This is a genomic window from Streptomyces sp. NPDC001220 (genome assembly GCF_053597895.1).
In genome coordinates this window covers 1-57,671 of sequence record NZ_JBSFJE010000018.1, presented here as the reverse complement: position 1 = coordinate 57,671, position 57,671 = coordinate 1, and the positions used below count along the sequence as shown (strand labels likewise).

Genomic DNA, 57,671 nt, shown 5'->3' with positions numbered 1-57,671 from the left:
GTTGCGCGTGGACAGCGTGCGGGCGGCCGCCGCGGCCGAGTCCGGGCATCCGACCTCGTCGATGTCCGCCGCCGACCTGATGGCCGTCCTGCTCGCCCGGCATCTGCGCTACGACTTCGACCGGCCCGCCCACCCCGGAAACGACCGCCTCATCCTCTCCAAGGGCCACGCCTCGCCCCTGCTGTACGCCGCCTACAAGGCGGTCGGTGCCATCGACGACGCCGAACTGCTCACCTTCCGCAAGCTCGGCTCCCATCTGGAGGGGCACCCCACCCCGCGCCGGCTGCCCTGGGTCGAGACCGCCACCGGCTCGCTGGGCCAGGGACTGCCGGTCGGCGTCGGCATCGCGCTGTCCGGGAAGCGGCTGGAGCACGGCCCCTACCGGGTCTGGGTGCTGTGCGGGGACAGCGAGCTGGCCGAGGGCTCCGTGTGGGAGGCCGCCGAGCACGCCGGGTACGAGCATCTCGACAACCTCATAGCGATCGTCGACGTCAACCGGCTCGGCCAGCGCGGACCCACCCGGCACGGCCACGACCTGGACGCCTACGCCCGCCGCTTCCAGGCCTTCGGCTGGCACACCGTGCAGATCGACGGCCATGACGTGGACGCCGTCGACCGCGCCTGCGCCGAGGCCACGGCCACCGCGGGCCAGCCCACCGTGATCCTCGCCCGTACCCGCAAGGGCCGGGGCGTCGCCGCCGTCGAGGACCGCGAGGGCATGCACGGCAAGCCGCTGCCCGACGCCGAGGAGGCCATCGCCGAACTGGGCGGAATGCGGGACGTCCGCGTTCATGTGCAGGAACCTCCGGCGGCCCGGGCCCTGCACTCCGTACCCACCGGCGCGCTCGAACTCCCGCGCTACGACAAGGGGGACGAGATCCCCACCCGCGATGCCTTCGGCAAGGCGCTGGCCGCGCTCGGCACCGCCCGCGCCGACATCGTCGCCCTGGACGGCGAGGTCGGCGACTCCACCCGTACCGAGCTCTTCGCCAAGGAACACCCCGACCGCTACTTCGAGTTCTACATCGCGGAACAGCAACTCGTCGCGGGCGCCGTCGGGATGGCCACCCGAGGCTGGGTGCCGTACGCGGCGACCTTCGCCGCCTTCCTCACCCGGGCCCACGACTTCGTCCGCATGGCCGCGATCAGCGGCAGCGGGATCAACCTGGTCGGCTCGCACGCGGGCGTCGCGATCGGCCAGGACGGGCCCTCCCAGATGGGCCTGGAGGACCTGGCGATGTTCCGCTCGGTGTACGGCTCGACCGTGCTGTACCCCTGTGACGCCAACCAGACCGCCAAGCTCGTCGCGACCATGGCCGGGCTCGAGGGCATCCGCTATCTGCGCACCTCGCGCGGTGCGGCCCCGGTGATCTACGGACCGGACGAGGAGTTCCCGGTGGGCGGCAGCAAGGTGCTGCGCTCCTCCGACGCGGACCGGCTGACCGTGGTCGCCGCCGGGGTGACCCTGCACGAGGCGCTGAAGGCCGCCGACGCGCTCGCCGAGGACGGCATCCGGATCCGGGTCGTCGACCTGTACTCCGTCAAGCCCGTCGACCGGCAGACCCTGCGCCTGGCCGCCGAGGAGACCGGCTGTCTGCTCACCGTCGAGGACCACCACGAGGAGGGCGGGCTCGGCGACGCGGTCGCCGAGGCCTTCGCGGACGGCCGGCCGGTACCGCGCCTGGTACGGCTCGCCGTGCGGACCATGCCGGGCTCGGCCGCGCCCGACCAGCAGCTGCACGCGGCGGGCATCGACGCCGAGGCGATCGCGGCGGCCGGCCGGCTGCTGGTCGAGGAGGCGATCGTGCGATGACCGGCGACGACATGGTCGTGGCGCCGGCGGCCGCCCGGCGCGGACCTCGACGAGAGGAGGGGCCATGACCGGACAGGCCGGACTCCGGTACGTGTACGCCGTCTGCCGTCCCTTCGAGGCGGCCCTGCAGTCCCAGCTCACCGGCGTGGCCGGGGCGCCCCCCGGGCTGCTCAGGCACCACGGTCTGGTCGCCGTCGTCAGTACGGTCCCGGAGGGTGACTTCGCCGAGGCGCCCCTGCGGGACCATCTGGCGGACCGGGACTGGCTGGCCGCGACCGTCCGCGCCCATCAGGGCGTGGTCGACGCGCTCACCACGGTCACCACCCCGTTGCCGCTGCGGCCTGGCACGGTCTTCCGGGACGACAGCGGCGTACGGACCATGATGGAGGCCTGCGAGGCCGACTTCCGGTACGCCCTCGACCGGCTCGACGGCAGGGTCGAGTGGGGCGTCACGCTCTACGCCGGCCCCGACTGGCCCGAGACGGATCCGGCATCCGCCGGGAAATTCGCCCGCGCCCTGCACGAGCGGCTTTCCCGGCACGCCGAGGATTTCCGGCTGCACCCTCCGCAGAGCGCGGCGCCGGCCGGAGTCCCGGAGCGGAGTCTGCTCGACGCCGCCTATCTGGTGGCGCGAGTGAATTGCGAGGAATTCGTGGAACTGGTGGACCGTACGAAGGGCGAGGTGTCGGGAATACGCGTGGAACTCAGCGGACCCTGGGCGGCCTATTCGTTCTACTCGTTCACCGGAGACCTCGCCCTGCACGAGCGGGCCGGCTCCGGGACGGCGACGGGCAGCGGCCCGAGGTCCTGAATCCGGACCCCGGGCCACTGCCACCGCTGTTGCCGCGCGAGTGAAAAGGCCACCGGCGGTGGCCTCACCACCTGTACCAGCGACCCCTGCCGCCGGTGGCGTTCGTCCCTCGGACCAGGAATCCGAGAAGCCACAGAACCAGCACGACGAGCGCGATCCACCAGAGCAGTTTCACCGCGAATCCGGCACCGAAAAGTATCAGCACCAGAAGCAGTACCAACAGAATGGGAACCATAGTCTGACCTCCTGGCGATCCGTGTTTCCCGAATTCCGCGGATCAGGCTCACTTACGGCAGAGAATTTCTCCGTGCAGAACGGCGAACCAGCCGTCGTCCTGTGCCGCCCACTCCCGCCAGGCCGCCGCGACGGCCTGCAGTTCCCCGGTGGTCGCGTGGCCGCCCTCCGTGGCCCGCTCGGCATAGGACGAGGCGACCGTACGGTCCGCCCACAGTCCGCCCCACCAGGCCCGCTCCTCGGCCGTGCTGTAGGTCCAGGTGCCGGAGGTGGCGGTGATGTCGGTCAGTCCCGCGGCCAGCGCCCAGGACTTCAGCCGCCGCCCGGCGTCCGGTTCGCCCCCGTTGGCGCGGGCCACCCGCCGGTACAGCTCCAGCCAGTCGTCCAGGCCCGGCACCGCCGGGTACCAGGTCATCGCCGCGTAGTCCGAGTCCCGTACGGCGATGAAGCCGCCGGGCTTGGTCACCCGGCGCATCTCGCGCAGCGCCCGCACCGGATCGCCCACATGCTGGAGCACCTGGTGGGCGTGGACCACGCAGAAGGTGTCGTCCGGGAAGTCCAGCGCGTGCACGTCCGCGACCGTGAAGTCCACGTTCGTCAGCCCGCGCCCGGCGGCGGTCTGCCGGGCCTGATCCAGGATGCCCGGCGCCTGGTCGGCGCCGGTGACCCGGCCGTCGGGGACCAGTTCCGCCAGGTCGGCGGTGATGGTGCCGGGACCGCAGCCGATGTCCAGGATCCTCATGTGGGGCTTGAGCGAACCGAGCAGATAGGCCGCGGAGTTGGCGGCGGTGCGCCAGGTGTGGGAACGCAGCACCGACTCGTGGTGCCCGTGCGTGTAGACGGCGGTCTCCTGTGGTTCCGGCATGGCTCAGCCCCTTCGCTTCACACCAGGCGGACGGGGCCGGACGGCCCCGTCCCGCGGTATCGGCAACGCTACGCCCGCATGCCGAATAATGAGATCCGCGTTTTACGATGTGGACTGACGCTCTGTCAGTGAGAGCGGTACACGGTCAGCGCCTCCGGCAGCTTGTCCACCGTCACCTCGCCCTTCACGTCGGTGACTTCACCGTCGTAGGCGAGCGGGGTGCCGGTCTTGAGGCCGGTGAGACGCAGTCGGCTCACCCGCACCTCCGCGTGTGCGGGGGAACGGGAGAGCGGGCCCGCGACGGCGGCGGAGAGCAGGCGCAGCGCCGGATGCCGGCCGCCGTGCACCACGCGTACGTCCAGCTGGCCGTCCGCCAGGTCGGTACGGCGGCCCGGTGTCAGGCCCATCCGGTGGTAGACGCAGTTGCCGACGAACAGCAGCCACAACGGGTGCGCCGAGCCGCCGAGTTCGACCTCCAGCGGATGCTGGTCCGTGCGCAGCACACGCAGCGCCGCCAGCACCTCGGCGGGCCGGCCGCCGATGCGGTGCGCCCAGCGCTCCCGTTCGCGCACCAGCTCCGGATACACCCCGAGGCTCAGCGTGTTGAGGAAGATGCCCTCCTGGCCGTCGCAGGCGAAGCGGCCGACGTCCACCCGGACCGCCTCGCCGTCGCGCACCGCACGGCCCAGGCCGCGGCCGTCCTCCACGCTCAGGTCGTAGGCGAAGTGGTTGAGGGTGCCGCCGGGCAGCACCGCCAGCGGCAGGCCGTGCCGCAGCGCGACCTGGGCGGCCGCGTTCACGGTGCCGTCGCCACCGCACACCCCGAGCGCCTGCGCCCGCAGTGCCGCCTTCTCCAACTCGGCCCGCACCTGGTCGGGTTCGCACTCCACCAGTTCGGCCTTCGGCAACTCGTCGCGCAGCGCCCGGACCCGGTCGGAGCTGCCCGAGGCCTGGTTGGCCACCACCACCAGGCCCTCCCCGTCGGGCAGCGCCGGGGCCTGCGCGCGCGGCCGGGGCGGCGGCCCGATCTGGCCCCGGGTCGGCACCAGCCGGCGGACCACGAACGCGGCGCCCACGCCCAGGGCCGCACCCGCGAGCACATCGCTCGGGAAGTGCACGCCCGTGTAGACGCGGGACATCGCGACGGAGAACGCCACCGGCGCCACCACCGCGCCCCACCCCGGGGACTCCAGGGCGACCCCGGCCGCGAACGCCGCCGCCGACGCGGCGTGACCGGAGGGGAACGAGGTGGTGATCGGCTGCCGCTTCAGATGCCGTACCGCCGGCACCGGGTCCAGCACCGGCCGGGGCCGGCGCACCGAGCGCTTGCCGAGGGTGTTGATGGTCAGGGAGGCAAGGCTGAGCGAGGCCAGGCCGCGGACGGCCGCGCGGCGGGCCCTGGGGGTGCGGGACGCGGCCACCGCTGCCGCCGCCGCGAACCACAGCACGCCGTGGTTGGCACTGCGGCTCAGCCGGGGCAGCACCGGGGCGGCGAACGGCCAGTTCCGCTCGGCGGCCACCTCGAACACCCTCAGGTCGAGAGCGAGCAGTCGGTCGCGCAGCGCGTGGCGGCCGGGCTTCAGGACGGTCAGGTCAACATCTGGGCTCATGCGGGTCCGGTTACCCTGAAGTGGCTGTTTCGTGCCGGTAGCCGGTGCGGTCGAGTGAGAGGACCCTCTGGATGCGCCTGCTCCTCATACGTCATGGGCAGACTCCGACCAACGTCGACTTCCTGCTCGACACCGGCGTACCGGGCCCCGGTCTGACCGCGCTCGGCGAGCAGCAGGCGGCGGCCCTGCCCGAGGCCCTCGCCGGCGAGGACATCGAGGTGCTCTACGTCTCCACGCTGACCCGCACCCAGCTCACCGCCGCGCCGCTGGCCGCCGCCCGCGGCCTGGTCCCGGTCGTCCGGGACGGCATCCGCGAGGTCTCCGCCGGCGACCTGGAGCTGCTGCCCGGCCACTCCGAGCGCGGCCAGGAGTACATGCGGACCGTGTTCGCCTGGGCGGCCGGGGACACCGCGCTGCGCATGCCCGGCGGGGAGAGTGGGGACGAGACGCTGGCCCGCTACGACGCGGTGATCGCCGAGGCCGCGGCGAGCGGCGCCGGGACGGTCGCCGTGATCAGCCATGGTGCCGCGATCCGCCTGTGGACGGCGGCCCGCGCCGACAACGTCGACGTCCCCTTCGCCGCCGCCCGCCCCCTCGGCAACACCGGCGTGGTCATCCTGGAGGGCTCCCCGGCCGACGGCTGGAAGGCGGTGTCCTGGGAGGGCGCGGTGGTGGAGCCGGCGGGGGAGAGCGGGCCGGCGGGGGAACCGCTGGAGTCCGCCGCGGAGTGACTGCGTCACGGGGCCGCCGACGTGTTCGGGTGCGGGCCGGTGGGGGCTGGTCGCGCAGTTCCCCGCGCCCCTTTCAGGGAGTTCCACTTGGCGCCCCTGCAGGGGCGTGGGGAACTGCGCGAGCAAACCACGACGCGCCCGCGGCCGAAGGTGCCGGGCCGATAACGGTTTGCCCTATCTCGGCCGCGCCACGCAGAATCGCTGACCATGGGACACCTGGAAGCCGCGCACCTCGAGTACTACCTCCCCGACGGGAGGGCCCTGCTCGGCGATGTGTCGTTCCGGGTCGGTGAGGGGGCCGCCGTCGCGCTGGTCGGCCCCAACGGCGCCGGCAAGACCACCCTGCTGCGGCTGATCTCCGGCGAGCTGAAGCCGCACGCCGGCACCGTGACCGTGAGCGGCGGCCTCGGCGTGATGCGCCAGTTCGTGGGCTCCGTGCGGGACGAGACCACGGTGCGTGATCTGCTGGTGTCCGTGGCGCCGCCCGGGATCCGGGAGGCCGCGCAGGCCGTGGACCGGGCCGAGCACGGCATCATGACCGTCGACGACGAAGCCGCCCAGCTCCGCTACGCGCAGGCCCTGGCCGACTGGGCCGAGGTGCGCGGCTACGAACACGAGACGCTCTGGGACATGTGCACGACGGCCGCGCTCGGCGTGCCGTACGACAAGGCCCAGTGGCGGCAGGTGCGCACCCTCTCCGGCGGTGAGCAGAAGCGGCTGGTGCTGGAGGCGCTGTTCCGCGGCACCGACGAGGTGCTGCTGCTCGACGAGCCGGACAACTACCTCGACGTCCCCGGCAAGCGCTGGCTGGAGGCGCAGCTGGGGGAGACCCGCAAGACGGTCCTGTTCGTCTCCCACGACCGGGAACTCCTCGCCCGCGCCGCCGAGAAGATCGTCTCCGTGGAGCCCTCGCCCACCGGCGCCGACGCCTGGGTGCACGGCGGCGGCTTCGCCACCTACCACGACGCCCGCCGCGAACGCTTCGCCCGCTTCGAGGAACTGCGCCGCCGCTGGGACGAGAAGCACGCCCAGCTGAAGAAGCTGGTGCTGAACCTCCGCCAGGCCGCCGCCGTCTCCCACGAGATGGCGTCCCGCTACGCGGCCGCGCAGACCCGGCTGCGCAAGTTCGAGGAGGCCGGCCCGCCCCCGGAGCCGCCGCGCGACCAGGACATCAGGATGCGGCTGCGCGGCGGCCGTACCGGCGTGCGGGCGGTCACCTGCGCGGGACTCGAACTCACCGGCCTGATGAAACCCTTCGACCTGGAGGTCTTCTACGGCGAACGGGTCGCCGTCCTCGGCTCCAACGGCTCCGGCAAGTCACACTTCCTGCGGCTGCTGGCCGGCGAGGAGGTGGCGCACACGGGGCAGTGGAAGCTGGGCGCGCGGGTGGTACCCGGGCACTTCGCCCAGACCCACGCCCACCCCGAGCTGCAGGGCCGTACCCTCCTCGACATCCTGTGGACGGAACACTCCCAGGACCGTGGCGCCGCCATGTCCCGGCTGCGCCGCTACGAGCTGACCAACCAGGCCGAGCAGACCTTCGAGCGGCTCTCCGGCGGGCAGCAGGCCCGGTTCCAGATCCTCCTGCTGGAGCTACAGGGGGTGACGGCACTGCTGCTCGACGAGCCGACCGACAACCTCGACCTGGAGTCCGCGGAAGCACTCCAGGAGGGTCTGGAGGCCTTCGACGGCACGGTGCTCGCCGTCACCCACGACCGCTGGTTCGCCCGCTCCTTCGACCGTTACCTGGTCTTCGGCACCGACGGCCGGGTCCGCGAGACCCCGGAGCCGGTGTGGGACGAGCGCCGGGTGGAGCGCGCCCGCTAGACAGGCCCGGCGGCCCGGACCTTCGTACAGTGGATGCAGGGATCCGGACCGCCGGGACGGACACGACGAGCGGGGTACCACCATGACCGGAGTCGACCCCAGCCGGCTGGACGACCAGCAGCTCATGAAGGAGCTGGAGACCATCCACCGGACGCGCCACGACACCCTGCTGTACGGCTCCAACGACGCGCTGCGCGCCCACAACGAGCGCATGGCCCAGCTGGAGGGCGAGTACCTGCGCCGCAACCCGCGCCGCATCGTCGCCGCCGGCCGCACCCGCGAGGGAGCCCGGGAGCGCAGCTGCGCGGAGACGGCGACACCGCGCGCCTCCGCGAGCTGAGACCGGCCCCCTGGTCTGGCTCAGCCCTGGCCGAGCGCGTCGAGGAAGGCCTCGCAGAAGGCCTTGAGGTCGTCCGGCTTACGGCTGGTGACCAGCGTGTTGGGACCGGCCCCGCAGACCTGGACCTGCTCGTCGACCCAGGTACCACCGGCGTTGCGGATGTCGGTCCGCAGGCTCGGCCAGGACGTCAGGGTCCGGCCGCGCACGACATCGGCCTCGACCAGCGTCCAGGGCGCGTGACAGATCGCGGCCACCGGCCGGCCCGCCTCGAAGAAGCCCTTGACGAACGCCACCGCCTGCTCGTCCGTCCGCAGGATGTCCGGGTTGGCGACCCCGCCGGGCAGTACCAGCGCACCGAACGAGTCCGCCGAGGCGTCGCCGACCACCTCGTCCACGGCGAACGTGTCCGCCTTGTCGAGATGGTCGAAGCCCTGGACCCGCCCCGGCTCCGTCGACACCAGCACCGGCTCGTGCCCGGCGTCGGAGACCGCCTTCCACGGCTCGGTCAGCTCCACCTGCTCGACGCCCTCGGGCGCGGTCAGAAACGCGATACGCATGACGTTCACTCCTTGCTCTGTCGGCTTCGCGGCTGCATCGTCGGCGCGCCGGTTCACTCCCCGCCGGCCACGGCCTCGGCCAGTGCCAGCAGGTTGCGGTAGCGCGTCGAACGCGGCAACCGGGACACCCGGCGGACGAGGTCGTCGGAGGCGTGGCCACGACGCAGCACCCGTACCAGTTCACTCGGCTGGGCCGGGAAGTCGTGCCGGGTCAGGGACCGGGCCAGTTCCAGCCGGAAAGTCGCCAGTGACGGCCGTTCACTGGTCCACGGCTGCATCGGGGCGCGGTACACCTCCGGGTCGTCCTCGGCGGGCGGCTCGGGGTCGTTCCAGTCCTCGGTGCGGGTCGGATGCCCGGACCTGAGCAGGTCCCGCAGTTCGTGCTTCATCTCCTCGTCCCGGTGAACACTCAACCGGTCGCTGCCTCGCTGCATATCTCCCTCCAGGTACTTCAGGGGTGCCGGACGCGTACCCGATGCCTTGGGGCCGACACGCCGGAATCCGGGCCCGTGCCGTCACCCGAAAGGACCGGCGTGTCCCGCGAATGGGGGTCGGTCGCGCGCGGCACGGCGTGGGGCGGGCTGTGATGGCTGCGGGGGCACCGACCGCGTGTCCCCGGAGTCGTACGTTCCGAGGAGCCACCCCATGCGCCGTACCGCTCGCACCCTGTCCGTCGCCGTCCTGGCGGGTGCCGCGTTCGGCGTCGCCGGTCCGGCCGCCGCGGCCGGCCCCGCCGCCGGGGCGAACCCCGGCGGCGGGCGGCCCGGGACCACCGTCTCCGTGACCTGCGGGACGACCGACGCGAACTGTCCGGTGGTGAGTGGGGCGCAGGGCCGGCTCCGGAACGCAGACGCCCCGGTCGCCGGGGGGGAAGGGGGCACCGTTCCCCCGGCCGGCGGCGGGGCGGTCCGGGGCGAGAACACCGGGGTGCCGCATGGGAACGGGGGCGCGGTACCCGGCGGGGACAGCGGGGTGCCGCACGGGAACGGGGGCGCGGTACCCGGCGGGGACAGCGGGGTGCCGCACGGGAACGGGGGCGCGGTACCCGGCGGGGACAGCGGGGTCTCTCTCGGGGATGACGGCACGGTCCCTCGGGGGGATGACGGCACGGTCCCGCAAGACGACGACGCCACTGCCCCTTGGGGCGGCAGCGGCACGGGTGTGCGGGGTGACGACAGTGGTACGGGTGGCCGGGGTGACGACAGTGGTACGGGTGGCCGGGGTGACGACAGTGGTACGGGTGGCCGGGGCGGCGACGGCGGCACTGCTGCTGGGGACGCGGGCACCGCTGGGCGGGGGGATGCGGGCACTGCTGGTCGGGGGGACGCGGGCACGGGTGGGCGGGGGGACGACGCGACGGGTTCCCGGGGGGACGCCGGGGGCGGCACGGCGACCGGCGGCAGTGGCGAGCGGCCCTGCTCGGCGGGGCAGAAATCGTGCGGCGAGGGGGGACACGAGTGCGCCTCCTCCGGCGCCTCCCGTCCCTTCGGTCCCTCCGGCGGATCCGCCGGATCAGGCTTCTCCGGCTCGTCCGGCTCGTCCGGCTCGTCCGGCTCGTCCGGCTCGTCCGGCTCGTCCGGTTCCTGCGACGGCGAGCACGCGTGCGACGAGCCGCGCGGCGGGGACACGTCCTGTGCTCCGCCGACCGTGGAGCACGGGGTGGCGGCCGGGGAAGGCGGCGCGTTCACGGACTCCGTTCCCGCGCTGGTCGCGGGCGGCCTGCTGATCGCGGCCGCGTGCGGCGGTGCGGTGTACCGCCTGGCCGGCGGGAGGTCACGCGCGCACGGATGAGACGGCCGCCACCGGGTACCCCGGGGGCGACCACTCCGGCACCGTACGCACCACCCGGCGAACAGCACGGCCCGGAACCGGACGGCACACGGCACCACGGACTGCGCGGAGGCGGACATGCGGCGGACGGACCCCGAGGGGCAGGGCCCGGTCCGGGACACGCCCGCGCGGGGTCACGGACCCGTCCGGTACGGGCCGCCGCTGCCCGACGACGGACTGCCCGTCCTGCCGGCCCTCGCCACCGCGCTGGCCGCCGCCGCGAGCCGGGGCGGGGAGGAGCCGGTCGGCGGCGGTCCGGCGCTGCTCGACGCGGCCCGCGGCTACTGGGAACGCCGTGGGTTGCCCGCCCCGCCCGGCCGGGTGACCGCCGGCCCCGGCGCCCCCGCCCTCCTGCTGGCGCTCACCGCCGCGCTCGGCGGCGACGTCCTGGTGCCGCGCCCCTGCGCCGCCTGGTGGGCGCCGTACGCCCGGCTCCTCGGCCGGCCCGCCTTCCACGTGGCCACCCCGGCCGAGTCCGGGGGTGTGCCCGACCCCTACGCGCTCCTGGAGACCGTGCGCCGGGTCCGGGACGAGGGCGGTGACCCCCGGCTCCTGGTGCTCTCCGTCGCCGACGACCCGACCGCCACCGTCGCCCCGCCCGAACTGCTGCACGCGACCGTCGAGGCGGCCACCGGTGAGGGACTCCACCTGGTCAGCGACGAGACCTGGCGCGACACCCTGCACGCCCCGCACGCCACCGTGCTGCTCAGCCCCGCCGAGATGCTCCCGGACCGGGTGACCGTCGTCACCGACCTGGCCGGCGCCCTGCTGCCGGCCGGCTGGCCCGCCGCCGTCGCCCGGTTCCCCGAGGGCGACACCGGTACGTCCCTGCACGCGCGCGTGCTCGATGTCCTCACCGCGCTCGGCGCCCGCCTCGCCGGACCGGTCGCGGTCGCGGCCGCCCACGCGCTCGACGAGCCCGAACCCGTCACCACCCGCCGGGAGGCCGCCGTCCGCCTGCACGCGCGCGTGGCCGCCGCCCTGTACGCCGCGGTGGTCGACAGCGGCGGCATGGCCCGGCCCCCACAGGCCGGCCGTCACCTGTACGCCGACCTGGAGCCCCTGCGCGCCGCGCTCGGCGGCCAGGGGGTCGGCGACGCACAGGAGTTGGAGGACTTCCTCACCACCCGGCTCGGCATGCCCGTACCCGGCGGCCATCGCTTCGGCGACGACCTCCAGGCACTGCGCGTCCGGCTCGCCACCGGGCCGCTGCTGGGCGGCACCGACGCGGAACGCCTGGAATGCCTCACGTCACCCACACCGTTGGAACTGCCACACGTGCAACGCGCGTTGATGTCCGTGAGGTCGGTACTCGACGATCTCCGCGACGACGCTCAGCGATGGGAGCCTCCTCGATGACGCAGCAGACGCATGAGTCAGGGTCCGCCACGACGACCGCCCCCACGACGACCGCCCCCACGACGACCGCCCCCACGACGACCGCCGATCCGGCGACCGCCCCCATGACGACGGCCGATCCGGCAACTGCTCCCACGCCGACGGCCGACCCGGCTGCCACGACGACCCGGGACGCCGTTTCCACCACTCCTGCCGCCCCCGTGGCCCCGACTCCCTACGCGCCGCCCTTCCCGCCGCTCGCCGAACCCCGTCCGCTGGGCGAACTCCGGTTCTGGCCGCGGACCTTCCACGACCGCCTGACGGCGCCCCTGCCCGGCCTCAAGGCCATGGCCCGATTCGCCCGCGAGGGCTCCGTCCGCCCCGGGCGGGAGGGCCTCGCCGACATCCCCCGGCTGCCGTACAAGCCGGGCCCGCTGCCCCGCGTCGACACCGACACGGTCGCCGTCACCTGGGCGGGACACGCCAGTTGGGTCGTCCGGATCGGCGGCCTGACCGTCCTCACCGACCCCGTCTGGTCCCGCCGCATCATCGGCACCCCGGCCCGGGTCACGCCGGTCGGCGTCGACTGGGAGACCCTGCCGCGCGTCGACGCGGTCGTCATCAGCCACAACCACTACGACCACCTCGACGCCCCCACCCTGCGCCGTCTCCCGCGCGACACCCCGGTGTTCGTACCGGCCGGCCTGGGCCGCTGGTTCCGGCGGCGCCGCTTCACGACCGTCACCGAGCTGGACTGGTGGGAGGCGGCCGAACTCTCCGGTGTCCGTTTCGACTTCGTCCCCGCCCACCACTGGTCCAAGCGCACCCTCACCGACACCTGTCACAGCCTCTGGGGCGGCTGGGTCCTCACCGCCGCCGACGGGCAGCGCCTCTACTTCGCCGGCGACACGGGTTACGGCCACTGGTTCTCCCGCATCGGCGGCCGCTACCCCGGAATCGACCTCGCCCTGATGCCCATCGGCGCCTACGACCCCCGCTGGTGGCTCAGCGACGTCCACCTCGACCCGGAGGAGGCGGTCCGGGCGACGGAGGACCTGGGGGCGCGGCGGATGGCCCCCATGCACTGGGGCACCTTCATCCTCTCGGCAGAACCGGTCCTGGAGCCGTTGCGGCGGGTACGGGCGGCCTGGGAGAAGGCGGGGCTGGACCGGGAGAACCTGTGGGATCTGCCGGTGGGGGGTTCAAGGGCGCTGGAGCCGAGCGCCCCATGAGGGCGCGGCGCTGTGACATTCTGCGGCTCCGCCGCGTGGGCGCGCTCAGCCCCCACGCACCCGCAGTCAGCCGCGCACCGCACCACCCCGAACTCGCCGCACCACACCCGGCATCGCGCTGATCACCACGGTCAGCGCGACCGCCAGGACAACCCCCTCCCACGGCTCCGGAAACAACGACCCGCCCAGGATCCCGATCAACTGATAGGTCGCGGCCCAGGCCACGCAGGCCGGCGCGTTCCCCCGGGCGAACCGGCGCAACGGCCACTTGGCCAGCAGACAGGCCAGCATCACCGGTATCCGCCCCGCCGGCACCAGGCGCGACAGCACCAGCACCAGCACCCCGTGCTCGGCCAGCTTCTCCTGCGCCTGCTCCAGCCGGTCCTCCGGCGCCCGCGCGCGGATCGCCGCCAGCCACCGCGACCCGTTCTTCGACCCCATCCCGCGCCGCCCCAGCCAGTACAGCGCCGCGTCCCCCAGGAAGGCGGCCAGCGACGCCGTCACCAGCACCAGCCCCAACGCGAACGGCGCCGTCTGGTGGAAGGCCACCACCGCCGCCGAACTCACCAGTGCCCCCGTCGGCACCACCGGCACCAACGCCCCGACCAGCACCAGCAGAAACAGCGTCGGATAGCCGATCGCCTGCTGCGTGGACTCGGTCGACGAGGTCGACGAGGTGGCCGCCGTCGCGCCGGCGGCCGCCATCACCAGCAGCACTCTCACCGCGCGACCTCCAGCCGCACGCTCTCCCCGTGACCGAGCTTGTGCACGGCGACCTGCGGCGCGTACTCCGCGGCGAGGCGCACGAACTCGTCGCCGGGCGCGTGGAACTCGTGCGGCCGCACCCCGTCCATACCGATCGGCCAGTACGTCCCGTAGTGCACCGGCACCGCGCTGCGCGGTGCCAGCTCGGCCAGCGCCCGTGCCGCCCGCCCGGCGTCGAGATGCCCTTCCCCGAGGTGGGGCCCCCAGCCGCCGACCGGCAGCAGGGCCACGTCCACCGGCCCGACCGCCTCGGCCATCTCGTCGAACAGCCCGGTGTCCCCGGCGAAGTACGTGCGGGCCGCGCCCTCGACGACATATCCGAGAGCGGGGGAGCGGTGCGGGCCGACCGGCAGCCGGCGCCCGTCGTGGCGTGCGGGCACGACGCGGACGACCAGCGGGCCGACGGGTATCTCGTCGCCGACGCCGACCTCGGTGATCGGCAGCTGCCGGAGCCGGCGGAGCGCGGGTACCGCGCGTGGTGCGCCCCGGGGCACAAGCAGGCGCGTGCCCGGGGTGAGCCCGGCCAGCGAGGGGACGTGCAGATGGTCGGCGTGCAGGTGGGAGACGAGCGCGAGGTCCGCACGACGGGCCTCGGGCGGCGGCGGGGCACCCCGCCGGCGGCGCAGGTGCGCGAGCCGGCGCGCGAACAGAGTATCGGTGAGCAGTCGTACGCCCGAATCCTCGATCGTGCAGGTGGCGTGACCCCACCAGGTGATCTCCACCGGCACCTCTTTGCCTCCTTCGTGCGACTCCCCGAAGCCTACGTGCAGGAGTAGGGTCGGCGGCGAAACCCGGAGGTGAGGGGGGACGCCATGGGACAGGTACGGGGTGCCTACGGCGGGCTCGCGCCGGTGCGGGTGACCGCCATCGCGAGTCTGACGCCCCTGGAGGAACTGGAGATCGACCCCTTCCTGGTCGACTCCCGCAGCCAGCACGCGATGTGCGCGCGCTGGGCCGTGGAGCACGGATACGTCATCGCCCGGGAACTCCTGGTCCGCGGGCTGCGTCACGACCACAGCGCCCTGTGGGCGGGTGTCCGACCCGGCCTCGACGTCTTCGTCGCGCCGAGCAGACGGGTACTGGAGAGCGCGCTGTCGTCGGTCGAGGACTTCACGGCGGAGTGCGCGAGACGCGGGGTGCGGGTGGAGACGGTGGGGCGGGCCGAGCCCTGCTACGACGCCCAGATGAAGGCACGGGTCCACCGGAGGCTGTCGATGCCGACGGCGGGGTACGACGGGAGGTGAGCCCGCTCGCGTCCACGGCCGTGTGACAGTGTTGGCGGCAGCAGACCCGCGGCGGACGCGGGTCGCGGACGTGAGGTCGGTGGGGCGTGCGGTGGCGGCGGTTCGTCGGTCAGATCGGGCGGAGCGTCGTGGTGTGGGCGGTGTCCACCGCGACCATGCTGGTCCTCGCCGGGATCCTGCCCGACTTCCAGCTCCAGTCCGCCGACGGTGACAGCGCCACCCGTATCGCGGTGACCGCGGCCCTCGGCGCCGGTGCCTTCGGTGTGCTGTCGGCCGTCGTGTGGCCCCTCCTGGTACGACTGCTGCTGCTGGTGCCCGCCCTCGTCCTCGGCCTGCTGGTCTTCTTCCTCAACGGCTCCCTCCTCCTCGTCGCCCTGCGCATCAACCCCTCGGGACAGAGCGAGGCCGCCCCGGAGACCGCCGTGATCGTCGCCGCCGTGATGTCCGCCGTCGCCTCCGCCACCGGCGGTGCCCTCGCCGTCCGTGACGACGACGCCTACCGGAGCCGGCTCTCCCGCCTCGCCACCCGCCGCCGCGGTTCCCGGCCGCCCTGCCCGGCCACCCCCGGCACCGTCTTCCTCCAACTCGACGGCGTCGGCCACGACGTCCTGACCGCCGCCGTCGCCAAGGGGCTGATGCCGACGGTCGCGGCCTGGCTGGACGACACCCACCGGCTCACCCCCTGGCGCACCGACTGGTCCAGCCAGACCGGCGCCAGTCAGCTCGGCATCCTGCACGGCTCCGCCTTCGACGTCCCGGCCTTCCGCTGGTACGAGAAGGACAGCCGGGAGGTGATGGTCTGCAACCGGCCGACCAGCGCCGCCGAACTCCAGCGCCGGGCCGTCGAGCGCACCGCCGACGGGGGACTGCTGACCCTGGACGGCGCCAGCCGCGGCAACCTCTTCAGCGGCGGCGCCGACGAACAGGCCCTCGTGCTGTCCATAGCCACCCGGCGCCGAGGCCGGGAGAACCGTTCCCGCGCCGGTTACTTCGCCTACTTCTCCGACCCGGCCAACGCCGTCCGCACCGCGCTCTCCTTCTTCGCCGAGGTCGGCCGCGAGATCGGCCAGTCGACGGCGGCCCGGATGCGCAGGCAGCGGCCCCGCGTGGGGCGCGGCGGCCTCTATCCCTTCGTGCGCGCCTTCGCCACCGTCGTCGAACGGGACGTCGTCGTGGCCGCCGTCATGGGCGACCTGCTCGCCGGCCGCACCGCCGTCTACGCCGACCTCGTCGCCTACGACGAGGTCGCCCACCACTCGGGACCGCACAGCCGCGACGCCGAGAAGGTGCTGCAACGCCTGGACCGGGCCCTGGCGCTGATCGGGAAGGTCGCCGAGCACGCTCCACGGGAGTACCGGATCGTGGTCCTCTCCGACCACGGGCAGAGCCCCGGCGAGACCTTCCGCTCCCGGTACGGCCTCACCCTCGGCGACCTGGTCCGGGCCGGCTGCGGGCTGCACGTGCCGCGCCGGGCCGAGCGCACGCACAGCGGCACCGAGGCCCGGGCCGCCGTCCGCGCGGCCCTGCGCAGGCCGGTCGAGGAGGGCGGCGAGAAGCACCGGCCCACCCGGCACTCGGAACCGGTCGTGCTCGCCTCCGGCAACCTCGGCCTGGTCTCCTTCCCGGACGTGCCGCACCGCATGACCAAGGAGGAGATCGACGCCCGGTACCCGGCGCTGCTCACCACCCTCGCCAACCACCCCGGCATCGGGTTCCTGCTGGTGCGCAGCGAGGAGCACGGCGGGGTGCTGCTCGGGGCGTACGGGGCGGAGATACCGCTGGACCGGCTCGACGGGCAGCCGGGACCGCTGGCCGCTTTCGGGGCGGGCGCGGCGGACGCCGTCCGGCGCACGCACTCGTTTCCGCACACCGCCGACATCATGGTGAACTCGTCGTACGACCCGGAGGGCGGCGACGTCCTGGCGTTCGAGGAGCAGATCGGGTCGCACGGGGGGCTGGGGGGCGCGCAGGGCAGGCCGTTCCTGTTGTCGCCGGTCTGCGTCTCGGCGCCGGTGGCGGAGGGGGAGACGCTGGTGGGGGCCGAGGCGGTGCACGGGGTGCTGCGGCGGTGGCTTCGGGAGGCGGACGGGCCGCAGGTGCCGGTGCCTGCCGGCGAGGAGACGGCCGCGTAGGGGGTGGGCCGAGGAGGGGGGCGGCTGCGGGGCGGTGGGGGCTGGTCGCGCCCGCGCGGCGGAGCCGCAAATTGACACAGCCCCGCGCCCCTTGAAGGGCGCCTCAAGTCGTCCGGCGGAAAATCGGCTGCGTTCCTTTCGGCCCCGGCTCACACTGTTCGAGTCGCAAAACCTCTCGAGCATCCCCCAAGGAGCCGCTTCTTGCAGGCTGCCGTTGCCGTTACCCCCTCCCGTCTCCCCGAGCTTCTGCTCGGCCTCGCCACCGTGCGGCCCGTGTTCATCTGGGGGGCGCCCGGGATCGGGAAGTCCTCGCTGGTGCGGGCGTTCGCCGAGTCGCTGGGGCTGGAGTGTGTGAGTCTGCTCGGTACGCAGCTCGCGCCCGAGGACCTGATCGGCGTCCCGCAGATCCGTGACGGACGGTCGGTGTTCTGCCCGCCCGAGGTGATCGCCCGGGACGAGCCGTACTGTCTCTTCCTCGACGAGCTGAACGCGGCCACCCCGGATGTGCAGAAGGCGTTCTACTCGCTGATCCTCGACCGCCGGATCGGCAGCTACGAACTGCCCAAGGGGTCGATCGTCATCGGTGCCGGCAACCGGGCCACCGACAACGCCCTCGCCCGGCCCATCGCCTCCGCGCTCGTCAACCGGCTGGCCCACGTCCACCTGGAGGCCTCGGCCCACGACTGGCTCGCCTGGGCCGCGGGCAACGGCATCCACCCGTGGATCCTGGACCACCTCACCGACCGGCCCGACCACCTGTGGTCCAAGCCGCCGAAGACCGAGGAGCCGTTCTCCACCCCGCGCTCCTGGCACATGCTCTCCGACGCCCTGCACTCCTTCGGGCGCGACCTCGACGAGGAGACCCTGAAGGTCCTCGCCCACGGCACGCTCACCCCGGCCCACGCCACCGCCTTCAGCGGATACGTCAAGATCGTGCGCAGCCGCTTCGGGATCGAGGCGATCCTCAGGGGCGACGCCGGCTGGCCGCACCGGATCGAGGACCGCGACCTGCTGTACTACCTCGCCGAGTCGTTCCGGGGGCGGCTGGTCAAGGAGCTGCCCGCCGCCAAGGAGCACATGTCGGCGAACGGCCGGCAGACCGCGTACCGCGCCAAGTCGCTGCTCGTGCAGCTCGCCGAGATCTCCGTCGAGGTCGCCCAGACCGTCATCGCGTCCGACGCCGACGGGAACCCCGTGCTGCCCTCCTGGTTCCTGATCGAGGCCGCCCGGGACATGCCCCGGCTGGTGGAGGCCCGACGATGAGCCCCAGCGGCCGTAAGGACCAGAAGAAGGCGGAGAAGAAGGACCCGGCCGCGGAGAACTTCGCGGCCGGGGTCGAGCTGCTGCGCGCCAACCCGGCTTTGCGGGCGGTCGAGTTCACCCTCTGCCGTCACGAGAAGTGCGAACTGGCGCCCCACGAGGGGCTGGTACGGGCCGACTCCGACGGAGTCCTGCACGCCCACGCCACCCGGCGCGCCGAACCTGCCGAGTGGGCCTGGGCGTTGGCCCACTGCACGATCCATCTCGGCTTCGGCCACCTGCCGGCCGCCAGCGGGCAGCGCACCCAGCCCGACCGCTACGACCTCGCCGCCCGCTGTACCGTCGTCAACCGTTTCCTGGCGACCTTCCCGGTCGGCGAGGCACCGGACCACCTGCCCGCGTCCTATCCGGAGGGCGACGAGGACCGGCTCGCCGCCGGCTGGCGCCGTGTCGGCAGCGTCCCGGCCGCCTACGAGCGCGGCGGCACCAGCGGCGGCGAACCCGACCAGCTGCTCCTCTCCTGGGACCGGTGGGCCGGCCAAGTCCCCGACTGGCAGGTCGCGTTCGCGCACGCGCTGACCCGGACCATGTCCCGGGCGATGGACCTGGCCGGCGGCCGCCGCACCTCCATGACCGGGCCGCCGACCCCGCTGCGCCCCTGGGAACAGGCGCTGAGCTGGTTCGTCTCCTCCTATCCGCTGCTCGGCGGGATCGCGGCCGGCATCAAGCTGGTCGCCGACGCCGAGCTGGCCCGCGCCCACGACATCGCGATCGCCGCCGTCAACCCCGAGGCCGGCGAGATCTACGTGAACCCACTGCGCACCCTGGACGGGGAGGAGTGGCGGTTCGTCCTCGCCCACGAGATGCTGCACGCCGCGCTGCGCCACGGCGACCGTCTCGGCGGCCGCGACCCCTACCTCTTCAACGTCGCCTGCGACTACGTCATCAACGGCTGGCTGGTCGAGATGCGTGTCGGCACCATGCCCGAAGGGCTGCTGCACGACCCGGAGTTGAAGGATCTGTCGGCGGAGGAGGTGTACGACCGGATCGCCGTCGACCTGCGCCGGATGCGGCGTCTGGCCACCCTGCGCGGCAAGGGGCGCGGCGATGTGCTCGGCGCGCCGCTCGGGCCGCCCGGCGCCTGTGTCGACCTCGACGAGTTCTACCGCCGGGGCCTCGGCCAGGGACTCGATCTGCACCATACGCAGGACCGCGGGTTCCTGCCCGGCGGCCTGGTCGAGGAGATCCGCGCCCTCAGCCATCCGCCGCTGCCCTGGGACGCTCAACTGGCCCGGTGGTTCGACGAGTTCGTGCCCCGGCCGGAAGCCGTACGGTCGTACGCCCGGCCCTCCCGCCGGCAGTCGTCCACCCCGGACATCCCGCGCGCCGGCCGGTACTTCCCGCCCGAGGAGGTGGCCCGCTGCACCTTCGGCGTGGTCCTGGACACCTCCGGCTCCATGGACCGCACCCTGCTCGGCAAGGCCCTCGGCGCGATCGCCTCCTACGCCGAGGCCCGGGACGTACCGGCGGCCCGTGTGGTGTTCTGCGACGCCGCCCCGCACGACGCCGGGTACCTTCCGACGACCGAGATCGCCGGGCGGGTCCGGGTGCACGGCCGCGGCGGTACCGTCCTCCAGCCCGGGATCGACCTGTTGCAGCGCGCGGACGACTTCCCGCCGACCGCACCGGTCCTGGTGATCACCGACGGCTGGTGCGACGTGCTGCGGGTGCGGCGCGAGCACGCCTACCTCGTCCCTGACGGCCGTCGCCTGCCGTTCACTCCCCGTGGGCCGGTCTTCCGCGTGCGGTGAGCCCGGATGTGATCGGATGGGGGCAGCGAAACCGGTTCATTCGCCTTCGTAGCCGAAAGGAACAACCGTGGCCACCACGCGCACCGCACACACCGTTTGGGAAGGCAACCTCCTCGAGGGCAACGGTGTCATCACCTTCGACTCCTCCGGTATCGGCCAGCAGCCGGTCACGTGGGCCTCGCGCTCCCAGGAGGCGAACGGCAAGACCAGCCCGGAGGAGCTGATCGCCGGCGCCCACTCCAGCTGCTTCTCCATGGCCCTCTCGCACGCCCTGGCCGGGGCCGGTACCCCGCCCACCAGGCTGGTGACCACCGCCGACGTCAAGTTCCAGCCGGGTGAGGGCATCACCGGGATCCACCTGACCGTCGAGGGCACGGTGCCCGGCCTGGACGAGGCCGGCTTCGCCGCCGCCGCCGAGGACGCCAAGAAGAACTGCCCGGTCAGCCAGGCCCTGGCCGGCACCACCATCACCCTGGACGCGAAGCTCGCCTGACCGTCGTACCCCTTCGGATGCCGCGCCCCCGTCACGGGGCGCGGCATCGTCGTTCACGGGGTCCCCGGCATTGACAACGGACCGCTCAAGTTTTGTGCTGGAGTCGGGGACGCGGCCGGGCGGAAGGGGACGGACATGGCACGCGCGGTAGGGATCGACCTCGGTACGACGAACTCGGTGGTGGCCGTCCTGGAGGGCGGTGAGCCCACCGTCGTCGCCAACGCCGAGGGGGCGCGCACCACCCCGTCGGTGGTGGCCTTCGCGAAGAACGGGGACGTGCTGGTCGGCGAGGTCGCCAAGCGGCAGGCGGTGACCAACGTGGACCGCACCGCGCGCTCGGTGAAGCGGCACATGGGCGACGGCGCCTGGCGGTTCCCGGAGAGCGGCAACGTGGACGGCACGCGGTACCGGGCCCAGGAGCTGTCGGCGCGGGTGCTGCAGAAGCTCAAGCGGGACACCGAGGCCTACCTCGGCGAGGACGTCACCGACGCGGTGATCACCGTACCCGCGTACTTCGACGACTCGCAGCGGCAGGCCACCAAGGAGGCCGGGGAGATCGCCGGCCTGAAGGTGCTGCGGATCATCAACGAGCCGACCGCCGCAGCCCTCGCCTACGGCCTCGACCGGGGCGAGGAGCAGACGGTCCTCGTCTTCGACCTCGGGGGCGGAACTTTCGACGTCTCCCTCCTTGAGATCGGCGACGGCGTGATCGAGGTCAAGGCCACCAACGGCGACACCCGCCTCGGCGGCGACGACTGGGACCAGCGGGTCGTCGAGCACCTGGTCACACGCTTCAAGGGGCAGTACGGCATCGATCTCGGCAACGACAAGATGGCGCTGCAACGGCTGCGCGAGGGCGCCGAGAAGGCGAAGATCGAGCTTTCCTCGTCCACGGAGACCTCGGTCAACCTGCCGTACATCACGGCCTCCGCCGAGGGCCCGCTGCATCTGGAGGAGAAGCTGACGCGGGCCCAGTTCCAGGAGCTGACCGCGGACCTGCTGGACCGCTGCAAGAAGCCGTTCCACCAGGCCGTCAAGGACGCGGGCGTGGAGCTGTCCGCTATCGACCACGTGATCCTGGTCGGCGGCTCGACCCGGATGCCCGCCGTCACCGACCTGGTCAAGGAACTCACCGGCAAGGACCCGCACAAGGGCGTCAACCCGGACGAGGTGGTGGCGGTCGGCGCCGCCCTCCAGGCGGGCGTCATCCGCGGCGACGTCAAGGACGTCCTGCTGCTGGACGTCACCCCGCTGTCCCTGGGCATCGAGACCAAGGGCGGCATCATGACGAAGCTGATCGAGCGCAACACCACGATCCCGACCCGGCGTTCGGAGATCTTCACGACCGCCGCCGACAACCAGCCCTCGGTGGGCATCCAGGTCTACCAGGGCGAACGGGAGATCGCGGCCTACAACAAGAAGCTCGGCGTCTTCGACCTCACCGGGCTGCCGCCGGCACCGCGTGGCGTCCCGCAGATCGAGGTCGCCTTCGACATCGACGCGAACGGGATCATGCACGTCTCGGCGAAGGACCTGGCGACCGGCCGCGAGCAGAAGATGACCGTGACCGGCGGCTCCGCCCTCCCCAAGGACGACATCGACCGCATGATGCGGGAGGCCGAGCAGTACGCCGAGGAGGACCGCAGACGCCGCGAGGCCGCCGAGACCCGCAACCAGGCCGAGCAGCTCGTCTACCAGACCGAGAAGTTCATACGCGAGAACGAGGACCGCGTGCCGCCCGACACGAAGACCGAGGTGGAGTCGGCGATCACCGAACTCAGGACCCTGCTGGACCGTGAGGCCGACACCACGGAGCTGCGCCAGGGCGTCGAGAACCTGGCGACCGTCAGCCAGCGCATGGGGCAGGCCATGTACGCGGGTGCCTCCGACGGTTCGGCCGAACAGCAGAGGGCGCCGGAAGCCGACGAAGAGGGTGTGGTGGACGCGGAGATCGTGGACGACGAGAGGGGTTCGGCTGGGTGAGGCACCGCCGTACTCCGCCGTCGTGGCTGATCGCCGCCGCGGCGGAGAGAGAGGTGGAAGGGGCTGGGGGTCAGCGGCGGGTGGTCTCCCGGCCTCGGCGGTCCGGGCGGGGGCCCAGCGCGACGAGCAGCGCGCACGCGACGTAGGGCAAAGCGCCCCACAGGAGGACGCTCACGGGCGCGCCCCGGTGCGTGCGGTCGGCAGGGCCGCACAGACCGCGTCCAGCACGCACGCGTACGGCGTGCCGAAGTCGGTGAGTCTGCGCCGGAGTTGCTCCAGACAGTCACGGTGTTCGGTGAGCAGGTCGGTGTTGCCGGTGCGCGCCGTGAACTCCAGGACGGCGGGCAGGAAGTCCGGCAGCTCCTCGCCGGTGAACTCCATGCCGTACGCCTGGTAGACCTCCTTGAAGCGGACCAGGGACATGCCCCGGCGGCGGGTGTCGCCGTCGTGCCACCAACTGAGATAGAGGCTGTGCCGGTTCTTGAAGTCGAAGACCTGCACATAGTGCGCGGCCAGTTCCTGCGGCGGGGTCACCGCGGCGTGGTCGGTGAACTCCCGCAGTTGCGGGGCTGCTTCGCGCAGCAGCGGCAGCCGGGCGACGAAGTCGTCGTCCGGGTAGGTGAGGCAGAGCGCCGCCGCCTGGTAGAACACCGCGTCCGTGGACATCAGGTCTCCTTCGCCTCGTCCGGGGTGTCGGCGGTCTGCCGTCTGCGCAGCAGGTGGAAGTTCTCCACCGACACCAGGGGGAGCAGTTTCCGGCCCGAGTCCTGGCCGAGGGGCCCGTCGCCGCCCATGCCGGGGCCGCCGTCGTAGTCGAGGCTGCACCCTTCAGGGAGCGCGGACTCCTCCAGCCGGCGGGCGTCGCCGACCGCCGCGGTCGGGATCACATACCGGTCCTCGTACTTGGCGATCGCCAGCAGCCGGTACATCGTCTCGATCTCCGCCGCGGTCATCCCCACCGCGGTGGCGATTGCCGCGTCCGGCTCCTCGCCGAGGTTGAGCGCCCGCATGTGGGAGCGCATGGCGGCCAGCTTCTCCAGGGACGCCCGTACCGGTGCGGTGTCGCCCGCCGCGAACAGCTCGGCCAGGTAGGCGAGGGGGATGCGCAGGGTGTCGATGGCGGCGAAGAGGTTCCGGGCGTCCTCGCCGTCGTGGCCCGTCTCGGACAGCGCGTCCACGACGGGGGACAGGGGCGGGATGTACCAGACCATCGGCATGGTGCGGTACTCCGGATGCAGGGGCAGCGCCACCCGGTAGGTGTGGATCAGCCGGTACACGGGGGAGCGGCGGGCCGCCTCCAGCCAGTCGTACGGGATGCCCGCCTCCTCGCAGGCCCGCCGCACCGCCGGATCCTCCGGATCGAGGAAGACGCCCAGCTGGGCCTCGTACAAGGCCTTCTCGTCCTTGGTCTCGGCCGCCGCGGTCACCCGGTCGGCGTCGTAGAGGATCAACCCGAGATAGCGCAGCCGGCCCACGCAGGTCTCCGAGCAGACCGTGGGCTGCCCCGCCTCCAGGCGCGGACGGCACAGGGTGCACTTCTCGGCCTTGCCGGTGGCGTGGTTGAAGTAGACCTTCTTGTACGGGCATCCGGTCACGCACGTCCGCCAGCCCCGGCACCGGTCCTGGTCGACGAGCACGATGCCGTCCTCGACCCGCTTGTACATCGCGCCGGACGGGCAGGAGGCCACGCAGGACGGGTTGAGGCAGTGCTCGCAGATGCGCGGCAGGTAGAACATGAACGCCTGCTCGAACTCGAACCTGACCTTGTCGGAGGCCTGTCGGCGGATGCGCTCGACCATCGGGTCCAGGTCGCCGTGGGCGGGGGCGCCGGCCAGGTCGTCGTCCCGGTCCGACGACCACTCGATCTTCATCGGCTTGCCGTCGAGCTGGGAGACCGGACGGGCGACCGGGTAGTCGTCACCGAGCGGGGCGTCGGTGAGGTTCTGGTAGTCGTACGTCCAGGGCTCGTAGTAGTCCTTGATCTCCGGGAGCCTGGGGTTGGCGAAGATCCCGGCGAGCTTGTGCAGCCGGCCGCCCGCCTTGAGCTTCAGCGCGCCCCGCCGGTTCAGCTCCCAGCCGCCGCGCCAGGTCTCCTGGTCCTCGTAACGGCGTGGATAGCCCTGGCCGGGCCGGGTCTCGACGTTGTTGAACCAGACGTACTCCATGCCCCGCCGGTTGGTCCACGCCTGCTTGCAGGTGACCGAACAGGTGTGGCAGCCGATGCACTTGTCGAGGTTCATGACCATCGCGATCTGGGCCATGGGACGCATCAGTATTCGACCTCCTGGCCGCGGCGCCGGATCACCGTCACCTCGTCGCGCTGGTTGCCCGTCGGGCCCAGGTAGTTGAAGGCCCACGAGAGCTGCGCGTAACCGCCGATCAGATGGGACGGCTTGAGGATCAGCCGGGTGAGCGAGTTGTGGGTGCCACCGCGCCTGCCGGTGGTCTCCGCCCTCGGGACGGCCACCGTGCGCTCCTGCACGTGGTGTGTGTAGACCCTGCCGGGCGGCATCCGCTGCGAGACCAGCGCACGGGCCGCGACCACGCCGTCGCGGTCGACCGCCTCGATCCACTCGTTGTCCTGCACCCCGATCGCCTCCGCGTCCTGCGGGGACATCCAGATGTTCTCGCCGCCCCGGGAGAGCGCGAGCATGAACAGGTTGTCCTGGTACTCGGAGTTGATCGACCACATGTCGTGCGGCGTGAGGTGACGGACCGTCACCTCACGCCGCCCGTCCGGGCCGAGGCGCGGCTCGCCGAAGAGCCGGTTCATGTCCAGCGGCGGCCGGTAGACCGGGAGCGCCTCGCCCAGTTCGTGGATCCAGTCGTGGTCGAGGAAGAAGTGCTGGCGGCCGGTGAGCGTGTGCCACGGCTTGAGATGCTCGGTGTTGAGGGTGAACGCGGTGTAGCGGCGGCCGCCGGACTCGCTGCCCGACCACTCCGGAGAGGTGATCACCGGGACCGGCGCCGCCTGGGTGTCGGCGTAGGTGACCCGCCTGCCCTCGTGCTCGGCGGCCAGGTGGGCCATCTCCTGCCCGGTGCGCTGCTCCAGGGTGCGGAAACCCTGGGTGGCGAGACGGCCGTTGGTGGTGCCGGACAGTGCCAGTATGGTGTTCGCCGCCTTGACCGCGGTGTCGAGGGAGGGGCGGCCCTGGTAGCCGGTGCCGTTCGACCTCCGCAGCTGTTCCACCTCCTGGTCCGGCCTGAGGGCGATGCCCTTGGCGGGCAGGCCCAGTTGCTCCACCAGGGGGCCGAGTGCCGCGAATTTTCCGCCGATCGCCGTGTAGTCCCGTTCGACCACGACCAGGTTCGGCATGGTCTGCCCGGGCACCGGCTCGCACTCCCCGCGCTTCCAGTCCCGCACCACCCCGCCCGGCTGGGCAGTCTCGCCCGGGGTGTCGTGCTGGAGCGGCGCGGCCACCAGGTCCCTGCGTACCCCGAGACGGCCCACGGCCAGCTCGCTCAGCCGCTCCGCCAGTGCCTTGAAGGTGTCGAAGTCGGTGCGCGCCTGACAGGGCGGGTTCACGGCCGGGGTGAACGAGTGCACGTAGGGGTGCATGTCGGTGGACGACAGGTCGTGCTTCTCGTACCAGGTGGCGGCCGGCAGCACGACGTCCGACAGCAGGGTGGAGGCGGTGTGCCGGAAGTCCAGCGAGAGCAGCAGGTCCAGCTTGCCCTCGGGGGCCTCCGCCCGCCAGGTCACGTCACGGGGCCGCTCGCCCGGGGCCGCCTCCTCGGCGCGCAGCGAGGAGTGCGTGCCCAGCAGGTGCTTGGTGAAGTACTCGGCGCCCTTCGCCGACGAGCCCAGCAGGTTCGCCCGCCAAAGGGTGAGAACCCGCGGCCAGTTCTCCGGCGCGTCCGGGTTCTCGCAGGCGAACTTCAGGGTGCCCGCGCGGAGTTCCGCCACCGCCTTGGCCACCGGGTCGCCGAACACACCGCCCAGTTCGAGGGGGTTGCGGTCGAAGGTCGGGTACGACGGCATCCAGCCGGCGCGGGCCGACAGCGCCAGGCAGTCCGCGCCGGTCATCCCGGCGAACCTGCCCTCGCCGAGGGGCGAGGCCAGCACGTCGGCGCCGAAACGGTCGTAGCGCCACTGGTCGGTGTTGAGGAACCAGTAGGCCGTGCCGATCATCTGGCGCGGCGGCCGGGACCAGTCGCCGGCGGAGGCCAGCGTGGCCCAGCCGGTGACCGGGCGGCACTTCCCCTGGCCGACGTAGTGCGCCCAGCCGCCGCCGTTGCGGCCCTGGCAGCCGGTGAGCTGGAGCAGGGCCAGGAAGGTGCGGTAGATGGTCTCGGAGTGGAACCAGTGGTTGGTGCCCGCGCCCATCAGGATCATGCAGCGGCCCTTGGAGCGCTCCGCGGTCCGCGCGAACTCCCGGGCGATCCTGATGCACTTGGCGGCCGGGACCGAGGTGTGCCGCTCCTGCCAGGCGGGGGTGCCCGGGGTACCCGCGTCCTCGTAGCTCGCGGGCCACGCGCCCGGCAGGCCGTGCCGCCACACGCCGTACTGCGCCACCAGCAGGTCGAACACCGTTGTCACGAGCGGGCCGTCCGCGCCGCCCAGGCGGGTCGCCGGGACCCCTCGCCGCAGCACCTCCCCGCGGCCCTGCCCGTGCTCGCCGCCGTCCGTGTCGAAGCGCGGGAGCAGCACCTCGACCGGGCTCGCGACCTCAGTGCCGTACAGGCTCAACCGCGGTTCGATGTCACCGAGTTCGAGGTTCCAGCGACCCTTGCCGGTGTCGGTCCAGCGAAAGCCCAGGGAGCCGTTCGGGACGACCGCGCGGCCGGACGCCGCGTCCAGGACGACCGTCTTCCACTCGGCGCCCTCGCCCCGCTGCCCGAGGTCGGTGGCGCGCAGGAACTTGCCGGGCACGTACGCGCCGTCCCGTTCGGTGAGCGTGACCAGGAAGGGCAGGTCGGTGAACTTCCGTACGTAGTCGGTGAAGAACGGGGTCTCCCGGTCGACGAAGAACTCCTTCAGGACGACATGGCCCATCGCGAGGGCCAGAGCGCCGTCCGTACCCGGGTGCGGGTGCAGCCACTCGTCGGCGAACTTGGCGTTGTCCGCGTGGTCCGGGGCGACCACCACCACCTTCTGGCCCCGGTACCGGGCCTCCGCCATCCGGTGGGCGTCCGGGGTGCGGGTCACCGGGACGTTCGAGCCCCACATCATCAGATAGGCCGCGTCCCACCAGTCGCCCGACTCCGGCACGTCCGTCTGGTCGCCGAAGACCTGCGGCGAGGCCACCGGGAGGTCGGCGTACCAGTCGTAGAAGGACAGCATCGGGGCGCCGATGAGGGAGTGGTAGCGGGCGCCGGCCGCATGGGACACCATCGACATCGCCGGGACCGGGGAGAAGCCGGCGATCCGGTCCGGGCCGTAGGCCGCGATGGTGTGCACCTGGGCGGCGGCGACGATCTCCACCGCCTCGTCCCAAGTGGCCCGCACCAGACCGCCCTTGCCGCGCGCACGCTGATAACGGCGGCGCCGCTCCGGGTCGTTCTGGATGTCCGCCCAGGCGGCCACCGGGTCCCGCAGCCGGCTCTTCGCCTCCCGGTACATCTCCAGCAGCACGCCCCGGACGTACGGATACCGCACCCGGGTCGGCGAGTAGGTGTACCAGGAGAACGCGGCGCCGTGCGGGCAGCCGCGGGGCTCGTACTCGGGGCGGTCGGGGCCGACCGACGGGTAGTCCGTCTCCTGGGTCTCCCAGGTGATGATCCCGTCCTTGACGTACACCTTCCAGCGGCAGGAGCCGGTGCGGTTCCCGCCGTGCGTGGAGCGCACCACCTTGTCGTGGCTCCAGCGGTCCCGGTAGAAGGCGTCCGCCTCGCGGCCGCCGGTCAGGGCCACGCTGCGCAGATCGGGCGCGGGCGTGCCGGGGCGGAAGAACCGGGCGGCACCGAGCAGCGCCGCACCGGGCTCCCTGGGAGGTGTCTGCGTGTCGGTCACCTGCGCTCCCTTGCTCACCCTTCGCTTCGACGCTAGGGGCGGGCAGGGGAACGCACCTGTCCAGACGATCCGAACGGGTCACCCGGCCGAGCCGTACGGGGTCACCTGTCCAGGACATCCGGACGTGTCGCCGGCCGGGACACCCGAACGGCTCAGGCCTTGCGGGCGACGGCTCCGTACACCGGCACGATGCCCTCCTGCTGGAGGGCCACGTCCTCCGGGTCCGGGCGCCAGCCGGAGACCGGGATCACTCCGGGACCGAGCAGTTCCAGGCCGTCGAAGAAGCGGTGGAAGCCGGCCAGCGGACGCGGATGGAACGGTGTCCCGCTGCGCCGGAAGTGGTCGGCCGCCCGCTCGACGGCCTCGGGGCTGAGATCCGGGGTGACCTGGGACAGGATCAGATGGCTGCCCGGGGCGAGTGCGTCGACGTACGTCTTCAGCAGGCCGTGGACGTCGTCGCCGTCCGGGTCGTCGTCGAGGTAGTGGGTGAGGGCCACCAGCGACAGGGCGACCGGCTCCGCGAAGTCCAGGGTCTCGGCGGCGTGGGCCAGCAGGCCGCCGGGGTCGCGGACGTCGGCGTGGACGTACGCGGTGCTGCCCTCGGGCGTGCCGCGCAGCAGGGCCTCAGCGTGCCGCAGCACGATCGGGTCGTTGTCCGCGTACACCACCCTCGACTCCGGTGCGACGCCCTGGGCCACCTGGTGCAGATTCGGCTCCGTGGGGATGCCGGTGCCGATGTCCAGGAACTGGCGGGTCCCGGACTCGGCGACGGCGCGCACGGCCCGCTGCATGAACCGGCGGTTGGCACGCGCCCCGCGCAGCACCGTGCCGTCCACGGCGAGGATCCGCCGGGCGAGCTCCTCGTCCACCGGGTAGTTGTCCTTGCCGCCCAGCCACCAGTCGTACACCCGGGCCGGATGCGGCCGGCTGGTGTCGACGGCGGTGGGTGCGGGCTCGGATGCGGTCACAGTCCCTGCTCCTCAGAGGTTGTCACGGTACTCCCGCAGCAGTTCCTTGGTCCGCTGCGCCGAGGCGGCCCGGGCCGTCATGTGGTCCAGCACCTCCAGATGGGCGCCGACCTCGTCCCGGGAGTCCAGGTACAGGGCGCCGGTCAGGTACTCGGTGAAGACCATGTCGGGCAGTTCGGGCTCGGCGAACCGGAACAGCGTGAACGGCGCGTACGTCCCCGGGTGCGGGCCGCTCGCGAACTCGGCGATCTGGAGCGTGATCCGGTCCCGTTCGACGAAGGCGAGAAGCTTGTCGACCTGCTCGCGCATCACCGCGCAGTCGGTGCTGACCGGGCGCCGCAGCACCGTCTCGTCCATGATCACCCACAGGTGGGGCGGATCGTCCTGCTCCAGCAGCCGCTGCCGGGTCAGGCGCAGCGACACATGCCGTTCCACGGCCGCGGGGTCGCTGTGGCCTATCGTCCCGGCCTCCAGCACGGCCCGCGCATAGGCCTCGGTCTGCAACAGGCCGGGCAGGAAGTGCGGTTCGTAGGAGCGGACGACCCGGGCCGCGCCCTCCAGGCTCACGTACAGGCTGAACCAGTCCGGCAGTACGTCGTGGAACCGCTGCCACCAGCCCGGCTGGTTGGCCTCCTCGGCCAGCCGCACGAACGCGGCGTGCTCCCCCTCGGGCACCCCGTACGTCTCCAGCAGCACCTGGACGTACGGGATCTTCAGCGCGACCTCGGCCATCTCCATCCGCCGCACGGTCGCCTGCGCCACCCGCAACACCCGCGCCGCCTCGTCCCGGCCGAGGCCCGAGGCCTCCCGCAGTTCCTGCAACCGCTTGCCGAGCACGACCTGACCTACGGTGGGCGCAGCACGCCGCTCACTCACGCCACGCCTCCCCTACGCGCACAAGTACGGGGAGCAGTGTGTCACGCGATGCCGCCTCGCACACCTGGTCGAGGCAACCTCTTACGTCAACTTGTTAGCGAGTGCAGGTACTTGGCCGTCGCCGGATCCGCCGGCAGGAACGTCTCGATGGCCAGTTCGGCGACCGTCACGTCCATCGGTGTGTTGAACGTCGAGATCGACGACACGAACGACAGCACCCGCCCCTGGTGCTCGATCCGCATCGGCAGCGCGAACCAGGCGACGGGTTCGGCGGGTTGGCAGTCGTCCACGCCCGCCGGGGCCGGATATCCGGCGACCTCCTCGTACAACTCCCGCAGCGCGTCCGAGCGGCGCAGCGCGATCTGCCGCTCCATCTGCTCCAGCAGATGCCCGCGCCACTCGCGCAGATTGCGGATGCGCGGTGCCAGTCCCTCCGGGTGCAGGGTCAGCCGCATCGCGTTCGGCGCGGGCGCGAGCAGCGACTCCGGCACGCCCTCCAGCAGCATCGCGATGCCCCGGTTGGCGGCGACCACCGTGTACGTGGCGTCCACCACCAGCGCCGGGTACGGCTCGTAGCCCAGGATCAGCCGCTCCATGCCGTCGCGCAGCGCGTCCAGGGCCGGGTCGTCCAGCGGGGTCTCCGGGTAGTGCGGGGCGTAACCGGCCGCCAGCAGCAGCGCGTTGCGCTCCCGGACCGGCACGTCCAGGTGCTCGGCCAGCCGCAGCACCATCTCCTCGCTGGGCCGCGACCGGCCGGTCTCGACGAAGCTGATGTGCCGTGCGCTCGATTCGGCACGCAGTGCCAGTTCCAGCTGGCTGACCCGCCGCCGCTCCCGCCAGGCACGCAGCAGCGGGCCGACGCCCTTCCCGTCGGGGGCGGGCGGGGAGGCGGCGGGGCCGGGCGCGACGGTGGTCATACGGACGACGGTAGTCGAGGACGGCCCTGGCGACCGTGGCCGTGGCGCGCTCGCGGCCGTTGTGGGCTCGGGCACTGGGCCGAGTCGGCGGTGCGTGGGGCACTGGGCCGAGTCGGCGGTGTGTGGGTCATCGGGCCGAGTCGGCGGCCCGCGTCGAGGGGGCGGACGCCCGGGCCGGCCGCCAGGCGACGCGCACCGCCGTGCGTACGCGCCCGGAAGGCCCGATCGTGGCAGGCTGAACCCACTTACGCCTCCGGGCATCTCAGGGAAGGAAGCCGCACCATGGCCGTCGAACCGCTGGCGCAGCAGGAGATCGAGGACCGGCTGGCCGAGCTGCCGGGCTGGTCGCTGGACGGTGACCGGCTCGCCCGCGTCTACCGTCTCGACTCGCACTTCGCCGCCGCCGCACTGGTCGTGCACATCGCCCGGATCCAGGACGAGCTCGACCACCACTCCGACCTGACTCTCGGCTATCACACGGTCACCCTCACCGTGAACACCCACAGCGTGGGCGGTGCCGTCACCGGCCTGGACTTCGAACTCGCCCGCAGAGTGGAGGACATCGCCCCGGGCCACGGCGCGCACTGAGTCATGTCGGTGGGCCACGCACTGCCGAATTCCCGCGCCCCGGCGCGGACATCGGGGTCCTGGGCCCGCCCGAGCTGCGTGGACGCATCGCCCGTAGGGTCGCCGAACTGACCGAAAGACACGGCAACTCCGGGACGGACGGCGCCGACTGACGGAGGACCCCGTCCGTGTCCCGGAAGGCACGTCCCGTGCGGCACCCGCATCGCAGACACGGCTCAGCCGTCCTGGCAGCGCTCACCACCACGGCCGCCCTGGTCGGCGCCGGCCTGACCGCCCTCTCCGCAGGACCGGCCGAGGCGGCCACGGCCCGGCAGGTCGAGGCCCTCGACCTGGGTGTGGTCAGCGTCCACACCGACGCCGGCAACCTGGTCGGCTGGCGCTGGCCGGGCACCGACCCCGACAACGGCCACCACGCCGATACGAAGGTCAACTCCACCCCCGTCACCGGCTCCACGAACCACCTCCACGCCGGCGCCGTCCAGGTCACCGACGGAGGCGTCGGTCGCCTCGTAGGTGTAGGACACCCCGTCGGGGGTGGTGCCGCCCGTGGGCGGGCGGTGGCACGCGCCCGTGCTCGGCGGCGTGCGTGTCGTCGCATCGCGCCGGTTTCCGGTCGGTCACTCGGCGCGCGCTCCGTCGCGTGCACCGGACGGAATGCTTGACTGGCCCGAGGAATTGGACATTTAGTAACCACTCCACATCAAGGTGCGAAATCGTGCAGACGATCATGACCGAATCCCCGAACCTCCGATCCGACGCGTTCGACGCGTTGATCCGCGACCTCGTCGGACCGCTCGCCGACGAGGTGGACCGGACCGGCCGCTTCCCGCGGGAGGGGATCCGGGAGCTGGGCGAGGCCGGGCTGCTGGGGCTGCTCAGCGCGCGGGAGCACGGTGGAGCGGGCGCGGACCTGCGTGCGGCCGCCCAGGTGATCGAACGGCTCGCGGGTGCGTGCGGGTCGACGGCCATGGTGCTGCTCATGCACTACTCGGCCGTCACCGTCCTCGACCGGCACGCCCCCGAGGACGTCCGGCGCGAGATCGCCGCCGGCCGCCATCTGACCACCCTCGCGTTCTCCGAGCGCGGCTCCCGCAGCCACTTCTGGGCCCCGGTGAGCACCGCCGAGCCCCAGGGCGCCGACGCGGTGCGCCTGGACGCGCAGAAGTCCTGGGTCACCTCGGCCGGCGAGGCCGACAGCTACGTCTGGTCCAGCAGGCCGCTGCGGGCGGACGGTCCGATGTCCCTGTGGCTGGTGCCCGCAGGCAGCGCCGGACTCGAAGTACACGGCGACTACGACGGGTTCGGCCTGCGCGGCAACGCGTCCAGCCCCGTGTCGGCGAAGGCCGTCGCCGTGCCCCGGTCCGCGCTGCTGGCCGCCGACGGGGAGGGGCTGAGCACCGCTCTCGAAGTGGTGCTGCCGTGCTTCCTCGTGCTGAGCGCGGCCTTCTCGCTCGGCGTGACCGAAGCGCTGCTCGGCCTCACCGCCGCGCACCTTCGCAACACCCGCCTGGCGCACCTGGACCAGACGCTGGCCCAGCAGCCGATGACCCGCAACCAGTTCGCGGGGCTGCGTCTGCGCGCCGACGCGCTGCGCGCGCTGCTGGAGGAGACGCTCACCGCCACGGAGACCGGACGACCCGAGGCGACGCTGCGGGTCCTGCAGATCAAGGCCCTCGCCGCGGAGACCGCCGCCGAGGTGGCGGACGGCGCGATGCGCCTGTGCGGCGGCGCCGCCTTCCGGCGTGAGACGGGCGTGGAGCGACGGTTCCGGGACGCCCTCGCGGCCCGTGTGATGGCACCCACCACCGAGGCGCTGCACGACTTCTGTGGCCGCGTGGAACTGGGCCTGCCGCTCTTCGAGGAGGCCTGATGCGGGAGCTGGTCCTCGGCGCCGTCGCCTACGATCCGAAGGTCGTGACCATCTGGTCCGGCTTCCGGTCCTGGCTCCTCGCGCAGGGGCTGCCCTTCGACTTCGTGCTCTACGCCCACTACGAGCGGCAGGCACAGGACCTGGTCGACGGGCGGATCGACGCGGCCTGGCACTCGCCGCTGGCCTGGCTGCGCACCCGCCGGCTGGCCGCCGCGGCGGGCACGGAGGTGACGCCGCTCGTGATGCGGGACACCGACCGCGACCTGACCTCCGTGGTGGTGGTGAGGACGGACGGCGAGATCCGCTCGACGGCCGATCTGAAAGGCCGGACGGTCGCCGTCGGCGCGGTCGACTCGCCCCAGTCGACCCTGATCCCCCTGCACCACCTGGCCGATCTCGGCCTGGTCGCGGGCACCGACTTCGAGGTACGCCGCCATGACACCGGGGTGGGCCTGCACGGCGACCACATCGGCGGCGAACGGGACGCGGCCCGCGCACTGGTGGCGGGGGAGGCGGACGCCGCCTGCATGATCGACGCCAGCCATCTGCTGTTCGGGCAGGAGGGCACCCTGCCGCCCGGCGGTACCCGGCTGCTGTCGCGCACCGAGCCCTACGACCACTGCGTACTGGCTGCCGGACCGTCCCTGGACAAGGAGCGCGGCGACCGGTTCTCGGCGCTGCTGCTCTCCATGGCGTACAGCGATCCCGAGGTTCGCCGACTCCTGGACCTGGAAGGGCTCACCCGGTGGCTGCCCGGCCGGGAGACCGGCTTCGGCCAGTTGACCGCGGCCGTCGACGCCACCGGCTTCTACGACGCGCACGGCCGGATCACCGCTGTCGGCTACCGGCCGTGACAGTCTCCGGCGCGGTCTCGGCCGACCTCGGCCCGCTTGGCTTCGAGCAGGGCGCGCGGCTGCTGCTGAGCCGCGCCCTGCGGCAGGCGCCGCCCGGAACACGGGTCGACGTGCTCGGGACGGACCCGGCGCTCCTGCCGCATCTGGCCGTCTGGTGCCGCCATGAGGGACACGAGCTGGAGGCAGCGGACCGGCAGGAAGCACCGGTGGTCGCGCGGGTGCGGGCGGGGCCCGTCGCGGGCGCCCGCCTGCACGGGGCGGAACGCGCAGGTGGCGTGTCCGCCGGGGGGATCGCGGACCGGGCGCCCCTGCACTGGGGCCTGGCCGCGCGCGGAGCGCTGGTGGAGGCGGGCGGCCCGGACGTGCCCTTCGCCGTCGTCGACAGGGACGTCGCGTGGACCGATCTCGCACCCCGTCTGTACCGGCAGGCGGTCACCTCGCAGTGGGACCCCTACCGCGCGGTGGAGTGGGACGAGGGCTTCACCCTGCCCGACGAGATCGAGACCGCCGTCGTCCAGGTGATGACCTACCTGGTGGAGAACGAGCAGGCCGCCCTGGTGGTGCCGGGACGACTGCTGGTCCAGGTCCATCCGCACTTCCGTGAGGTGCTCCAGCTGCTCGCGGTACAGGCGGCCGACGAGGCCAGGCACGTGGAGGTCTTCACCCGGCGGGCGCTGTTGCGCGGCGGCGAGATGGGCACCTCCTCGGTGGGCGGCCGGGCGTCCCTGCTGACCGAACCGGACTTCTCCATCGCGTCCTTCCTGCTGTCCGTGCTCGGGGAGGGCAGCTTCCTCAACCTCCTGTCCTTCCTGGAGCGGCACGCCCCGGACCCGGTCACCCGCCGCATCAGCCGTCTGGTCAGCCAGGACGAGGCCCGGCACGTGGCGTTCGGGGTCGGGCATCTGGAACACCGGGCCACGGTCGACCCGCTGCTGCACGGCCGGCTCCGTGCCGCGGTGGAGCGGCGGCACGACGCCCTGACCGGCACCGCGGGACTCAACGAGGACGTCTTCGACTCCCTCGTGCTGCTCGCCGCGGGCTCCTGGGCGCCGCGGGACATCGCCCGCGGCTGGCAGGCGGTGCAGCGACTGCGGAAGGAGATGGACGAAGGACGCCGACACCGTCTGGCCCGCCTGGGGTTCCCCGACGACGAGGCGGCGGCCCTGTCCGCACTGCACACCCGCAACTTCATGTGACACCCACAGGCGTCACAGCCGTAGCCGAGTCACAGTCGCACCCGCACCCGCACCCGCACCCAGAACCCGGCTCCCTGAACCCGGCTCCGTGAACCCGGCTCCGTCCGCGAACGAACGAATGCGCACGGAACATGACGTACATGCCGGAGCCCCCGGGCCAGGAGGACGCTCCGATCCACCTGGACCACAACGCCACCACCCCCGTCGACCCCGGGGTGGTGAAGGCGATGCTGCCCTTCCTGGCCGCCGGCTTCGGCAACCCGTCCAGCGCACACGCCTACGCGCGGGCGCCGCGCACCGCGCCGGCCCGGGCCCGACGGCAGATCGCCGCGCTCGTCGGAGCCGAGCCGCGGGAGATCGTGCTCACCGTCGCCGGTACTGCGCGCGATGGGCCTGGACGACACCCGGGCGCTGGCCGCCGTACGGCTGTCGCCGGGCCGCTGGACGACACCTGCGGACGTGGACCGGGCGGCCGGGATGCTGGCCGACGCCGTACGCTCGCTCGCCGCCGCGGGCCCGGTCGGGTCCCGGCCCGCGGCGCCCTGAACTTGCCGCGGCCCGCCCCCCGGGTAGCGTGGAGACGAGGTCGGGGGCCCTGACGCGAAGGAGCGGGCGGATGGGCGTGAAGCGGTGGGCGGACCTGTGGCCGGTGTACCGGCAGATCACCGGAGCCGACCGGCTGGGCCGGGGCAGGGCGGTCCAGTCGAAGCGGTCCAGGACCCTCACACCCCACACCGAGGACGCCGACCGGGTCGTGCACTCGGTGTGCCCCTTCTGCGCCGTCGGCTGCGCCCAGAACGTCTACGTCCGGGACGAGCAGGTCACCCAGATCGAGGGCAACCCGGACAGCCCGGTCTCCCGCGGCCGCCTGTGCCCCAAGGGCTCCTCCAGCAAGCAGCTGGTCACCGGACCGCAGCGCGAGGACAAGGTGCGCTACCGGGCCCCGTACGCCACCGAGTGGCAGGACCTGGACCTGGAGACGGCCCTCGACATGGTGGCCGACCGGGTCCTGGACGCCCGCCGCCGGGGCTGGCAGGACACCGACGAGCACGGCAACCCACTGCGCCGCACCATGGGCTTCGCCAGCCTGGGCGGCGCGGCGCTGGACAACGAGGAGAACTACCTCATCAAGAAGCTGTTCACCGCCCTGGGCGCCCTGCAGATCGAGAACCAGGCGCGCATTTGACACTCCGCCACGGTTCCCGGTCTGGGAACCTCGCTCGGCCGTGGCGGTGCCACGGACACCCCGGAGAGCCTGACGGACGCCGACTGCGTCATCATCATGGGCTCCAACATGGCCGAGGCCCATCCGGTCGCCTTCCAGTGGGTCGTCGAGGCCAAGAAGCTCGGTGCCCGGGTGGTCCACATCGACCCCCGGTTCACCCGCACCAGCGCGCACGCCGACCAGCACGTGCGGATCAGGGTGGGCAGTGACATCGCCTTCCTCGGCGGTGTCGTCAACCACATCCTCTCCAACGACCTGCACTTCGAGGAGTACGTACGGGCCTACACCAACGCCACGTTCCTGGTCAGCGAGGACTTCGAGGACACCGAGGACCTGGACGGCCTGTTCAGCGGCTACAACCCGGAGACCGGCAAGTACGACAGCACCAGCTGGGCGTACGAGTGCGTCGGCGGCGTGGGCGACGGCAGGCAGGGCAGCACCCTCATCTCCGCCACCCCCGCGCAGTCGGCCGGCGGTCACGAGGACCTGCCCGGCACCGCCGGCCGGATCGCGACGGACCCCACGATGCGGCACCCGCGCTGCGTGCTCCAGATCCTCAAGCGGCACTTCTCCCGGTACACCCCGGAGATGGTGGAGCGGGTCTGCGGCATCACCCGGCGGCAGTTCCTCGACGTGTGCCGTGCCTGGACCGAGAACTCCGGCCGGGAACGGACCACCTCACTCGTCTACAGCGTGGGCTGGACACAGCACTCCGTCGGCGCCCAGTACATCCGGGCCGGCGCCATCGTCCAGCTGCTCCTGGGCAACATGGGGCGGCCCGGCGGGAGCATCCTGGCGCTGCGCGGCCACGCCAGCATCCAGGGCTCCACGGACATCCCGACCCTGTACAACCTGCTGCCCGGCTACCTGCCGATGCCCAACGTCACCCACACCAGCCTGACCAGGTTCGTGGACGACGTACGCCATGTGATGCGCAAGGGGTACTTCGCGAACGCCAGGACGTACATGGTCTCCCTGCTGAAGGAGTACTGGGGAGACGCGGCCACCCCGGAGAACGACTTCCGCTACGACTGGCTGCCACGGATCAACGGCGACCACGGCACCTACCGCACCGCGATGGACATGATCGCCGGCACGGTGTACGGCTTCTTCCTGGTCGGGCAGAACCCGGCGGTGGGGTCGGCCCACGGACGGCTCCAGCGGCTCGGCATCGCCAACCTGGAGTGGCTGGTCGTCCGCGACCTCGCGATGATCGAGAGCGCGACGGTCTGGAAGGACGCCCCCGAGATCGAGACCGGCGAGATCTCCACCGAGGCCTGCAAGACCGAGGTGTTCTTCTTCCCCGCCGCCTCGCACGTCGAGAAGTGCGGCACGTTCACCCAGACCCAGCGCATGATCCAGTGGCGCGACCAGGCGCTCGAACCGATCGGCGACCGCCGCTCCGACCTGTGGTTCTTCTACCACCTCGGGCGGATCGTCCGGGAGAAGCTGGCGGGGTCGCAGGACGAACGCGACCGGCCGGTCCTCGATCTGGCCTGGGACTACGCGCTGGAGCACGGGGACGAACCGTCCGCCGAGGACGTCCTGCGCCACATCAACGGCATCGACCTCACCACCGGACGCACCGTCAACTCCTACGAGGAGCTCAAGGACGACGGGACCACCGCTTGCGGCTGCTGGATCTACAGCGGCGTCTTCGCGAACGAGACGAACCAGGCCCGGCGCCGCAACTCGCGGTTCGAGCACCCGATCACGGACAACCAGTGGGGCTTCGTGTGGCCGCTCAACCGCAGGGTCCTCTACAACCGGGCGTCCGCCGACCCCGACGGCCGGCCGTGGAGCGCGCGCAAGGCTCTCGTCTGGTGGGACGGGGACCGCGGTGAGTGGACCGGTCACGACATCCCCGACTTCCAGCGGCACAAGCCGCCGCACCACCAGCCGCCGCCGGAGGCGACCGGTACGGAAGCGCTGGCCGGGGACGACGCGTTCATCATGATGGGAGACGGGAAGGCGGCGCTGTTCGCACCGACCGGCCTGGTCGACGGACCGCTGCCCACCCACTACGAACCCGAAGAGTCCCCGGTGCGCAACGCGCTCTACACACAGCAGTCCAACCCGACCCGGCTGACCTACTCGCGCACCGACAACCCGTACAACCCCTCGCCTCCCGAGCCCCACACCGAGGTGTTCCCGTACGTGTTCACCGCCTCCCGGTACACCGAGCACCACACGGCGGGCGCGATGAGCCGCCAGCTCCCCTACCTCTCGGAGCTCCAGCCCGGACTGACGGTGGAGGTGTCCCCGGAACTCGCCGCCGAGCGCGGGCTGCACCACATGGGCTGGGCGCACGTGATCACCAGCCGGACCGCGGTGGAGGCCAAGGTGGTCGTCACCGACCGGCTGGCCCCGCTGCGGCTCGACGGCCACACGGTCCACCAGATCTGGATGCCGTACCACTGGGGCAGCCGCGGCATCACGACCGGTGACGTCGTCAACGACCTGATCGGCGTGGTGGCCGACGCCAACGTGCTGATCCAGGAGAGCAAGGTGCTCACCTGCGACATCCGGCCCGGGCGGCGTCCGCGCGGCCCCGCACTCCTCGCGTACGTCGAGGACTACCGGCGCCGCGCGGGAATCACCACGAGGACCGGCACCAGCGAGGTGACGGCCCACGGCCACCGGACGGACGGGCGTCCTGACGACGGCCGCCCGGCCACCACTGAAGGGCCGGAGGAAACCTGATGAGCGAGCACGAGAACAGCTTCTTCGGCCCGCTGGCGGACCCGGCCGGGGACGCCGGTCACCCCGAGGACCACCCGCCCCGGGTCGGTTTCTTCACCGACACCTCCGTCTGCATCGGCTGCAAGGCCTGCGAGGTGGCCTGCAAGGAGTGGAACGGCGTCCCGGCGGACGGCTTCGACCTGCTGGGCATGTCCTACGACAACACCGGCTCGCTCGGCGCGAGCACCTGGCGGCACGTCGCCTTCATCGAGCAGGACCTGCGGCTCGGCGACCAGGACTCCGGTCTGGTCGGCCTGCCCACCGGGCCGTCCGGGACGGAGACCACCCGCGAGGTGGTCGCGGAGGCGTTGCACGACGCGGGCCACCGGGCCGGCGCCGAACTCGGCACGCAACCGGTCGACCTGGGCTTCCCCAGCTTCGACCTGCCCGGCGCCGGGAGCGGCGCGGAGACCCGCACGGACTTCCGCTGGCTGATGTCGTCGGACGTGTGCAAGCACTGCACCCATGCCGCATGCCTGGACGTCTGCCCCACGGGGGCGCTCTTCCGCACCGAGTTCGGCACCGTCGTCGTCCAGCCCGACATCTGCAACGGCTGCGGCTACTGCGTCTCCGCCTGTCCCTACGGCGTCATCGACCGCCGCCCCGACGACGGCCGGGCCTGGAAGTGCACCATGTGCTACGACCGGCTCAAGGGCGGTCTGGAACCGGCCTGCGCCAAGGCCTGCCCGACCGACTCCATCCAGTTCGGCGTGCTCGACGAACTGCGCGAGCGCGCCGACGCCCGTCTGGAACAGCTCCACGAGGCAGGCGTGCCCGAGGCCCGGCTGTACGGCCGCGACCCCGACGACGGGGTCGGCGGCGACGGCGCGTTCTTCCTGCTCCTCGACGAGCCGGAGGTCTACGGGCTGCCACCGGACCCGGTCGTCACCACCCGCGACCTGGGATCCATGTGGAAGCACGCGGCAGTCGCGGCCGGGATGATGGTGGCCGCGTCCGCCGCGGTGTTCGTCAGGGGAGGCCGCCGATGACCGGACACGGCGGGGGCGGGAAGCACCGCAGGGGCGGCGGTGGCGAGGAATCGATGGTCCCGCGCGCGGAATTCCGGTCCTACTACGGACGCCCGGTGCTGAAGCCGCCGGTCTGGGAGTGGAAGGTCCCCGCCTACCTCCTCACCGGCGGACTCTCGGCGGGCGCCGCCCTGCTGGCCGTCGGCGCCGACCTGACCGGGCGGCCCGAGATGCGCAGGTCCTGCCGCGTCGGCAGCTTCGGGGCACTGCTCGCCAGCAGCTACCTCCTCATCGGCGACCTCGGCCGGCCGCTGCGCTTCCACCACATGACGCGGGTGGCGAAGCCGAGTTCACCGATGTCGGTGGGCACCTGGATCCTGATGTCCTACGGCCCCGGCTGCTCGCTGGCCGGCATCGCCGAACTCGTGCCGAAGGCCTGGCTGGACCGGGCCGGGCTCACCACCGCCGTGAAGTGGGCGGCCCGGCTCGGCGGCGTCTCCGCGGCCGCGTTCGCGCCCGCGCTGGCCTCGTACACGGCCGTTCTGCTCTCCCAGACGGCGGTGCCCGCCTGGCACGAGGCCCACCGGGAGCTGCCGTTCGTCTTCACGGGGTCCGCCGCGGCGAGCGGCGCCGGTCTGGCGATGATCTGCGCCCCGCCCGCGGAGGCGGGCCCGGCCCGCCGGCTGGCCCTCCTCGGGGCCGCGATCGAGATCGTGGCGGCCCACCTCATCGACCGCAGGCCGCAGTTCGAGACCTCGGCGTTCACCCACGGCGCCGCCCACCGGATGCGCAGGGCGTCGGAGTACCTGACCATCGGCGGGGCGTGCAGCGCGCTGACCTTCGCCCGGCGCAGCCGGGTCGCCGCCGCGCTCGGCGGCCTCGCGCTTCTGGCGGGCAGCGGGCTCCAGCGGTTCGGGACCTTCGAGGCGGGCGTGGCGTCCACGAAGGACCCGGCGTACGTGGTGAAGCCGCAGCGCGAACGCCTCGACGCCCGGCGCGAGGCCGACGGCGGTACGTGACCTCGGCACGGTTCACACCCGGCGTCAGGGTTCGCACGGTGCGGCGCGGGCTCCCGGAGCGGCCTTCGGCCTAGCCTGGCCGGGTTGCCGTCGGCAGGGCCGGAGCGGAGGTGCACGAGATGGCGCGCGAGCACGCCGGCGCGGCGGACGCCGGCCCGCCCGTCGACAGGCGGCGGCTGCCGCGCACCGACGTGCTGCTGGCCGATCCCCGGCTGACCGCGGCGGCGCGGCGGCTCGGACGGGAGCTGGTCAAGGACGTGGTCGCGGGCGTGCAGTCCCGGGCGCGGGCGGGTGAGGTACCCCTCGACGAGATCGCCGACCGTGCCGTGGCCGCCCTCCCCGCCACCGCCTGCGCCCTGCGCCCGGTCGTCAACGCCACCGGCGTACTGCTCCACACCAACCTGGGCCGGGCCGCCCTCTCGCCGGCCGCCCGGGACGCCGTGCTGGCCGCGTCCGGCACCACGGACGTCGAACTCGACCTCGTCACCGGGAGCCGGTCCCGGCGGGGGCGAGCCGCGCTCGACGCCCTGCTGCGCGCCGTGCCGGCCGCCGAGGCCGCCCATGTGGTCAACAACGGCGCGGCGGCGCTCGTCCTGGCCGCGACCGCGCTCGCCCAGGGACGGGAGATCGTCGTCAGCCGGGGCGAGATGGTGGAGATCGGGGACGGCTTCCGCCTGCCCGACCTGCTGGTCTCCACCGGCGCCCGGCTGCGCGAGGTCGGCACCACCAACCGCACCACACCCGCCGACTACGCCGCGGCGGTGGGCCCGGACACCGGTTTCGTCCTGAAGGTCCACCCCTCCAACTTCCGCGTCACCGGCTTCACCCGGGAGGCGTCCGTGGCCGAACTGGCCCCGCTGGGGGTCCCCGTGGTGGCCGACATCGGCTCGGGCCTGCTCACCCCGGAGCCCGCACTGCCCGGGGAGCCCGACGCGACGACCTGGCTGCGGGCCGGGGCGTCCCTGGTCACCGCCAGCGGCGACAAGCTGCTCGGCGGACCGCAGTGCGGGCTGGTGCTGGGCGACGCGGAACTGGTACGGCGGCTGGCCCGGCATCCGCTGGCCCGTGCCCTGCGCGTGGACAAGCTGACCCTGGCCGCCCTGGAGGCGACCGTGCGCGGCCCCGTCCCGCCGACCGTCACCGCGTTGCGCGCCGACCCGGTACGGCTGCGCGAACGCGCCCGGGACCTCGCCGCGGGCCTGCGCGCGGACGGGTTCGACAGCCGTGCCGTCGTCACCGAGGCGGTGGTCGGCGGCGGCGGCGCGCCGGGCGTGACGCTGCCGAGCGCCGCCGTTTCCCTGCCCGCCGCCTACGCGGCCCCGCTGCGCGCGACCGACCCCGCCGTCATGGCCCGCGTCGAGGACGGCCGCTGCCTGCTGGACCTGCGGGCCCTGCCGCCGGAGGCCGACGCGCTCCTGGCGCGGGCGGTGCGCCTGGCCGAGGTCCCGCCCGGGGTGGCCGGGCCGGGAACAGGGAGCTGACCCGTGCACGTCGTCGCCACCGCGGGACACGTCGACCACGGCAAGTCCGCGCTGCTGCGCGCCCTGACGGGCATGGAGCCCGACCGCTGGGCGGAGGAACGGCGCCGGGGCATGACACTGGACCTGGGTTTCGTGTGGACGCGGCTGCCCGGCGCGGGCGACGTGGCCTTCGTGGACGTACCGGGGCACGAACGCCTGGTGGGCAACATGCTGGCCGGGGTCGGCCCGGTCCCCGCCGTCCTCTTCGTCGTCGCCGCCGACCAGGGCTGGCAACCGCAGTCCGAGGAGCATCTGTCCGTCCTGGACGCGCTCGGCGTACGGCACGGCGTCCTCGCCGTCACCCGCTGCGACCTGGCCGGACCGGACGCGGCCCGCGCCGGGGCGCTCGCCCGGATCGCCCGCTCGTCCCTGGGTGACGTACCGGGCGTGGCCGTCAGCGCGGTGGCGGGTACCGGCCTCGACGCGCTGCGCGCCGCCCTGGTCCGGATGACCGGCGGCCTGCCCGGCCCGGACCTCGCCGCGGACGTACGGCTGTGGGTGGACCGGGCGTTCACGGTGCGCGGCCACGGCACGGTCGTCACCGGCACCCTCGGCGCGGGGACCGTGCGCGTCGGCGACCGGCTCCGGCTCGCCCGCGACGGGAGGACGTTGCGGGTACGCGGGCTGGAGTGCCTCAAGGAGCCGTGCCAGGAGGCCGGGGCGGTCGCGCGGGTCGCGGTCAACGTGACCGGACCGGGCGCCGGGGAGCTGCGCCGCGGGGACGCGCTGCTCACCCCGGACCGCTGGCTGACCACCGACATCGTGGACGTACGGCTGCGCGGCGACGCGGCCCGCGACCTGCCGCGCGACCTCACCCTGCACGCGGGCTCCGCGGCGGTGCCGGTGACGGTCCGCCCGCTCGGCACGGACACCGCGCGCCTTCGGCTGGCCGCACCGCTGCCGCTGCGCGTCGGCGACGGCGCGCTGCTGCGCGACCCCGGGCTGCACCGCGTCCCGGCGGGGATCACCGTGCTCGACGTCCGCCCGCCGCGGCTGACCCGGCGCGGTGCGGCGACGGCCCGGGCCCGGGAACTGGGGGCGGTGCCGGAACGCGCCGACGGAGCCGGGGAACTGCGCCGGCGCGGCCTGATCCGCCGCTCGGAGCTGCTCGCCATGGGGGTGGAGCCGCCGGTCGAGCCGGTCGCCGGGGAGTGGCTGGCGGACCCGGCGCACTGGGCGGCGCTGCGCCTGCGGCTGGCCGAGGCGGTCGAGGAGCACGCCGCCCGCAACCCCCTGGAACCCGGCATGCCCCTGGAGACGGCCCGCCAGACGCTCGGGCTGCCGGAGCGCGGCCTCGTCGACGCGCTCCGGGCACAGTCGCCCGGCCTGCGGTACAGCGACGGCCGGCTCCACGGCAGCCACGGCGGCCCCACGCTGCCGCCCGCGGTCGAGGCCGCGGTGGCAGCCGTACGCGCGGACCTCGCCCGTGCGCCGTTCCACGCCCCGGACGCCGAGCGGCTGCACGAACTCGGCCTCACACCCAGGCTGCTGGCCGCCGCCGAGGCCGCGGGGACCCTGCTGCGGATCGGCCAGGGGATCGTGCTGCTGCCGGACGCGGACGTACGGGCCGCGGCCGTCCTCGCCCGGCTGGAGCAGCCGTTCACCATCAGCCAGGCACGGCAGGCGCTGGACACCACGCGCCGGGTCGCCGTCCCGCTGCTGGAATACCTGGACCGGCACGGCCACACCGTCCGGGTGGACGCCGCGCTGCGCCGCTGCCCCGCCCCAGCCCTGGACGGCCGGTGACGCGGGCGGCATGCGCTGACCGGCGGAGACGGACGGGAATCGAACCCGCCTGCCCGAGTTGCTCGGACACCTCGGTTTTGAAGACCGGGAGGGCCACCAGGCACCCTTACGCCTCCCCGCAGGGTCATCGAACCGTCGTATTCCCGGGCAAGTCAACGCGCCACACGGCGCTCCCCTTCACCCGCGAGGACTGATGCAGCCATGACAGGCACACGAACCGGTGTCCACGAACCACAGCAGCAGGTGACCGTGCGGCTCACGCAGTACGCGCACGGCGGCGGCTGCGCCTGCAAGATTCCCCCCGGCGAACTCGAGGAGATCGTCGCCGGACTGACGGCCCCGGGGATGCCCGGCGTCGCCACGGGCGACCTGCTCGTGGGCCTCGAAGCCGGCGACGACGCGGCGGTCATCCGACTGCCCGGCAACGCCTGCGCGACCGCCGCCGTCGCCACGGCGGACTTCTTCACACCGGTGGTCGACGATCCCTACGACTGGGGCCGCATCGCCGCCGCCAACGCGCTCTCCGACGTCTACGCCATGGGCGGCACCCCGCTGGTGGCGGTCAACCTCCTGTGCTGGCCCCGTGACGTGCTGCCGTTCGATCTGGCACGAGAGGTACTGCGCGGCGGAATGGACATCGCCGCGGCGGCGGGCTGCGTCGTGGCGGGCGGCCACAGCGTGGACGACCCGGAACCCAAGTACGGCATGGCGGTGACCGGCACCGTCGATCCGGACCGTCTCCTGCGCAACGACGCGGGACGGCCGGGGACGCCACTGTCACTGACCAAACCGCTGGGCCTGGGAGTCCTCAACAACCTCCACAAGACGACCGGCGAGGTCTTCCCGCAGGCGATCGAGACGATGGTGGCGCTCAACGGCGACGCGGCGCGCGCCGCGGTGGCCGCGGGGGCGGTCTGCGCCACCGACGTCACCGGCTTCGGCCTGCTGGGACACCTGTACAAGCTCGCCCGCGCATCGGGCGTGACCGCCGTCGTCGACTCCGCCGCGGTGCCGTTCCTCGACGGCGCCCGGGAGGCCGCCCGCACCGGACACATCAGCGGCGGCACCCGCCGCAACCTCGCGTGGGTCACCCCGCACACCGACTTCGGCGACGCCGACGACCTGACCCGGCTCCTCCTCGCCGACGCCCAGACCTCCGGCGGCCTCCTCGTCGCCGGCGAGGTCCCGGGTGCTCCGGTCGTCGGCGAACTGGTCCCGGCGGGACCGCACCGACTGATCGTCCGCTGATCCCACCCGCCGAGCGGCCGGGAGAGCGCGCGCCCGGTGCGGCACGCGCTCTCGGTCCGTCAGGCGACCGTGCAGGTCTGGTCGCCCAGTTCGAAGGACGTGGGTTCGGTGTTCGCCCCCGCCCGGGTACCCGTGAAGCCGAAGGACACCGAGGAGCCGGCGGCGACCGTGCCGTTCCAGCTGACGTTCTTCGCCGTCACCGACGCGCCGGACTGGGTCCAGTCGGCGTTCCAGAGCCGGCCGACGGTCTGGCCGTTGGGGAAGGACCAGGCCAGGGACCAGCCGGTCCAGGGCGCCGAGCCGGTGTTGGTGAGCCGGACGTCCGCCTGGAAGCCGCCCGTCCACTGGTTGGTGATGCTGTAGGTGACCGTGCAGGCGCCGGTCGGGGTGGGATCCGTGCCGCCTCCGCCGTCGTCACCGCCCCCGGCCGTGTCGCCGTAGATCACGCCCCGGCCGTTCGTGGAGATGTACACCCGGCCGTAGACACGCGGATCGCCCGTGATGGCCGCACCGGTCCAACCCCACTGGTGGGCGTCGTCGTTGATACGCGTCCAGGTCGTCCCCCGGTCGGTGGACCGGAAGATGCCGCGTACTCCGCCGATCTTCGCGCTGGTGTAGAGGGTCTGGTACGAGGCACCGGTCGCCGCCTTGCCGAAGCCGACCGTGTCGGCCTGGTCGACGTTCGCGAGCTTGGCGAAGCTCGCGCCGCCGTCCGTGGAGTGCCACAGCCCGTACGCGCCGTCCGTGGCACCGCCGGCCAGCCACACGTCGCCCTTCGTCCCGGGGAGCGCCTTGAAACGCACGCTGTCGCCGCCGGGCAGGCCGGTCGCGGCGGACGCCGTGAAGCTCGCGCCGCCGTCCGTACTGACGTAGAACCTGCCGGACTTGAAGCCGTAGAAGGTCTTCGGGTCGACTCGGTCGGACTCGACGGCCGCCCCCGCCGGGATCCCGCTCGACGCCGACCAGGACGAGCCGAAGCCCGTCGTGTACTGGACGCCGGTGCCCGCCGGGCTCCAGACGAACCGGCTGCCGTCGGCGGCCGCCGCGACCGTACCGCCGCCGCTCACCCCCGAAGGGTCCGTCCCCGCGAACCAGTTGGCCCCGTTGTCCGTCGAGAACGCGATGTGCGGGCCGGAGTCAAGATTGCCCACCCTCACCACGGTGTTGGGGTCGGTCTCCGCGAAGTCCAGGCTCGTCGTGGTCGTGAAGGTGGGGGACGTGTACATCAGCGAGGGGACCTTGGTCAGATCCGTGTGGCGGAAGCCGCCGATGTCACCCAGCGCGCTGAAGAGCCGGGCCCCGCCGGACGGGGGCGCGGCCAGGTCGTCGACCGCCGTCTCCTCCAGGCCCCGCACCATCGGCCTGATCGTGAACTGGCCGCCGGAGTCCCAGTCGCCCAGGTTCTCGGTGCCGTACAGCGTCGCTCCCGTCCCGTACATCATCCGGTTCGAGTCGAACGGGTCGATCTCCAGCGCCTCCGTCATCCACCCCAGTTTCGGGGCCTGTTCGGGTGGTGACGGGTTCGCACCGAAGGTGAGCCAAGGGCTGGACGACACGTCCATCGTGTAGCGGTTCGAGCGGTTGGGGTACGACGTGTAGTCCCACGCCTTCGTCCAGGTCGCACCGCTGTCCGTGGAGCGGAACAGCTGGGTGTCCGGCCACCAGGAGCTGTACGCCGTCGCCATCACCGTGCCGGGGTGCTGCCGGTCGACCGTCAGGCCGGAGAAGCCGTAGTAGGTGTCGGCCTCCGCCACCGGGCTGATGTCCGTCCAGGTGCCGGTCGCGGTCGCGTACCGCCACAGCCGGCCCTTGCCGCCGTCGTACGGGCCGCCCTTGTCGCTGTAGGAGAGATACAGGTAGCCGTTGACGGCGTCCAGCACGCCCTTGTGCGCGAGGTAACCCGTCGGCTGGCCGGCCAGCCGGGTCCAGGTGGCGCCCGCGTCCGTCGAGCGGTACACCGAGTTCTGCAGGTCGGCGACCCCGACGTAGATCGTCTTCGTCGCCGTACCGGCCGTACCGGTCGACTCGTCGAAGGTGACCCAGGTGATGCCCTGGTTGTCGGAGGCGTAGCCGCTGGTGTCGGTCGGATCCTGCACGTAATTACCGACGTCGGGGAAGTCGGTCACCTGCGCCCAGGTCACCCCGGAGTCCGTCGACCGCCACAGCCCCTTGCCGCTGGGCGCGCCCAGGTACAGCACGCTGTCCTTGTTCGGGTCGATCGCCAGCCGCTCGCCCATGCCCCGGCCGGGCATGTTGCCGCCCAGCTTGAAGGGCAGATCCGTCTTCTGCCAGCTGACGCCCCGGTCGGCGGAGCGCAGCACGGCCCCGTTCGTCGGGTCCCAGCCGTTGGTGTACGTCCCGACGGCCGCGTACACCCTGTTCGGGTCGACCGGGTCCGAGGCCAGGCTGACCACGCCCGTGTGGCCCCACTCGTCCCAGCCGACCGAGTCCAGCAAGGGCGTCCAGGTCTTCGTCGACTCCTGCCACCGGTAGGCGCCGCCGATGTCGGTACGGGCGTAGACGAGGTTCTTCTCGCTGCGGTTGAAGACGATCCCGGGGACGAAACCACCCCCGTCGATCCGGGCGTTGTGCCAGGTGTACGTGTCGGCGGCGAGCGTGACCCGCGCGGTCTCATGGGCGGCGAGCGCGGGCGGGGTGCCGACGAGTAATCCGGCCGCGAGGGCCAGGACGGCCGTGAGGATGCGGGTTCTTCGCACGGGAATCCTTCCAGGGTGAGTCGAGTAAGCGACTTCCGGCTGGTGTGAGAGATGCCGGGTCACCCCCAGTGCGGATGGGGGTGACCCGGCTGGTGAGGTCGGCTGTAGCGCCCCGCAGGGGCGCGGGGCTGTATCGATGTGCGGCTCCGCCGCGTGGACGCGACCAGCCACGACGTAGCCGCAGCCGAACTGCTACTCCAGCAGCTCCGCATACGACCCCATGGCCAACGCGATGTCCGCCTGGGCCCAGAACCGGTGATACGTGAACACGGGCGCGGCCCCGCCCGCCAGATAGCTCTGGATCTTCGACCACGCAGGGTCGCTCTGATAGAAGGACCGCAGCGAGGCGAACGTCGACGACGAGTTGACCGTGTCGCCGTTCGGCATCTTCCCGGACCACCCGCTCGGCACGTACACACTGTCGTCGAAGCGGCTGTAGTCGGCCCGCGTCTCCGGTACCGCGATCCCCAGGCTGTCCTGGTAGTTGGCCCACATGCCGTCGAGCAGCGCCTTGGCCGTCGACTTGGCCGTCGCGTTGCCGGACTTGGCGGCGTAGTACGTCAACGTCTTGGCGTACGCGGCCGCCACGCCCACGTCGTTCGTGTAGTCGGCGACGGTGACGTGAAGTCCGCTGTTGGAGCCGGGACTTGAGGCGTTCCAGGTGTCGGGCTGGCCCGACCACTGGAGGGTCGAGGGGATCTGGTAGGTGCCGTCCGGGTTGATCGTGGTCTTGGACAGCGCCCAGGCCACCCACTTGTCGAGTACCGCCTTGGCCGTGGCGTTCCCGGTCTGCTGGTAGTACTCGGCGACCCGCTCCATCGACCAGGCCTGGAAGCCGAACCACTGGTTGGACGGCGGGTCGTGGTAGACCGGCTCCCAGTCGTAGTACATGCCGTAGAAGGTCGAGGTACCGGCCGGCGGACTGGCGTACCGGCCCTGCCAGCTGTTCGTCGCCCCGCCCGCGATGGCGCCCTCGGAGGACTGCAGCCAGCGGTAGAACTCCAGCTGCCGGGTCAGTGACGTACTCCAGTCCGCCGCCCCGGTCGCCGACTTGGGCTTCAGGTCGGCGTACGAGCTGAGCGCGTACGCGGCCAGCGGGTTCTGGTAGCCCCCGTGCACATGGCTGGAGCCGATCCGCCACGCCCAGCCCGCACTCGTGTCGGTCGCCCCGCCCCACGCGTAGTACCAGGACAGCAGGTAGTCCGAGGCGTCCTTGCCGGTGCCGGCCGGGCAGGTGGACGGGCCGACGCAGTTGCCGATCTTCTTGAAGTACTTGTCGTACATGGCGTAGCGCAGATAGTCGCCCATCTTCGCCGCCTTGCCGACGGTGGCGGAGACGTCGGCGCCCTTGCCCTGCGCCTTCGCCCACACGTCCGCCCAGTACGCGGCCTGCACCGCCCGCGCGTCGGCGTCCGGGGCGTCCGTGTACTTCCACTGCCTGGCGTAGGACGAGTCGCCGGTGAACAGGTCCAGGTACCCGTTCGTGCCGCCGTACTTGAAGGCGTCACAGGTCGGCTGCGGGACCGTCTCCCACACCGACTCCTGCACGCCGCGCTGGAAGGTGTTGATGTACGACGGCCCGTCGGCCGTCGGTCCCGCCTCGCAGCCGCCGCCCGGAGTGTCGCCGTAGCCGTAGACGTTGTCGACGTCCTCCAGCCAGTGCATGCCGTAGACGTCGTCCGTGCCGTACGCGGTCTTCAGTTCGGCGGCGATCGGGTCCGAGCCCACCGGCACGGAGGTGTCCAGCTTCGCCGGGTACTCGTTCGGCGTGTCCAGCTCCGGTGCGTAGGTGGCCGGTTTGGACGCGTTGTAGAAGGAGTTCGTCGGCTGGTCGGCGTGGGTCGGGATCATGTACTTCTCCATGAGGGCCCACGCACCGTTGAACTTGGACCAGTCACCGGTGACCTTGCCGTACATGGCCTGCAGCCAGAGAAGGTAGCTGTAGGCCTCCGACGTGGTCTCATGACCCTGGTCCGGGGCCTCGACGATCAGCGTCTCGACCGAGTGGTACGGGATGCCCTCGGGGGAGAAGTAGCCGTTCGCCGGGTTGGTGATCTTCCCGTAGAGGTCCAGGAAGCGTGCGTCGTACGCCTTCGACGCGGCCAGCTCCGTCACGGTGACCGCGGCGCTCGTGTAGCCGGTCGCGGACGCGGTGAAGGTCGCGGTGCCGGTGCCCGCGGAGTCCGCGGCGACGGTCACCTTCTGCGCGGTGCTCCAGTTGGACGGGGTGAAGGTCAGCGACGATCCGGCGCTCACCGACAGCCCGGTGTTCCCGGCCGTCCGCGCCACCGACACCGTCACGCTGGCGGCCGGCTGCTTGGACAGACTCACCCCGAAGGTGCCGGTCGCGCCCTGCTGGATGCCCAGTTGGGTCGGCGAGGCGACCACGGCGGGACCGGAGGCGACCGTGATGCCGACCGGGGTCGAGGAGGCGGACGCGCCCAGGCTGTCGTACGCCTTCGCCACGAGCGAATGGCTGCCCACGGTCAGACCGGTGACCGGGAGCGAGTACGGCGACGAGGTGTCCGTCCCCAGCAGGGTGGTGTCGTCGTAGAACTCGATCCTGCTGATCGTCGCGCCGTCGGCCGCCGCCGCGGTCGCCGCCAGCGGCACCGCGTCGCCCTGTGTGTAGACCGCGCCCGCGCTCGGGCTGGTCAGCACGGTGACCGGCGGCTGGTGCGCGCCGGCGCAGGTCGTGCCGTTGACCGCGAAACCGGTGGGCGCGGCGTTGCTGCCGGTGTACGAGAACTGGGCGCCCGTCGACACCGCCGCGCCCGCCGCGATCGTGCCGTTGTACGACGCGTTCTGCACGGTGACCGTGGTGCCGGACTGGGACCAGGTGCCGTTCCAGCCGTTCGTCAGCTTCTGGTTGCCGGCGTACGCGTACGTCAGCGTCCAGCCGTTGATCGCGTCGGTGCCGCGGTTGGTGAGGGTCAGGTCGGCCGTGAAGCCGCTGCCCCAGTCGTTGGTTCTGTAGTCGACGCTGCACTGGACCGTCGCCGCGTGGGCGGGGGTCGTGCCGGTGGCGAGCATCGACAGGGGCAGGGCGAGGGCGGCGACGAGGGCCGTCCACAACCGGCGTACGGCTCTGCGCCTGCGCCCGGGGTGCGGGGGGTGTCCGGGATGCATGTGCTGGTTCCTCCTTGCGCTTGCGGCTCGGGAAGAGTCAAGGCTTGAACCAGTGGGAGCGCTCCCATAGTGGAGACGTGACATGGTTCGGTCAAGGCTGTTGAAGAGTCGAAAATGTTCGACGGACGCCGCTGCGGAAAAGTCAGGCACCTCCCCTGTTCTTCACCGTCACTTGGCGCTACCTTCCTTCGCACCAGTGGGAGCGATTCCATTCAGTCGACGCGTCGGTCACGACGCGCCCGAGCTGCAAGGAGTCGCTCATGCGACACCCCCCGCGTTCAGTTCTTTTAGCCGTCGCCGGTGCGGTGGCCCTCGTCGGGTCCGCGCTGGTGCCGGTGGTGTCGGCGTCCGGAGCAACGCCGGCGTGCACGGTGCAGTACACGGTCACCAGCCAGTGGGACACCGGCTTCCAGGCCTCCGTGACCATCACCAACAACAGGGCGGCCATGAGCGGCTGGAGCCTCGGCTTCGGCTTCGCGAACGGTCAGAAGGTCACCCAGGGCTGGAGCGCCAAGTGGTCCCAGTCCGGTACGGCGGTCACCGCCGCGAACGAGAGCTGGAACGGTTCGCTGGCCACCGGCGCCAGTGTCAGCGCCGGGTTCCTCGGCTCCTGGTCGGGCGGCAACGCCGTACCGACGGCGTTCACGCTCAACGGCACGACCTGCAACGTCGATTCTGAACCCACTCCCACCCCCACCCCGACCCCGACCCCGACCCCGACCGGGCCGCCCGGCACCGGCACGGCGCCGGCCCTGCACGTCTCGGGCAACAGGCTCGTGGACGCGGGCGGCACGGCCCACCGGCTGCTCGGCGTGAACCGTTCCGGCGGCGAGTTCATGTGCGTGCAGGGCTACGGGATCTGGGACGGCCCGGTGGACGACGCGGCGATCAAGGCGATCGCCGACTGGAAGGCGAACGCGGTCCGCATCCCGCTCAACGAGGAGTGCTGGCTGGGCCTGTCCAACGTCAAGCCCGAGTACGCGGGCGCCAACTACATCAACGCGGTCAAGGACCTGGTGACCCGCGTCGAGTCGTTCGGCATGACACCGATCCTCGATCTGCACTGGTCCTACGGCCAGTACACCGGCAACTCCGCCGGCTGCTCCGACGTGCACGCCACCTGCCAGAAGCCGATGCCGGACGCGCAGTACAGCCCGTCCTTCTGGTCCTCGGTGGCCGGCACCTTCAAGGACGACCCGGCGGCCGTGTTCGACCTGTTCAACGAGCCGTACCCGGACCGGGCCACCGCCACCACCGCCCAGGCCTGGGCGTGCTGGCGGGACGGCGGCACCTGCCCGGGGATCGGGTACGAGGTCGCCGGCATGCAGGATCTGGTGAACGGCATCCGGTCGGCGGGCGCGAAGAACGTGATCATGATCGGCGGGCTGGCGTACTCCAACGACCTCAGCCAGTGGCCGGCGTACAAGCCCACCGACCCGGCCGGCAATCTCGTCGCCGCCTACCACGTCTACAACTTCAACACCTGTGCCAGTGAGAGCTGCTGGAACTCCACCCTCGCCCCGGTCGCGGCCCAGGTGCCGCTGGTCGCCGGGGAGATCGGCGAGAACACCTGCTCACACGCCTTCGTGGACCAGGTCATGAAGTGGTTCGACGACCGCGGCCTGTCCTACCTGGGCTGGACCTGGAACACCTGGGACTGCTCCTCCGGCCCGTCCCTGATCTCCGACTACAGCGGCACGCCGACGGCGTACGGCGCCGGTCTGCGCGACCACCTCCAGGCCGTCAACTCCTAGCCCATCCACCGAAGAAGAAGGAAACCCGCACTCATGAGCCGTACCAGAACCTCGTTACTCGCCGCCCTGGCGCTCGTCGCCGGGGTGGCCGGGCCGGCGGTCGCCGTCACCCCCTCCTCGCAGGCGGCGGTCTCCGCGATTCCCTGCACCGTCGACTACAAGATCCAGAACGACTGGGGCGCCGGCTTCACCGCCGCCGTGACCGTCACCAACAACTCGGCGGCGAAGTCGAGTTGGGCGGTGAAATGGTCGTACGCCGGGAACCAGAAGGTGACCAGCTTCTGGAACAGCAAGATCACCCAGAGCGGCACCGCCGTCACCGCGGCCAACGAGACCTACAACGGCACGTTGGCCACCGGCGGTTCGGTCAGCTTCGGCTTCAACGGGTCCTACAGCGGTACCAACGCGCTCCCGACCGCCTTCACCCTCGACGGCGTCACCTGCAACGTCGACGACGGCAGCGGCGGGGGCGGCGGGGACAACGGGGGCGGTGGCAGCGGCACCCGCGTCGACAACCCGTACTCCGGCGCCAAGGTGTACGTGAACCCCGAGTGGTCCGCGAAGGCCGCCGCCGAACCGGGCGGCAGCCGGGTCTCCAACCAGCCCACCGGTGTCTGGCTCGACCGTATCGCCGCGATCGCGGGCACCGGTACGAGCATGGGTCTGCGCGCCCACCTGGACGCCGCCCTCGCCCAGAAGGGCAGCGGCGAGGAGGTCGTCCAGCTGGTCGTCTACGACCTGCCCGGACGGGACTGCGCGGCCCTCGCGTCCAACGGCGAGCTCGGCCCGACGGAGATCGACAAGTACAAGACGCAGTTCATCGACCCGATCGCGACGATCCTCGCCGACCCCAAGTACGCCTCGCTGCGGATCGTCACCACCATCGAGATCGACTCGCTGCCCAACCTGGTGACCAACACCGGCAGCCGGGCCACCGCCACCGCCAACTGCGACACCATGCTGGCCAACGGCAACTACGTGAAGGGCGTCGGCTACGCCCTCGCCAAGCTCGGCGCGATCCCGAACGTCTACAACTACCTCGACGCCGGCCACCACGGCTGGCTCGGCTGGGACGACAACTTCGCCCCGGCGGCCAACATCTTCAAGCAGGCGGCGACCAGTGAGGGCGCCACCGTCGACGACGTCGCCGGGTTCATCACCAACACGGCCAACTACAGCGCCCTGAAGGAGAACAACTTCACCGTCAACGACACGGTGAACGGCACCTCCGTGCGGCAGTCCAAGTGGGTCGACTGGAACCGCTACGTCGACGAGCTGTCCTTCGCCCAGGCCTTCCGCACCCAGCTGGTCTCGGTCGGCTTCAACTCCGGCATCGGCATGCTGATCGACACCTCCCGCAACGGCTGGGGCGGCAGCGCCCGCCCGACTGGCCCCGGCGCGACGACCAGCGTGGACACCTACGTCGACGGCGGCCGCTACGACCGCCGGATCCACGTCGGCAACTGGTGCAACCAGGCCGGAGCCGGCCTCGGCGAGCGCCCGCAAGCCGCCCCGGCCACCGGGATCGACGCCTATGTCTGGATGAAGCCCCCGGGCGAGTCCGACGGCTCCAGCACCGCCATCCCGAACGACGAGGGCAAGGGCTTCGACCGGATGTGCGACCCGACGTACACGGGCAACGCCCGCAACGGCAACAGCATGTCCGGCGCCCTGCCGAACGCGCCGCTGTCCGGGCACTGGTTCTCCGCCCAGTTCCAGCAACTGATGGCGAACGCGTACCCGCCGTTGCCGTGATGATCGGTTGAGCCGACATCGACGCTGCGGGCCGTGTGTGGCTGGTCGCGCAGTTCCCCGCGCCCCTTTGGGGCGCGGGGGTTCGCCGGGGTCAGTCAGTGCGAGACAGGCCCCGGCGGACCGCGCGTTCGACCGGCGAGTGGTTCGCGTCGGGGCGGTCCAGCTCCAGGGGCGCGTTCAGGTACAGCGGCGGCTGGGCCAGGAAGCGCGGTCGCGTGCCGTGGTTCGGCTGGGCGGCATGGACCAGGAACGGGTGGCACAGGTAGACGTCACCCGGCCGGCCGGTGGCGAGGGCGACCGGGCGGTGCGCGGAGGCCGCCGCCACCTGCGGGCCGAGCTCGCCCAGCGTGGCACCCTCGGCGCCGTATGATCGAACGCCTCGTGCAGCGCGGGGGAGTTGGGGGCGGCGGCGAACGGGCCGTCGGCCAGGCCGGCCACCCAGACCACCGGGTCCTTCCAGGTGCCCGGGTCCTCGGGGTCGTACCCCGTCTCCCGCCACAGCCGCCGGGCGCAGCCCTCGGCGACCCGGGGCGCGACGGCCCCCTCGATCTTCACGAAGCCGTCGGTCAGGAAGCGCTCCACCAGCTCGTCGTCCATCCGGCCATGGTGGCCCGACGGCCTTGCCGTCCGCATCCTCTTTTTTGCCGCACCGGCAACAGGGCTGGCCTCCGGTCGGTACGTCGGCGCACGCTGGCGGCACCCGGACGAGAGGCTGCTCCCATGGCGCACGATCACCACCACCACCAGCACACCGACACCCACGCGCACGCGCACACCCACGCGCACACCGACATCGACTGGGCGGAGATGGCCCCGCACCTCGAATCGCAGGCCGAGCTGTTCGCACCGCTCTACGAGAACGCCCTGGGCTGGCTCGGCAGGGAGGTCACCGAGCCGGGGCTGATCGTCGACGCGGGCAGCGGTCCGGGCGTGGTGTCGTGTCTGTTCGCCGAGGTCTTCCCGGGTGCGCGGGTCCTGGCCGTGGACGGCAGCGAACCGCTCCTCGACCGGGCCAAGGCGCGCGCCGAGCGGCTCGGCGTGGGGGACCGCTTCGACGTCCTCGCCGGTGAACTCCCGGGCGTCCTCGACAAGCTGGACTACCCGGCGGACCTCCTGTGGGCCGGGCACAGCCTGCACCACCTCGGCGACCAGCGGGCCGCGCTCACCGCCTTCGGCGAACGGCTCGCCCCCGGCGGCACCCTGGCCGTCCTCGAGGGCGGCCTGCCCAGCCGCTTCCTGCCCCGGGACATCGGCATCGGCCGGCCCGGCCTCCAGGCACGGCTGGACGCGCTGCAGGAGGAGTGGTTCGCGCAGATGCGCACCGACCTGCCCGGAGCCGTCACCGAGGCCGAGGACTGGCCGGCGCTGCTCGACTCCGCCGGGCTCCGGTACGCCCGCAGCCGCAGTTTCCTCATCGACCTGCCCGCCCCGGCCTCCGACCGGGCCCGCGCCTACGTGACCGAGATCCTCTCCCGGCTGCGCGACAGCGTCGGCGACGGTCTGGACGCCGAGGACCGCACCACCCTGGACCGCCTCCTGGACCCGGCCGACCCGGCGAGCGTGCACCGCCGGGCCGACGTGTTCGTCCTCGGCGCCCGCACGGTGCACACGGCCGTTCGGCCCGTCTAGCAGCGGAGCGCGTACACACTCACCCGCGGTGACCGTGCCCCGGCGTCTCACCTTCCGTGCCGTCCGCGCCCACCTGGGCACCGTCGCCGGAGTCGCCATCATCGCCGTGCTGCTGTGGCGG

The 57,671-nt window shown here is 72.5% G+C and carries 43 protein-coding genes, 1 tRNA gene and 3 pseudogenes (1 of these 47 running past the window's edge); 30 read left to right on the top strand and 17 right to left on the bottom strand.

The features are described from left to right. On the top strand, positions 1 to 1,813 hold the 3' portion of the coding sequence (locus tag ACWDGI_RS35345) for a transketolase (RefSeq protein ID WP_450766162.1). It extends 35 nt beyond the left edge of the window; 1,813 of the gene's 1,848 nt are visible here — the last part of the coding sequence; its start codon lies beyond the left edge, outside the window; it ends in the stop codon at positions 1,811 to 1,813. A 64-nt stretch (positions 1,814 to 1,877) separates the two neighbouring features. After that, positions 1,878 to 2,624, top strand: a complete 747-nt coding sequence (locus ACWDGI_RS35340; RefSeq protein WP_450766160.1) for a GvpL/GvpF family gas vesicle protein — start codon at positions 1,878 to 1,880, stop codon at positions 2,622 to 2,624. 64 nt (positions 2,625 to 2,688) lie between these two features. Here the strand turns inward: ACWDGI_RS35340 and ACWDGI_RS35335 are convergent, their stop codons facing one another. From ACWDGI_RS35335 to ACWDGI_RS35325, 3 genes are all read right to left on the bottom strand, one after another. Further along, positions 2,689 to 2,859 (bottom strand): hydrophobic protein, encoded by a 171-nt coding sequence (locus ACWDGI_RS35335; protein WP_360474850.1) that lies wholly within the window; start codon positions 2,857 to 2,859, stop codon positions 2,689 to 2,691. 48 nt (positions 2,860 to 2,907) lie between these two features. Continuing rightward, positions 2,908 to 3,723 (bottom strand): class I SAM-dependent methyltransferase, encoded by an 816-nt coding sequence (locus tag ACWDGI_RS35330; RefSeq protein ID WP_450766158.1) that lies wholly within the window; start codon positions 3,721 to 3,723, stop codon positions 2,908 to 2,910. 125 nt (positions 3,724 to 3,848) lie between these two features. After that, positions 3,849 to 5,333: a phosphatase PAP2 family protein gene (locus ACWDGI_RS35325; RefSeq protein WP_450766156.1), complete on the bottom strand. Its 1,485-nt coding sequence runs from the start codon at positions 5,331 to 5,333 to the stop codon at positions 3,849 to 3,851. Between the two features lie 71 nt (positions 5,334 to 5,404). Between ACWDGI_RS35325 and ACWDGI_RS35320 the strand changes: the two genes are divergently transcribed. The 3 genes from ACWDGI_RS35320 to ACWDGI_RS35310 all read left to right on the top strand — a co-directional run bounded on the left by ACWDGI_RS35320 (position 5,405) and on the right by ACWDGI_RS35310 (position 8,231). After that, positions 5,405 to 6,064, top strand: a complete 660-nt coding sequence (locus tag ACWDGI_RS35320; RefSeq protein ID WP_450766154.1) for a histidine phosphatase family protein — start codon at positions 5,405 to 5,407, stop codon at positions 6,062 to 6,064. Between the two features lie 207 nt (positions 6,065 to 6,271). Then, positions 6,272 to 7,891 (top strand): ABC-F family ATP-binding cassette domain-containing protein, encoded by a 1,620-nt coding sequence (locus ACWDGI_RS35315; protein ID WP_450766152.1) that lies wholly within the window; start codon positions 6,272 to 6,274, stop codon positions 7,889 to 7,891. 82 nt (positions 7,892 to 7,973) lie between these two features. Continuing rightward, positions 7,974 to 8,231 carry a DUF6158 family protein gene (locus ACWDGI_RS35310; protein WP_360474837.1) on the top strand — a complete coding sequence of 86 codons (258 nt, stop codon included), beginning with the start codon at positions 7,974 to 7,976 and terminating at the stop codon, positions 8,229 to 8,231. A 20-nt stretch (positions 8,232 to 8,251) separates the two neighbouring features. Here ACWDGI_RS35310 and ACWDGI_RS35305 read toward each other — a convergent pair whose 3' ends face one another. Then, a complete protein-coding gene (locus tag ACWDGI_RS35305) occupies positions 8,252 to 8,788 on the bottom strand; it encodes a type 1 glutamine amidotransferase domain-containing protein (protein WP_450766150.1) in 537 nt (178 codons plus the stop codon). Positions 8,789 to 8,841: 53 nt separating this feature from the next. Further along, positions 8,842 to 9,222, bottom strand: a complete 381-nt coding sequence (locus tag ACWDGI_RS35300) for a DUF2795 domain-containing protein (RefSeq protein WP_450766148.1) — start codon at positions 9,220 to 9,222, stop codon at positions 8,842 to 8,844. Between the two features lie 1,225 nt (positions 9,223 to 10,447). Here ACWDGI_RS35300 and ACWDGI_RS35295 point away from each other — a divergent pair. From ACWDGI_RS35295 to ACWDGI_RS35285, 3 genes are all read left to right on the top strand, one after another. Next, positions 10,448 to 10,579 (top strand): hypothetical protein, encoded by a 132-nt coding sequence (locus ACWDGI_RS35295; RefSeq protein WP_450766146.1) that lies wholly within the window; start codon positions 10,448 to 10,450, stop codon positions 10,577 to 10,579. 117 nt (positions 10,580 to 10,696) lie between these two features. Then, positions 10,697 to 11,977, top strand: a complete 1,281-nt coding sequence (locus tag ACWDGI_RS35290; protein ID WP_450766144.1) for an aminotransferase class I/II-fold pyridoxal phosphate-dependent enzyme — start codon at positions 10,697 to 10,699, stop codon at positions 11,975 to 11,977. Next, positions 11,974 to 13,188: an MBL fold metallo-hydrolase gene (locus tag ACWDGI_RS35285; protein WP_450766142.1), complete on the top strand. Its 1,215-nt coding sequence runs from the start codon at positions 11,974 to 11,976 to the stop codon at positions 13,186 to 13,188. The genes ACWDGI_RS35290 and ACWDGI_RS35285 overlap by 4 nt, the downstream gene beginning before the upstream one ends. 66 nt (positions 13,189 to 13,254) lie before the next feature. Here the strand turns inward: ACWDGI_RS35285 and ACWDGI_RS35280 are convergent, their stop codons facing one another. Further along, positions 13,255 to 13,893 carry a DedA family protein gene (locus tag ACWDGI_RS35280; protein WP_450766457.1) on the bottom strand — a complete coding sequence of 213 codons (639 nt, stop codon included), beginning with the start codon at positions 13,891 to 13,893 and terminating at the stop codon, positions 13,255 to 13,257. 14 nt (positions 13,894 to 13,907) lie between these two features. Further along, a complete protein-coding gene (locus tag ACWDGI_RS35275; RefSeq protein WP_450766140.1) occupies positions 13,908 to 14,681 on the bottom strand; it encodes an MBL fold metallo-hydrolase in 774 nt (257 codons plus the stop codon). Positions 14,682 to 14,765: 84 nt separating this feature from the next. Between ACWDGI_RS35275 and ACWDGI_RS35270 the strand changes: the two genes are divergently transcribed. The 6 genes from ACWDGI_RS35270 to dnaK all read left to right on the top strand — a co-directional run bounded on the left by ACWDGI_RS35270 (position 14,766) and on the right by dnaK (position 22,876). Next, positions 14,766 to 15,197 (top strand): hypothetical protein, encoded by a 432-nt coding sequence (locus ACWDGI_RS35270; RefSeq protein WP_450766138.1) that lies wholly within the window; start codon positions 14,766 to 14,768, stop codon positions 15,195 to 15,197. A gap of 131 nt (positions 15,198 to 15,328) precedes the next feature. Further along, entirely contained in the window at positions 15,329 to 17,329 is a 2,001-nt protein-coding gene (locus tag ACWDGI_RS35265) for an alkaline phosphatase family protein (protein WP_450766455.1), read from the top strand. A 201-nt stretch (positions 17,330 to 17,530) separates the two neighbouring features. Beyond that, a complete protein-coding gene (locus ACWDGI_RS35260) occupies positions 17,531 to 18,592 on the top strand; it encodes an ATP-binding protein (protein WP_450766136.1) in 1,062 nt (353 codons plus the stop codon). Next, positions 18,589 to 20,400, top strand: coding sequence for a vWA domain-containing protein (locus ACWDGI_RS35255; RefSeq protein ID WP_450766134.1), 1,812 nt, complete (start codon positions 18,589 to 18,591; stop codon positions 20,398 to 20,400). Before ACWDGI_RS35260 ends, ACWDGI_RS35255 begins: the two co-directional genes overlap by 4 nt. A gap of 67 nt (positions 20,401 to 20,467) precedes the next feature. Continuing rightward, positions 20,468 to 20,893, top strand: coding sequence for an OsmC family peroxiredoxin (locus ACWDGI_RS35250; RefSeq protein WP_362575352.1), 426 nt, complete (start codon positions 20,468 to 20,470; stop codon positions 20,891 to 20,893). Positions 20,894 to 21,028: 135 nt separating this feature from the next. Next, complete coding sequence (gene dnaK / locus ACWDGI_RS35245) at positions 21,029 to 22,876, top strand: molecular chaperone DnaK (protein WP_450766132.1); 1,848 nt, start codon at positions 21,029 to 21,031, stop codon at positions 22,874 to 22,876. A 171-nt stretch (positions 22,877 to 23,047) separates the two neighbouring features. Here dnaK and narJ read toward each other — a convergent pair whose 3' ends face one another. The 6 genes from narJ to ACWDGI_RS35215 all read right to left on the bottom strand — a co-directional run bounded on the left by narJ (position 23,048) and on the right by ACWDGI_RS35215 (position 31,590). After that, positions 23,048 to 23,542: a nitrate reductase molybdenum cofactor assembly chaperone gene (narJ, locus tag ACWDGI_RS35240; protein ID WP_450766130.1), complete on the bottom strand. Its 495-nt coding sequence runs from the start codon at positions 23,540 to 23,542 to the stop codon at positions 23,048 to 23,050. After that, positions 23,542 to 25,146: a nitrate reductase subunit beta gene (gene narH, locus ACWDGI_RS35235; RefSeq protein WP_450766128.1), complete on the bottom strand. Its 1,605-nt coding sequence runs from the start codon at positions 25,144 to 25,146 to the stop codon at positions 23,542 to 23,544. The genes narJ and narH overlap by 1 nt, the downstream gene beginning before the upstream one ends. Next, positions 25,146 to 28,829: a nitrate reductase subunit alpha gene (locus ACWDGI_RS35230; protein WP_450766126.1), complete on the bottom strand. Its 3,684-nt coding sequence runs from the start codon at positions 28,827 to 28,829 to the stop codon at positions 25,146 to 25,148. Before ACWDGI_RS35230 ends, narH begins: the two co-directional genes overlap by 1 nt. A gap of 152 nt (positions 28,830 to 28,981) precedes the next feature. After that, entirely contained in the window at positions 28,982 to 29,797 is an 816-nt protein-coding gene (locus ACWDGI_RS35225; protein ID WP_450766124.1) for an SAM-dependent methyltransferase, read from the bottom strand. A gap of 12 nt (positions 29,798 to 29,809) precedes the next feature. Next, a complete protein-coding gene (locus tag ACWDGI_RS35220) occupies positions 29,810 to 30,673 on the bottom strand; it encodes a helix-turn-helix domain-containing protein (protein WP_450766122.1) in 864 nt (287 codons plus the stop codon). Between the two features lie 86 nt (positions 30,674 to 30,759). Then, positions 30,760 to 31,590, bottom strand: a complete 831-nt coding sequence (locus ACWDGI_RS35215; RefSeq protein ID WP_450766120.1) for a helix-turn-helix domain-containing protein — start codon at positions 31,588 to 31,590, stop codon at positions 30,760 to 30,762. A 282-nt stretch (positions 31,591 to 31,872) separates the two neighbouring features. Between ACWDGI_RS35215 and ACWDGI_RS35210 the strand changes: the two genes are divergently transcribed. The 12 genes and pseudogenes from ACWDGI_RS35210 to selB all read left to right on the top strand — a co-directional run bounded on the left by ACWDGI_RS35210 (position 31,873) and on the right by selB (position 45,318). Beyond that, complete coding sequence (locus tag ACWDGI_RS35210) at positions 31,873 to 32,178, top strand: 4a-hydroxytetrahydrobiopterin dehydratase (protein WP_450766118.1); 306 nt, start codon at positions 31,873 to 31,875, stop codon at positions 32,176 to 32,178. 188 nt (positions 32,179 to 32,366) lie between these two features. Continuing rightward, positions 32,367 to 32,693, top strand: a pseudogene (locus tag ACWDGI_RS35205) (rhamnogalacturonan endolyase family protein); the annotation flags it as partial. A gap of 200 nt (positions 32,694 to 32,893) precedes the next feature. Next, entirely contained in the window at positions 32,894 to 34,048 is a 1,155-nt protein-coding gene (locus ACWDGI_RS35200) for an acyl-CoA dehydrogenase family protein (protein WP_450766117.1), read from the top strand. Then, entirely contained in the window at positions 34,048 to 34,902 is an 855-nt protein-coding gene (locus ACWDGI_RS35195; protein WP_450766115.1) for a phosphate/phosphite/phosphonate ABC transporter substrate-binding protein, read from the top strand. The genes ACWDGI_RS35200 and ACWDGI_RS35195 overlap by 1 nt, the downstream gene beginning before the upstream one ends. Then, the gene (locus tag ACWDGI_RS35190; protein WP_450766113.1) at positions 34,899 to 36,098 is read left to right on the top strand and encodes a ferritin-like domain-containing protein; all 1,200 of its coding nucleotides are present in this window, start codon (positions 34,899 to 34,901) and stop codon (positions 36,096 to 36,098) included. The genes ACWDGI_RS35195 and ACWDGI_RS35190 overlap by 4 nt, the downstream gene beginning before the upstream one ends. A gap of 131 nt (positions 36,099 to 36,229) precedes the next feature. Then, positions 36,230 to 36,418, top strand: a pseudogene (locus tag ACWDGI_RS35185) (cysteine desulfurase NifS); the annotation flags it as partial. Positions 36,419 to 36,485: 67 nt separating this feature from the next. Continuing rightward, a complete protein-coding gene (locus ACWDGI_RS35180; RefSeq protein ID WP_450766467.1) occupies positions 36,486 to 36,644 on the top strand; it encodes a hypothetical protein in 159 nt (52 codons plus the stop codon). 70 nt (positions 36,645 to 36,714) lie between these two features. Further along, positions 36,715 to 40,026, top strand: coding sequence for a formate dehydrogenase (gene fdh / locus ACWDGI_RS35175; protein ID WP_450766111.1), 3,312 nt, complete (start codon positions 36,715 to 36,717; stop codon positions 40,024 to 40,026). Continuing rightward, positions 40,026 to 41,054: a 4Fe-4S dicluster domain-containing protein gene (locus ACWDGI_RS35170; RefSeq protein ID WP_450766109.1), complete on the top strand. Its 1,029-nt coding sequence runs from the start codon at positions 40,026 to 40,028 to the stop codon at positions 41,052 to 41,054. Before fdh ends, ACWDGI_RS35170 begins: the two co-directional genes overlap by 1 nt. Next, positions 41,051 to 42,052 (top strand): NrfD/PsrC family molybdoenzyme membrane anchor subunit, encoded by a 1,002-nt coding sequence (gene nrfD / locus ACWDGI_RS35165; RefSeq protein WP_450766108.1) that lies wholly within the window; start codon positions 41,051 to 41,053, stop codon positions 42,050 to 42,052. Before ACWDGI_RS35170 ends, nrfD begins: the two co-directional genes overlap by 4 nt. 119 nt (positions 42,053 to 42,171) lie before the next feature. Next, positions 42,172 to 43,533 carry an L-seryl-tRNA(Sec) selenium transferase gene (selA, locus tag ACWDGI_RS35160; RefSeq protein ID WP_450766106.1) on the top strand — a complete coding sequence of 454 codons (1,362 nt, stop codon included), beginning with the start codon at positions 42,172 to 42,174 and terminating at the stop codon, positions 43,531 to 43,533. Positions 43,534 to 43,536: 3 nt separating this feature from the next. Then, a complete protein-coding gene (gene selB, locus ACWDGI_RS35155; protein ID WP_450766104.1) occupies positions 43,537 to 45,318 on the top strand; it encodes a selenocysteine-specific translation elongation factor in 1,782 nt (593 codons plus the stop codon). 23 nt (positions 45,319 to 45,341) lie between these two features. On the opposite strand, the gene ACWDGI_RS35150 is transcribed toward selB, so the two are convergent. Beyond that, positions 45,342 to 45,434, bottom strand: a tRNA-Sec gene (locus ACWDGI_RS35150). Between the two features lie 85 nt (positions 45,435 to 45,519). On the opposite strand from ACWDGI_RS35150, the gene selD reads away from it, so the two are divergent. Beyond that, positions 45,520 to 46,566: a selenide, water dikinase SelD gene (gene selD / locus ACWDGI_RS35145; protein WP_450766102.1), complete on the top strand. Its 1,047-nt coding sequence runs from the start codon at positions 45,520 to 45,522 to the stop codon at positions 46,564 to 46,566. A gap of 59 nt (positions 46,567 to 46,625) precedes the next feature. On the opposite strand, the gene ACWDGI_RS35140 is transcribed toward selD, so the two are convergent. Then, positions 46,626 to 49,283, bottom strand: a complete 2,658-nt coding sequence (locus ACWDGI_RS35140) for a cellulose binding domain-containing protein (protein WP_450766100.1) — start codon at positions 49,281 to 49,283, stop codon at positions 46,626 to 46,628. Positions 49,284 to 49,475: 192 nt separating this feature from the next. Beyond that, positions 49,476 to 52,412: a glycoside hydrolase family 48 protein gene (locus ACWDGI_RS35135; protein ID WP_450766098.1), complete on the bottom strand. Its 2,937-nt coding sequence runs from the start codon at positions 52,410 to 52,412 to the stop codon at positions 49,476 to 49,478. A gap of 260 nt (positions 52,413 to 52,672) precedes the next feature. On the opposite strand from ACWDGI_RS35135, the gene ACWDGI_RS35130 reads away from it, so the two are divergent. Together ACWDGI_RS35130 and ACWDGI_RS35125 are read left to right on the top strand one after the other, a co-directional pair. Then, positions 52,673 to 54,166 (top strand): cellulase family glycosylhydrolase, encoded by a 1,494-nt coding sequence (locus ACWDGI_RS35130; RefSeq protein ID WP_450766096.1) that lies wholly within the window; start codon positions 52,673 to 52,675, stop codon positions 54,164 to 54,166. Positions 54,167 to 54,199: 33 nt separating this feature from the next. Then, the gene (locus tag ACWDGI_RS35125) at positions 54,200 to 55,921 is read left to right on the top strand and encodes a glycoside hydrolase family 6 protein (protein ID WP_450766094.1); all 1,722 of its coding nucleotides are present in this window, start codon (positions 54,200 to 54,202) and stop codon (positions 55,919 to 55,921) included. A 91-nt stretch (positions 55,922 to 56,012) separates the two neighbouring features. Here ACWDGI_RS35125 and ACWDGI_RS35120 read toward each other — a convergent pair. Further along, positions 56,013 to 56,518, bottom strand: a pseudogene (locus ACWDGI_RS35120) (hypothetical protein). A 123-nt stretch (positions 56,519 to 56,641) separates the two neighbouring features. Between ACWDGI_RS35120 and ACWDGI_RS35115 the strand changes: the two are divergent. Continuing rightward, positions 56,642 to 57,550, top strand: a complete 909-nt coding sequence (locus ACWDGI_RS35115) for a class I SAM-dependent methyltransferase (RefSeq protein WP_450766092.1) — start codon at positions 56,642 to 56,644, stop codon at positions 57,548 to 57,550. Positions 57,551 to 57,671: the final 121 nt, after the last annotated feature.

What these genes read in the sequence shown, in the direction of transcription:
- ACWDGI_RS35315 (WP_450766152.1), top strand. Translation starts at nt 6,272, where the DNA reads ATGGGACACCTGGAAGCCGCGCACCTCGAGTACTACCTCCCCGACGGG.
- ACWDGI_RS35210 (WP_450766118.1), top strand. Translation starts at nt 31,873, where the DNA reads ATGGCCGTCGAACCGCTGGCGCAGCAGGAGATCGAGGACCGGCTGGCC.
- ACWDGI_RS35305 (WP_450766150.1), bottom strand. Translation starts at nt 8,788, where the DNA reads ATGCGTATCGCGTTTCTGACCGCGCCCGAGGGCGTCGAGCAGGTGGAG.
- ACWDGI_RS35300 (WP_450766148.1), bottom strand. Translation starts at nt 9,222, where the DNA reads ATGCAGCGAGGCAGCGACCGGTTGAGTGTTCACCGGGACGAGGAGATG.
- ACWDGI_RS35270 (WP_450766138.1), top strand. Translation starts at nt 14,766, where the DNA reads ATGGGACAGGTACGGGGTGCCTACGGCGGGCTCGCGCCGGTGCGGGTG.
- ACWDGI_RS35115 (WP_450766092.1), top strand. Translation starts at nt 56,642, where the DNA reads ATGGCGCACGATCACCACCACCACCAGCACACCGACACCCACGCGCAC.
- ACWDGI_RS35130 (WP_450766096.1), top strand. Translation starts at nt 52,673, where the DNA reads ATGCGACACCCCCCGCGTTCAGTTCTTTTAGCCGTCGCCGGTGCGGTG.
- ACWDGI_RS35290 (WP_450766144.1), top strand. Translation starts at nt 10,697, where the DNA reads ATGCGGCGGACGGACCCCGAGGGGCAGGGCCCGGTCCGGGACACGCCC.
- ACWDGI_RS35335 (WP_360474850.1), bottom strand. Translation starts at nt 2,859, where the DNA reads ATGGTTCCCATTCTGTTGGTACTGCTTCTGGTGCTGATACTTTTCGGT.
- ACWDGI_RS35125 (WP_450766094.1), top strand. Translation starts at nt 54,200, where the DNA reads ATGAGCCGTACCAGAACCTCGTTACTCGCCGCCCTGGCGCTCGTCGCC.
- ACWDGI_RS35180 (WP_450766467.1), top strand. Translation starts at nt 36,486, where the DNA reads ATGGGCCTGGACGACACCCGGGCGCTGGCCGCCGTACGGCTGTCGCCG.
- ACWDGI_RS35285 (WP_450766142.1), top strand. Translation starts at nt 11,974, where the DNA reads ATGACGCAGCAGACGCATGAGTCAGGGTCCGCCACGACGACCGCCCCC.
- ACWDGI_RS35170 (WP_450766109.1), top strand. Translation starts at nt 40,026, where the DNA reads ATGAGCGAGCACGAGAACAGCTTCTTCGGCCCGCTGGCGGACCCGGCC.
- selD (WP_450766102.1), top strand. Translation starts at nt 45,520, where the DNA reads ATGACAGGCACACGAACCGGTGTCCACGAACCACAGCAGCAGGTGACC.
- narH (WP_450766128.1), bottom strand. Translation starts at nt 25,146, where the DNA reads ATGCGTCCCATGGCCCAGATCGCGATGGTCATGAACCTCGACAAGTGC.
- narJ (WP_450766130.1), bottom strand. Translation starts at nt 23,542, where the DNA reads ATGTCCACGGACGCGGTGTTCTACCAGGCGGCGGCGCTCTGCCTCACC.
- ACWDGI_RS35135 (WP_450766098.1), bottom strand. Translation starts at nt 52,412, where the DNA reads ATGCATCCCGGACACCCCCCGCACCCCGGGCGCAGGCGCAGAGCCGTA.
- ACWDGI_RS35310 (WP_360474837.1), top strand. Translation starts at nt 7,974, where the DNA reads ATGACCGGAGTCGACCCCAGCCGGCTGGACGACCAGCAGCTCATGAAG.
- ACWDGI_RS35215 (WP_450766120.1), bottom strand. Translation starts at nt 31,590, where the DNA reads ATGACCACCGTCGCGCCCGGCCCCGCCGCCTCCCCGCCCGCCCCCGAC.
- dnaK (WP_450766132.1), top strand. Translation starts at nt 21,029, where the DNA reads ATGGCACGCGCGGTAGGGATCGACCTCGGTACGACGAACTCGGTGGTG.
- nrfD (WP_450766108.1), top strand. Translation starts at nt 41,051, where the DNA reads ATGACCGGACACGGCGGGGGCGGGAAGCACCGCAGGGGCGGCGGTGGC.
- ACWDGI_RS35255 (WP_450766134.1), top strand. Translation starts at nt 18,589, where the DNA reads ATGAGCCCCAGCGGCCGTAAGGACCAGAAGAAGGCGGAGAAGAAGGAC.
- ACWDGI_RS35340 (WP_450766160.1), top strand. Translation starts at nt 1,878, where the DNA reads ATGACCGGACAGGCCGGACTCCGGTACGTGTACGCCGTCTGCCGTCCC.
- ACWDGI_RS35330 (WP_450766158.1), bottom strand. Translation starts at nt 3,723, where the DNA reads ATGCCGGAACCACAGGAGACCGCCGTCTACACGCACGGGCACCACGAG.
- ACWDGI_RS35325 (WP_450766156.1), bottom strand. Translation starts at nt 5,333, where the DNA reads ATGAGCCCAGATGTTGACCTGACCGTCCTGAAGCCCGGCCGCCACGCG.
- ACWDGI_RS35280 (WP_450766457.1), bottom strand. Translation starts at nt 13,893, where the DNA reads ATGGCGGCCGCCGGCGCGACGGCGGCCACCTCGTCGACCTCGTCGACC.
- selA (WP_450766106.1), top strand. Translation starts at nt 42,172, where the DNA reads ATGGCGCGCGAGCACGCCGGCGCGGCGGACGCCGGCCCGCCCGTCGAC.
- ACWDGI_RS35320 (WP_450766154.1), top strand. Translation starts at nt 5,405, where the DNA reads ATGCGCCTGCTCCTCATACGTCATGGGCAGACTCCGACCAACGTCGAC.
- ACWDGI_RS35195 (WP_450766115.1), top strand. Translation starts at nt 34,048, where the DNA reads ATGCGGGAGCTGGTCCTCGGCGCCGTCGCCTACGATCCGAAGGTCGTG.